The organism is Micromonospora sp. DT53, from assembly GCF_049841535.1.
In the GTDB taxonomy this organism is placed as follows: Bacteria; Actinomycetota; Actinomycetes; order Mycobacteriales; family Micromonosporaceae; genus Micromonospora.
Genome location: NZ_JBNCKM010000001.1, coordinates 1,054,749 through 1,111,040, shown reverse-complemented (window position 1 = coordinate 1,111,040; position 56,292 = coordinate 1,054,749). Strand labels below are relative to the sequence as shown.

The following is a 56,292-nucleotide window of genomic DNA, read 5'->3' as shown; positions in this document are numbered from 1 at the left end:
GCGTGGGAACTCCGGGGGGTCGGTATCCACCTGGCCCTGGCGTAGGCCGAGGCGTACGCGACCGCGGTCTCCGACGGTTATGCCGACCAGGGCGCGGGCCGCCGGGTGTACGCCGAGGACGTCGCCGGGCGACTGTCGAAGCTGCTGAGCAGTGGCCGCCGCACGCTACGGACGTCGGGGTTGTTGCCAGCGATCCTGATCGGAGGTCAGATGCTGAACAGGGAGCGCAGCAGGCCGCCCAGCGTCCGCGGATCCCAGCCGGTCAGCTCGTGCCAGCGGTCCAGCCGGTACTTCAACGTGTTCGGGTGGATGTGCAGGAACCGGGCGGCCTCGCTGATCGAGAACCCGTTCTCAGCGTAGGCGTTCACCGCCTCGGCCAGATGTGGCTGACTCGCGGCCGGACCGGCGTCGAGCAACGGCCACAGCCGGGGCAGATGCGGCAGGACGGTCGCACGCAGCCAGGCGTCCTCGAACCGGACCATCTCTCCCCGCCGCTCGGCCAGGGCGAGCGCGCGTTCGGCGTCGATGAGGCTCTCGGCCGCACCGGTCAAGCCCCGGCGCACCATGCCGAACCCGGCCATCGGCCCGGCGTCGAACAGGCGGGCCAGCTCGCTCTCCGGAATGTTCTGGCCGAGCAGGAACACCGACGTGCCGGCCGGCGCCACCAGCGCGGTTCGCGTCATCAGACGGTCCTGCAGGGCCCCGAGCCGGTCGGGCGGCCACTGGTCGGCCGGACCACAGGCGGCCTGGAACTCACCGTCCGGATCGAATCCGAACAGGCGAGCCGCCACCACCTGGTTCTCGCCGTCCGGACGACCGCTGAGCAGTCCCGTGAGCAGCGTCTGCATGAGTGCGACCCGCGACGTGCGGCGGGTCGCGGCGGCCGTCTCGTACCCCTCGACGACGGACAGGCTGAACGAGCGCAGCGCTTCCATCAACGCGTTGACCACCGGGAGCAGTTCCGGCATCAGCTCCGGCGCCCGGGCCAACGTCCGGGACCGAATCTCGTCCCACGCCAGCAGGGTCCCCATGTGGTACGCGGACAGCACCGTCTGCACCGGGAGCCCCTGTTCGGCGCGGTGACGGCCGACCGACCGGCTGTGTGCGGCCTCGTCCGGGTTCGGCGGCCGGCCCTCGATAATCCCGGCGAAGACGCTGCGGAACTCCCGGACGATGAAGTCGCGGCTTTCCTCGATCGGGACCACCGAATACTCCGCCAGCTCCTCGCGGAGCCGGCGGGCCAGGCCCGCCGCGATCGCATCCATGTCGTCGGCCACCCCAGCGATGATCTCGTTCATCGTGATTCGCACGGTCAACCGCCTCACTGCCAAGATCTCCGCAGTCAAAGACGCAGGACTTGGGACGAAGTTCGATGCCGTACGGCGACAGGCCCCGGCCTGCCACCGTACGGGAATCGCGGCGTTCTAGCGGGCGGCCGGCCTGAGCAGCGGACGCGCGGCGGCCAGGATCAGGACCAGCAGCACGACCGCGAAGTACAGCACCGAGTACCGCGTCGACAGGTGCTGCGCCAGCAGTCCGAGGCCGACGACCGGCACCGCCAGGCCCAGGTATCCGGACAGGAACAGCCCGGCCAGCGCCTCACCGCGGGCCTGCGGCTCGGCGATCGCGATCGTCGTGGCGACCGAACCCTTGAAAGCCAGGCCCGCGCCCGCGCCGGTCGCCAGGCCACCGCCGAGGAACAGCGCGAACTCGGCCTGCCAGATGCCAAGGATGAGGATGGCCAGGCCGGCGACCAGGGCGGTCAGACCGACCCGCAGCTGCCCCGGCAGCGACAGCTTGGCCAGGACGATCGGGCCGAGCGCTCCGGCCGCGAAGACGCCGAAGGTCACCAGGCCGGCCACCGCGTGCGAACGCTGGCCCAGAACGCCGACCAGAAAGCCGGGTGTCAGCGAGGTGAACAGCCCGAAGATCGCGAAGCCGGCGAACGCGATGGCGGCCGCCGCCGCGTACCGGCCGAGGTCGGCCCGCGGCACCTGGACCCGCTGCGGCCGCCAGGCGACGCCCCTCCGGGTCACGGTCTCGTGGCTGGCCAGCACGGCGATCAGGCCGATCGCGAGCAGGCCCTCGAAGACCAGGTACGGCACGGTGAGCGGCCGCGGTGCGTACTCGGCCAGGAAACCCGCGACCAGCGGCCCGAGGCCGATGCCGCCGAGGTTGGCCGAAGCGGCCACCAGGTCGGCGCGACGCCTGCTGGCCCCGGGGCGGGCCTTGGTGTGCAGCTCCATCAGGTACGCAGTGGCGGTCGCGGTGAGCATCCCGACTGCGATGCCGGACAGGAACCGCGCGGCGATCAGCGACGCCAGGCCGGGCAACAGGAACACCACCCCGGCGGCCAGGTCGGTGACGAGTGACCAGGCGACCATCCGGCGGCGGCCGACCCAGTCGGAGATGTGCCCGGCCATGAACAGGCTCAGCACGACCCCGACGGCGTACACGGCGAACACCACCGTGACGGTCAGCGAGCTGAAGCCGTCGCGTTTCTGATAGAGCACGTAGAGGGGTGTGGGGGCCGCCGAGAAAGCCATCACGACGGCGAACGCGAACGCGATGAACCAAAAGCCGCGTACCCGGGTGACGACCCCGCCCGGGCTGGTCGTTGTGGTTGTCATGACTTACTCCAAGGGGTTGCTCGATTACCGAGTCCAAGGGTGCTGCCGATCCAGGCCGGTGTCGGCAGCGGTTGACGATCACCCCGATCGCGATCGGCGATGATGGGCGGGTGGAGATCCGACAGCTCGAGTACTTCCTGGCCGTGGCCGAAGAGGGCGGCTTCACCCGTGGTGCCCGCCGCCTGCGCGTGGCGCAGTCGGCGGTGTCGGCCACCGTGCAAAAGCTGGAACGGGAACTCGGCATGCCACTGTTCTCCCGCAACGGCCAGTCGATCTCGCTGACCGAGGCCGGTGAAGCCCTGCTGCCCGAAGCCCGGGGATTGCTGACCGCGGCCCGGCGCGCCCGCGACACCGTCGACCAGGTCCGCGGCGGCATGCGCGGCACGGTCCGGATCGGCACGCTGGCGTCGATCGGCATGCGACCGGCCGCCGACGGGCTGCTGGTGGTCGACCTGCCGGCCGTGCTGGGCCGGTTCCACGTCACCCACCCGTTGGTGACGTTCCGCCTCAACGTCGCACCTCGGGGCTCGGCCGATCACTTCCAGGCCCTGGCCGACGACCGCCTCGACCTCGCGATGGTGGCCGTCACCGACCAGACGCCCGCCGCCCGGGTGCGGCCGCTCGGCTCGGTGCGCTGGAGCTTGATCTGCCCGGCGCGGCACCGGCTGGCTGGCGCGACCTCGGTGACCCTCGATGATCTGGCCGACGAGAAGTTCGTGGACTTCCCCCACGGCTGGGGCAGCCGGACCGTGATCGACCGCGCGTTCGCCGGCGCCGGAATCGCCCGGGAAGTTCTGTTCGAGGCCGCCGACCAGGCCAGCGCGCTCGGCCTGGTCCGCAACGGTCTCGGGGTGACGTTCCTGCCCCGGGCCGGCAGCGAGGGCGAGGGGGTCAGCGTGGTCGATGTCGCCGACGCCGACCTCGACCTGCGGGTGGGCTTGGCCATCGCCCAGCAGCGCGAGCCGTCGGCGGCCACCAGCGCCCTGGCCGACGCGATCGTGCGCGCGGCCGCCCGTACCCGACGATGAACCTCTGTCCATGGTTCGCCCCTCCAGCGGTGCCGACGAATGCCTGCCGCAGGCACAGACGGGGCGCACAGGGCCGGGTTCAGCCGCCCTCCGCCATCTCGAGAGACAGTCCGTCGGTCGACATCCTCGTCCAGTGATCGGCGGCGACGCCCGGCTCGCCGACGGCCGCCCGCTCCGCAGGGACGGCGAGAAGTTCTCGATCGAGAACGTCACGATCTGGAACCTCGTCGAGGAGGGCGGGCATCTCGCTGGACAGGCCGCCTTGATCAGGCGCTGGATCCAGGTGTGAATCTTCGGCGCCCCCGAGCGGCCTCGGGGGCGCCGGAATGATCAGACGGCCAGAACAACCTTTGTACGCAGGGCGCCGTCGGCGAGCCCGGCGTGCACCGAAGCCACCTCGGCCAGCGGCCGGACGATCTGCGGACGCAGCGTCAGCCGTCCCTCGGCGAGCGCGGCCATCGCCTCGGCCAGCGCCGAGTTTATCCCGTCCGGAATAGCGCTGGACAGGACCACGCCGATCTGAGGACCGTGCGGATCGGACAGGGTGATGACCCGGTCGGTGCCACCGGCCAGGCGGACCGCAGCCTCCAGATCGGAGTGACCCGACGCGTCGAGCACGGCGTCGACGGCGGCTACGCTCTCCCCCAGCGGGCGGGCGTAGTCGATCGGCGTGGCGCCCAACTGCTTCGCGGCGGCGAAATCGGCACCGCGTACGGCCGCGACGACGTTGACGCCGGCCGCCACCGCCAACTGCGTCGCGATGGTGCCGACCGCGCCGGTGCCGCCGAGGATCAGGAGGGTCTCCCCTGCGGTGACCCCCAGCAGGCGCAGAGAACGGACCGCCGCCTCGCCGGAGGCGGGCAGCGCGGCGGCGTGTTCCCAGCTCACTCCGGCCGGTTTGCGGACCCAGTAGCTGGCCACCACGTACTCGGCGTAGCCGCCCAGCCCGGGCAGCGAGACGGCGACCTCATCACCAGCGGCGACGTCGCGCACCCCGACGCCGACCGCGTCGACCACGCCGGCCGCCTCGAACCCGAGGATCGCCGGGTCGGCCAGCTTGAACACGTGACGCAGGTGACCCGCCCGAATCGCCAGGTCGGTCGGGCCGACGCCGGCGAACCGGACGGCCACCCGGATTTGCCCCGGCCCCGGCTCCGGCACGGCGACGGTGGACAGGCTCAGGACATCGGGATCGCCATAATCGGACATAACGGCTGCTTGCACGGTCTCCCCTTAAGTGATATGTCACTTGATTTCCGGAAAGCGTAGCCCCGTCCGTTGCCAACGGACGGGTGATCAGGCCCACGGCGGGGTTTGATGAACTCTGACAACTCCCATCCGTCATCAGGCAGCGCGACCACGCCAATCGCGTGCCCGGACGCGGCGACGTGGTCCATTCGGGACGCTAGCGGGGTCCGTAGGGCTTCGGGGTAGCCGTCCCGTACACCCGCTTGGCGTACCGCTTGTAAGCACCTGGCCCCAGAGCCGAGAAGACGAACCACGGAATCGCCGGGATAGTGCTGCGCATGATGTCCCGGGTCTCCTGGTCGGCCTCGTACAGCGCCATGCCAAAGGCGACCGGCAGTTTGCCCGGCTTCAGCGCCTTCATGGTGTGCTCGCTGGCCTGGTTCCACTCGGCGGCCGTCAGGTAGGTGTCGATCAGCCGCAGCACTTGGTCCTCCTCCAGTTGGAGGTGTTCGAACAGGACCGTCAACAGGTACCGGGCGCAGCCAACGACGGCGTCGCGGCTGGCGGCCGTGGCGGTGGTACGCCATTGACCGGCCGCCGCCGCGAGCTGCTTCAGTGTTCCTTCCAGGGCGTGGTGCTGGGATTCCATGGTGTGCACCAGCGGGCTGATCTCTGGGGTGCCCCGGGTCAGGAGCCGCGGCCACACCAGTTCGTCCTCGCCCTGGTGGTGATGATGGAGGAAGGTGACCAGGAACTCGAGGTGGTCGGCCACCACAGCGGCGCGCCGCGTGTCGCCGTCAGCCACCGCCTCGATCAGCTCCGGCAGGTTGGTGAACTCACGCCGGAAGACGCGGTGCACGGCGTACATGTCGCGGCTGTCGGCCGCTGCCTCGACGGGCACGATAGTCTCCCCTTCGATCTGTCGTCGCCGAACGAACGGGGGATCCCTGCTCCGGTTCGATTCCACCCCGCCGAAGTGAGAGCGATCACCAGAGGGAACGCGTTGGCGCCGCGCGTCATCGAGGTGGCCGCGATGAACCGAACCGATCCCGGTCAGTCTGTGGGAGCAGCGCGACATCATCGTCGGGCACGCGGCCACGCTCGCCGGCGACCAACTCGACGCACTCGTGGCAGCGCGCATCGCTGAGCCGGTAGGACGCGGTGAGCCCGGCGCGCAGACGCCGGGTGCCAGCGGTTCGAGGACCACGGGAACCGGGCGATGCCGCCGGCGCAGCCCACGCGGCCGAGGCGTTACGTCTGGTCCGTGGCGCCGAGGCGGTCGCCGAGGTCACGCACCGCTTCTTCGAATGCCTCGTCGGACTCGCAGGGAGCGTGGCCTTTGATTGGCGGCGGGAAAATGTCGCTGGACGGCGCGATGACTCCAGACGGATCGCGCAGCCTGCGGTCCACCGGTGCCTTCTGAACGACTGCGGTGGGTGTCTCGTCGGGTCGGTACGGCGGGAAGACCCGGCCGCCGATGGGATCGGTGTCCCGCCACAGGTTCACCCACCGCCACCCGACCCGGCCGGCGATCTCGTGAATCACGTCGTCGTTGACGTATGCGGGAAAGAGCCGGGCGTACAGCCGTCGCAGCGGTGAGCCGTGGGTGAGTAGGGCGACCCGGCTGGTGACCCGTGGCGGCAGTTGGAGCACTGTCGCGGCGAGCAGGACGGAGCCGTGACTGTGTCCGGTGAGCACCACCGTCTTGCCGGAGTCGACGAGGTGGGTGATCCGGTGGGTCAGTTCGGGGACGGCCCGTTCGGCGTAGCACGGTGGCGCGAACGGGTGAGCGGCTCTGGGCCAGAAGGTGCCGAGGTCCCACAGCACACCCACGTAGCGCCGGAATCCGGGGGTGCGATAGGCGAAGATCCCTCCGATGATCAGACCGGCGAAGATGGCGGCGATCAGGTAGCTGCCGACACCAACGCCGAAGTTGACCAAGCTGGCCGGCAGCCCTACGTACCGCTGGATCAGCTCGTCCGGAGGTGTTCGCACCAGGCCGAGCGCCACCGTCGTCATGCCGAGCCCGGCAAGGACGGCATAGAGCACCGCGAGCAGCACCAGCCTCTCGGTGAACCGGGCACGGGCTATGGTTCGGCGCACCTGCCGCAGTCGAGGCCGGGCATCGACCGGAGCGTCGGGAAAGTCCCGAGCAACGATCGACGCCGCCGCACGGTTCCGTCCCGGTCGGGACGTCAGCGACACCACGCCGGCGACGGCCAGCGTCGCCAGCACTGCCAGCGAGAAACCGATGATTATCCAGATGCAGGAACGCGGGGGACTGGTGGTCAGGGCCTCAGCGGTCGGCGCACCCCTGTTCAGAATGTCGGCCGCCCGATAGAGAAGTTCAGCGGCGAACACGACCACCAGACTGATCGCGGCGACCGAAGTCGCCAGGGCACCGAACCCGAGCAGGGGCGCGGCATCCGGTCGCCGGTCGCGGTGCAGGAACAGCACCGCTCCCAGGACTGCCAGCAACACAACCTGACCGATGAACAACCCGACGACCGTCAGGTTGTGGCCGGGTAGCCCATTCCGCTCCGGCCAGGAGGCGGCACTGGTCAGGATGTAGCCCTCGACCAGGACGGTCAACCCAAGGGTGGCGGTGCGCAACACACTGGCTGCCCGGTCAAGCCGCAAATCCGTCTGCGCGGTCAGCGGTGGAGCGCAGAGCAGGGCCACACACGTGATCAGCACAAGTCCGGCAGCCGCCGCCAGCGCCACGACGCCGACCGACATGTTCTCTGCGGCCCGTGCGCCAAGCAGGCTGAGGTCCAGCGTGGTGAACGCCGCCGCGACATGAATTGAACGCAGCCGGCCGACCAGCGGCTCCCTGTCCCATCGCCCGACGGCGGTGAGCCGGCGGGACACCGGGTTCGGCTGGTCGGCCGCCCGGGAGGTCTGAAACGGTAGTGCCGGGCGTGCGCTGATCGCCCACACCAGGCTGATGGCGGCGACCGGCGCCAGCGCGAGCACAGCCAGGCGCAGTCCAGCCGGACGATCCCCGAGCCACGACAGCCAACTGCGCCCGGCCAGGCAGTCGGGCGAGGACATGCACTTCCACGCGATGACATCCAGCGCGATCCCGACGATGCTGAGCACGTACATCCCGGTCACGGTGAGCGCCAACAGCCGGCACAGAGCCTTGATCAACGGATCGGCGCCGGACCCGGCCGGACGCATCCAGATGGCGAGATTGATCAGCATGAACGGAAGCAGGATCACCATCGACAGCGTTCGCACCGCGGTGCCGGCGGGCAGATTCTTCCAGCGGTACGCCTCCAGAGTGACTCCGGCAGCCTCTCCACCGTCGTGATGTTCCGGGCGAAGTCGGTAGAAGCCGCCCCTGCGGTCGCCTGCCACCTGCTGCACGTGCGGCCGGTCCAGCAGGTCATCCGGCCCCGTTGCCGACACCCCGTGCACCCGCAGCTCCACCACGCCGTCGGCCCCGGCGCGCGCCCGCGCCTGTTGATCCATCCGGTACCTGCCCTCCGGCATGTCCGCGGCTCACCGGCCCGATCGGGTGATCCGATGGCGCCAGAATGGCGGAACGGGCATACCCCACAAAATCAGAGGCAACCCTGGCGGTAGTCGTGGCAACGCTGACGCGCAGACGTATCCAGCGGGCCGGAACCACCGACAGTGACACCAGGTCGGCTGCCGTGGGTTGTCATGCCGACTTCCTTTCGTATCGACTCGGCGAGCCCCGGGCGTGGTACCAATACCCAGAAAGGCGAAGCCGGCAGGAATGGGCGGCCCATGTCGACAAGGGCGGCGGCGCTGCTTCGAAAACCGGGGCAACCGCAGCGGCCGAGCCTTCTGGAACTCTTCTTCGACCTGGTCTTCGTCTTTGCTCTCGATCGGGTTTCGCAGCGGCTGGTCGACGAGCTTACCGAGCGGTGGATCGTCCGAGGTTTTTCCATGCGCACCCGCGGCGACGATTGAACTCCCCCTGCTCTGGTGCGTCTGAGGCTGAGAGTGCCTACTCGCAGGTTCTCCACGCTACCCGGGGTGGCCGGTGCGGTCCGCGAACTGTTCGCCGCCGCCCGCAGACGCCGCCCGCCGCCAGAAGGGATGAAGACAATGCTCCGCCGGAATATCCTGATCACCGGGGCCAGCTCCGGGATCGGCCTGGGCCTGGCCCGGGAGTTCGCCGCTCGCGGACGCAACCTGGCTCTGTGCGCACGCCGCCTCGACCGCCTGACGGAGCTGCGGGAGGTTCTTACCAAGACCTACCCAGAGATCACGGTCGAGGTGCGGCAGCTCGATGTGACCGATCCGAGTCGGGTCCACGAGGTTTTCGAGGACTTCCGCTCGGCCCTCGGGAGCCTCGACCGCATCATCGTCAACGCCGGGATCGCCGGCGGCGGGCCGATCGGCCGTGCCTCAGACGAGGAGGGCAACCTCGCCCTTCTGCGTACCAACGTGCTCGGCTCGTATCTGCAGTGCTCCGCCGCGATGAGCATCCTGCGTGAGCAGAACGTGGGGGGGCATCTGGTGCTCATGTCGTCGATGAGTGCCAAGCGCGGGCTGCCCGGCCCGCTGGCCACCTACGCCGCGTCGAAGGCCGCGGTTGCTTCGTTCGGGCAGAGCCTCGGGGCAGACGCCGTGGGTACGCCGATCGTGGTGACCACGCTCTACCCCGGATACATCCGCACCGAGATGACCGACACCAGCGGCGGGGAAATCCCGTTCATCATCGAGGCCGACCTCGGCACCCGGTTGTTGGCCAAGGCCATCGAACGCGAACCGGGCAGCGCCATCGTCCCGTCCTGGCCGTGGAAGCCGATCGCGGCGACCGTCCGGCTGTTGCCGACACGGGTCGTCGCCAAGCTCAGCTGACCCTGCAGGAGAACAAATCGTGGAACTGTGCGCCGCGACTGCTGGGAGCCGGCGTCGCAGACTGACACCGCCCCCACGGCCGGTGTCAGTCTGTGGGCCGGGCTGACGGCCAACCTGCGGGCGCCGCGCGCCGCGAGCACCTGGAGTACCAGCGCGATGCCTGACCGTAGCCACTGCAGATCACGACGTTCTCCGGACGGGCCGATATGCCGCGGACCCGGCTGAGGTAGTCGCTCAGAGCCGCATGCAGTTCGGGTACGCCACGCCCGTCGAGGTAGGCGAAGCGCTCGTTCGGCGTGGTCATCAGGACCGTCCGCACCGAACGCAGCCACGCGGCCCGAGGTAACGACGACACATCGCTGCGCCCGTACCCGAAATCGATCCGGCCCGCCGGCCGATCCCCGCCGCGCCGACCCACCGACGGCGGAACCGGCTCGACCGCCACCTGGGTGTAATCTCCGCCCGAGCATGTCCGCTGATCATGCTGCCGCACCGGGAAACACCAAGACCCCGACAGGGTCAAGCTCAAGGCAGCGCAGTGACGAGTTCAGCTGGCGGAGTGTGGAGTTGGGTGTCCTTGCTGGGCGGTGTGCCGAACATGCGGCGGTATTCACGGCTGAACTGGGAGGGGCTGGCGTAACCGACGCTGAGGCCCACACCGGTGATGTCTGAGGGGCGGCTGGCGAGCAGGAGCCGTGCTTCTTGCAGACGGACGCGTTTTTGGAACTGGATGGGGCTCATCCCTGTGACGGTCTGAAAGTTGCGGTGGAACGCGGAGACGCTCATGCCGGCGATTTTCGCCAGGCTCTCCACGCGGAGGGCGGTGGCGTAGTTCTCCCGGATCTGACGCACGGCGCGGTTGATGTGGGCCAGTCCGCTGTCGGCGAGACCGAGCTGGCGGATGGCGACTCCCTGCTCGCCGCGCAGGAGATGCCAGAGGATTTCCCGCTTGACCATGGGAGCGAGGATCTTGCGGTCGGCAGGCTGCTCCAGCAGCCGCAGCAGGCGCACGATGGCGTCCAGTAGTGCAGGCGGGGCCATGGAGACGGCAATGCCGGGTGATGCCGTACGTGGGGTGGCCGGCAGGTCTCGGGGGTCGGCTTCCAGCAGGAGTTCAGCAAGGGCTGCGGGAGCGAGAGTCATGCCGAATCCGAGGGTGGGCTGCCCGGTGTCCAGGACGTGGCCGGTGACGGGGAGATCGGCAGAGGCGATCAGGTACTCGCCGGGCCCATACTCGTGGAGGCGCTCGCCCAGGGCTAGGCGTTTGCCGCCCTGGGCGATGACTGCGAGCACAGTCCCGGACATCCCAGTCGCCGAAGCGCTGGGCTGGGTGAATCTGCATACCTGGATGCCGTCGATCGCCGTGCTCATGTCGGGCCGCGCATGCCGGTCAAGAAGCTCACGCATTTCGCCAAGGGCAGACATGGATCCATTTTTGCACGAACCTCTCCACGGGCTCGCTGGCCGGGCAGGATTGGGCACACATTCATGGACTCCGCAGGGGTGCCCACCAGGCAGGGCAGCCTGTGGGCGGCTGTCTTGGCCCGTCGCGGAGTGAACCGTGGGCGGCGTGTCTGGACGGAAGGGACTTGGCTTGGCGCACAGTTCACAGCCCAAGCAGGAGTAGTTCAGAGGTTCTGGCCTCCGGAAACTTCGATGTCCTGGGCGGTGATCCACCGGCCTTCCTCGGAGACCAACATGGCGATGACCATGCCGATGTCGTCGGGCTCGCCGACGCGGCCGAGAGTGAAGGTCTTCGCCAGCTCCGGGATGATCTCCGGGTTCTTGCTGAACGCGTCGTCGGCGAAGCGGGTTACGGTCGCTCCCGGTGCGACCGAATTCACGCGGATGCCGCGGGGACCGAACTCCTTGGCCATGTAGCGGGTGAGCACCGCCACGGCACCCTTGAGAGCCGCGTAGACGGAGTATCCCGGCGCGGTCACCTGAGGCAGCGTGGAGTTGCTGGTCAGGTTGACGATGGCGCCGCCGTCGGCGAGGAGCGGCAGCAGTGCCTGGGTGAGGAAGAAGGGCCCCTTGAACAGGCCATTCGTGAGTCGGTCGAATTCCTCCTCGCGGGTGTCCTCGATCATCGCCATGCCGGCGAATCCGGCGTTGTTGACCAGGTGGTCGAAGGAGTGCCGCCGGAAGGTCTCACGCAGCACCTCGGCAACGGTCTCGCGGAAGATCGTGAAGCCTGCCATATCGCCGAGATCCAGGTGCAGCGCCACGGCCGTGCCGCCCTGCTGCTCGATCCGCGCGACGGTGTCCTTGGCGCCCTGTTCGTTGGAGCTGTAGGTCAGGATGACGCCGGCACCGCGCCGGGCGATCTGCAGGGCGGCGCTCTGGCCGATGCCGGAGCTTGCACCGGTGACGACGGCTACCTTCATGGTGTGCCTCCTGGGGCCTGAGGATTCGTCGGAATCCGTGGGAGTGTGTCCCTTCCAGGAGACCGCTGTGCCGGGCCCGCGAAAAGAATGATCCTCTTCGCCTCTTGCCCAATTCTCTTGGATGGACAGGCCTGGGCTGTGTCAGCCGCGCCCCCGCCACTGTCCGGCGCCCAGGGGCGCGTTGGCCTTCGCGTGACTGCCCGGCTCGTCACCCTGCTGTGCCTACGCGCGGGCAGGATCGTGCAAGGATCCGCCAGGATGCCCCTAGCAGCCCTCCCGGTGTGACGGTTGACTTGCCCCAAGAGCCATTTCCGTGAGGCACGAGTGAGGCAGCCGACCATGACCGAAGCCGCGGACAGAAGCTACAACGTGGGCGCGGTCCGGCGCGCTCTGGCCATCGGCCCGGGCTCGCCGCGCGAGGCACGCACCATCGACATCACCACCCTGGGCCGGCGCACCGGTCGTCCGAGGCGCATCGAGATCTGGTTCCACCATGTCGACGGCCGCTGGTACCTCAGCGGGATGCCGGTGCCCCGAAGGTGGCACGCCAACCTGTCGGCGCACCCGCACTTCACCTTCCACCTCAAGAACGGCATCCAGGCGGAACTGCCGGCCACGGCAGTTCCGGTCAAGGATCCCGCAGTGCGCCATCGCGTACTGTCTGCGGTGGTCGCCCTGCAGGACGAGCCCGGTTTGCGCATGCGCGTCACCCAGCGCCAGCGCTTGGAGGACTGGCTCAAGCACAGCCCGCTGATCGAGATCGTTTTCGACGACGAACGGCTGCGTCCGCCGCTGAGCTGACCGCCCTGAGCGACATGGAGCGGCAGTTTTTTGCGCGAGCAAGACCACAGCCCCGGCCGCCTCGTCGGCTGACTGGCTTCCCGCGGCTGGACCGGCACGCACCAGAGCCCGGGTGCACTGCTCCTGCGGTGCCAGCTGCCAGTTCCCCAGGCGGCCAGCGCCACGATCACCGGCCGCAGTGACCTGCCCCGCGCGATCAGCGCCGGCAGGTCTGGAACCGGCAACGCACCGACCACACCGACATCGAGCCTGACGGCACCATCACCATGCACCCTGAGATCCAGCGCTGGAGCACCGCCCGCGGGTCATCTCCCGGCAGATAGCCCACCCAACGCTGGTCACCGAGGAGCAGGCGACCAGTGCGTACGCGATCGCCTCCAGGTAGCCGGACACACCGAGCACCCGCAGCTCCGGCGCCGCATTCAACACTCAGGTCCAGGTCCCCGCCGACGCCCCCGCCTTTCAGCGGCTCCTTGGCCTGCTGGGCCGCTCCCCGTCATGGGTTCGACCGTGCTGAGAACGCGTTGGACGCCCGGACCGGCCACCGCTACCGCCGGCCCGATGCTGGTCAGCGTCACCGACTTTGTGTCCGCCCGGCTGCGCGACGTGCCCGGCATCTACCAAGCCGGCCTCGCCCTGCGCCGGGCTTAAGCCGCACGGAGGTGGACGTGGACCAGCACGTCCACGTGGCCAACGGCAACGCATCAAAGAATGCCGCGACCGCCCCCGTTATCCCGCACTGCGCAGCCCCGACCCGGAAGAGCTGGCCGCCTACTTACGCACCAACAACATGATCATTGTGTGCGACCACCACGCATGGACTATCGAAGCCGAGACCGTGACCTACCCGCTCACCCCGGCGGGGAGCTTCCTCGCCACGACAGCAAAAATCCCCGCCCAACGGGACGGGGATCACGCAAAACACGAACAACCATCACAGTTCGTGTGGAAATAATGTGTCCGAGATTCGAACTCTTGTACGTATCATCGGTGCTCCATCTCGGGTGCACATGCTCATAAATTACGGCACGTTCAGGGTTGGCTCAACCTCGCGCGCTCCTTACCGGGCGTGAGCATGAATCGAAGTCGGGCCGCGTATGGACCAATCTTGCCAGCCAGCTGGCCCGGTTACCGACTGACCGAAATAAACGCGCAGGCCTCAAGCTTGAGCCCCACCGCAGGGGTCCTGGTGAGTTTCAGTCGACCGGCGTTGACGGCAACCCGTGCCGCTCGCGTTCTTCGGTAGCGAGCGCACCAGGTTCACCGCCTTCGTCGAACTCTGAAATTCACCACAACCGCGCGCAGCGCCAGAGCATCCAGCGCCGACCAACGCGATGCAACGAGGTGTTCCCGCAACGCGCAGATCTGCGCTCGCACCGCCAGGGCGAGGGTCTGGATCCGGATGAGTCGCCGGACCGCCGCAGTGTCGGAGCTGGGGTAGACAGTCATGGTGACGGCATAAGCCCTGACGAGCAGGCTGGCATACCAGGCCGGGGCAGGCCTCGAGGCCACCCCGCACCTGCTTCGCGCAGAGCATCACTCCACTTGACCCTACGCACTCTGATCGATACTTTCCGTGCATGACTCAACATGCGTTGTCCCTGAGTAGAGGGGACCTCGATCGGGCCTCGGGCAGCATCCGCTCATGGCTCCCCCGCGCATCAGCCCTGAAGCGTTACAGCGAATGCAGTGGCAAATCCCGTCTGGACGCCGATCGGTGCCGAGAGCGTCCGACACGGGAGGTCGCCACCCTTGGCTCACCGTGACGTCTGCTGTCTGCGTCTGAAGCTGACGAAGATCAAGACTCTGCCGAAACATTACGGTGAAGAGACGTACGGCTTGTTCAGCTACGGCGCCCAGAAGGAATGCAATGGCTCGGGAACGACTCGTCACACTGCGGATCGTCACGTCTCAAGACAGGCAGGCGTCCACGCAGCCGTCAGATCTGTCCATCCTGCCGTCGCACGTCCCTGACGCTGAACAGGAACGGCAGATTCCCGAAGCACCTCTCCCCCGACGGCACCAACTGTTCCATGTCCGAGGCGAACAACCGCAGATAGGATTCTGAGCAAGCGCCGCGCTTTACGGTCACGTTTCACGCGCTTTCGGCGAACAGGTGAGGATCCTGCTTAGAGGCCTGAGCCATCGGAAGTGATCACGTTGACCGCCGCGCTGCGCGGGGGATCCGAATCATCCGAAAAGTTCGCGGATAACTCCCATTCCTCGTGGCGAGATCGCTTCGTCAGGGTAGAAGTCGGCGCACAGACGTATAGCGTCGTCCACCGTCGTTACCTTGGCCAGCGCCGCCAGGGCGCGAAGGTCGTCCACGTCGCGGGTTCGCGCCGCGAGCGCTTTCATCGCGAAGATGTGCTCCGGCGAGGCGGCCATCACGCGCAGGCCAGGGTGGTCGAAGACTCGTCGCTTGCCCGGGTCGTCCTTGCCGGAGACATAAACGCTGGCCTGCTCGTTGAGCCACCACGGCGGTAGCCCCAGTTCGTCGGCCACTGCACGCGCCTCATCAAGGACGACTCCGTGCGGAACGAACATCGCGTCGACGTCCCTGGTCACCCGCTTCGCGTCGTAGGCGAGCGCCATCGCGGCACCACCCACAATAAAGATGTCAGCGACGACTCCGCGGCGGACAAGCCGGTCGCCCAGGTGAGCGAACGCGCGTTCGAGTTCCGCGCGCCCCATGAGGACGCCGTCTGATCCGCTCACGCCGCAGCCAGGTCGTGAACGGAGAGGTACACACCGTGCTTACGGAACGCAGCCGGGGCCCACGCCAGGGCGTCGGCCCGGTGGATGGCCAGTTCGGCCGGGAACCATGCCCGGCGCAGCACACGTGCGTCGACCCATGCGGGCGGAGCAAGATCCGCCTGAGCCAGCAGGTGCTCCGCGAGCGCGGCAAGCAGCGCGTCCCACCGCGGGTCCCCGGTTAGCCCGGGCTCATCCCTCAACAGGTCGGCCCTGGTCTCGGCGGGTTCCCAGCGGTACTCCTCCAGAAACTCCCATACGAGCTTCCAGCGAGTCTGGTCGGTGTCCGCGGACACCAGATGAGTAGCCAACCTGGCCAGACTCATCGGTTCGTAGCTGGTACCCATCGGGCAAGCCTCACCTTCGAACCGACGGTTTCATCCGTTGCAGACTATCGCGGCGCGCCCGACAACACCGCAGAGGCGAGGTGGCGACGGGTGCCCGATTTGGGCCGCGCCCCTGCCCGGACCGTTCACTCATGCTGCACGCACGGCAGCACCCTTGTGATCTTGGTTGTAGGCAGCGCCGTCTGTGACGTTGCCTGTCAACTAACAGGGGGTGCATGCGAGCGTGACTCTCAGTCAGGATGCGATCGAGAAGACGACGAAGTTGGTCGAGTTTCTCGCTGAGGTGACGGCCGCAGTCGAGCGGGACCCAGTGTGCGACATTCTGGAAGACCCGGACGCGCCTGATCCCGTCATCTGGCTCGATGCCCTACCGCAGGGCGTTCAGTGGATGGCTAGCCCTGCCGATGATGTGATCATACGGCTGCGTCCGTCTCGGCCACCGACGGAGCCGACGCCGCCGGAGTTGCTGCACGAGTGGATCGACATGGACCCCGTGGGCAGGTTCGCTGGTTCTGCGCCGCGCCTGTTGGACGCTCGGCTGAGCGGCGATGACAGGCACGAGGCACCGCCGGGGCGGATTGTGCGTGCTTTCGACGCTTGGGTTGAGCAATGGCAGGCATGGTCCGACGACACCAGGAAGCCCACCCCGCGGTGGCGGATGAGGAGTCGCGCTGGCAGTCGCCCTCGGTACCGTCACCGCAAGGCCCGCACCCGCATCTGCCTGGGCCTGGGAACCGGCCGTAACACTCAACGGTAAAGTGGGCTGCAATTACGCGATCACGAACACCGTGCAGTGGGCCTGGGTCGAGGCGTCCAACGGTGAGCAAGGCTGGGCGAGCCTAAGCGGAAGCGGCATGACGCGGCCGTACTACTTCAACTTCAACAGCGTTCCGACCTCGGGCATGAACGTCGTGTTCAAGTGGGGCTGCTCCACGGACGGAGAGCACTCCACCTCCTTCGGCGTCAATCGGCCCTCGACCGGCAAGACGACCACGCGCAACATCTGCTACTGGTCCCCTTGCTGGTTGTAGCAGCGCGGCAAAACGCACTGCTCAGCACAGCATCGCACGAATCCGGACGCAGACGATACATCGACGATGGACTACTCTCCGACATCTTCGAAGATCGCTTCACCAAGTGAAAGGAATCAAGGCCGTGACCAGCATTCCACTGGCCACGGCCTTGGTCGTTAAGTGCGGCGGATCTCGGCGACGGTCAGCGCGATGATCTCCGGGTCGGGGTCGGGCTGCGTGGCGGCGAGGATGGTCAGGGTGCGGCCCACCGGGCCGCTCAGGCGGCGTGCATCACGTCATACCGGGACGCCTCCACGAACTGGGGCGCCCACTTCCGCTTCTTGCGAAGCATGTACCGGTTGAGCAGACCGGCGAGAAACCCCAGCGGGCGGTGGAAGTCGACGATGACGATGATCCGCGACTGGTCGCTCTCGTTGGTCACCTCGTGCTCGTGGTTGACGTCGAGCACCACGCCCTCGCCCTCCTTCCAGGTGTAGTACTCGTCCTCCAGCCGGATCCGCGGCGGCTTCACCGTCGGGACGCGGATGCCCAGGTGGTAGCGGAGCACGCCCGCGTAGGGGTCCCGGTGCGACGGCAGCGGCACCCCCGGTTCGAGGATCGAGACAAAGGCGTTGACGACGTTGGGCGTGGACTCGGCGAACTCCAGCAGCGTGGGCAGTTCCGTTCGGGCCAGCTCGTTGGGCTGGCCGAACATGTACGCGTAGTACAGCTTCCAGTCCTCCGACACCTGGGCGGCGCGGACCGGGTCGAAGGTGCCGTAGCGGGGGATTTCCCGGCGCAGCAGCAACTCCTCCACCTCGGCCTTCAACGCCGGGAATCTCGCCTCCAGCCGGCGGGCCTCGGGGAAGAACTGTTCCGGAGACATGATCCGCGGCCGCTGGGCGCCGCCGGCGGCACGCAGGAAGACCCAGTTCGTGACGGCCCGGATCCTCGGGCTGTTGACGCTGACCGAACCCTTCATCATGAGCTCACCCTTCCTGGTGGCGGATTACCTGCCATCGGTCGTCCGGTGCAGGCCGTCCCGGCCGGCCCGCCAGTGGCTGACCGTGCCGTCGGCCTGCTCGAACGAGAACTGGAGGTGGGCCAGGCAGCGGTCGATGGTGGCCAGCATCGAGGCATGGTCCGTCGCGTCGCCGCGCAGCAGGTCCATGAAGAAGGTCATCACCCCGGGAGCCAGTTCGGCGCCGGCTGCGATCCGGGTCGCGTAACCGACGACCCCCGTCTCCTGTCGGACCTTCTCGACCCCGGCGACCTCGCGCAGCACCCCGCCGCACGTCGGAGGCAGGTTCGAGTACTGGAAGTGCACCCCGCCGGCCGTCGGCGCGGCGCGCGGCGTCACCGGCAGTCCGCAGCTCGCTGCCATCCCGAGGGTGAGCAGGTCCTGCCCCGTGCCCCGCTGGTACAGGTCACCCAGAAAACCGCCGATCCGGCCGTTGACCTCGATGAGCCTCGGCCCGTCGGGGGTCAGTTTCAGTTCGGTGTGGGCGAGTCCTCGGCGTACGCCCAGGGCCCGGAGCGCGGCGGACGCCAGCCGGGCGGCCCGGTCCAGTTCGTCCTGCGGCAGGTGGGAGGGGAGGAACTGACCCTGTTCCCGGAACGGTGGCAGGAGGGGGAACTTGCCGGTCACCCCCAGCGTGACCGGTTCGCCGTCGACGACGACGGACTCCACCGAGACGTAGTCGCCGAAGTCCCCCTCGTCCCGGCCGGTCAGGAACTCCTCCAGCACGAACGGGCGCTGCGCGCTCGGCCGGACCTCGGCGGGCAGCGCGGCGGCGGCCTCGACCAGGTAGGTGTCGCGGCTGCTCTGGCTCCGTCGAGGCTTGACCACCACCGGTCCGGGCCGGCTCGCCAGCACCTCCAGCGCCGCTTCCCGGCTGGTCACCGCCACCGACCAGACCGTGTCCACGCCGTGCTCGGCGAGCCGCCAGCGCTGCGTCCACTTGTCGGTGAGCGCCGCGACAGTGTCCCGGTCGTGGTACGGCAGGCCGAGCCCCACGGCCAGCTCGCCGGTCGTCGGCACCATCCCCTCGCTGAAGGTGACGATTGCGGTGGGGGCGTGGCCACGCAGCGCGGGTACCGCCTCGGACGGGCGCTCCGGGTCGCACTCCAGCACCGGGCCGAACCGGGCGTACTCCTCCTGCTCGGCCGGCTCCATCGATCCGGCGGAGGTGACGAAGGTCGGGGCGTACCCGCAGGCGGTGGCGGCCCGGGCGATGTCGGCGGGCCGGATGGCGGAGGCCGGTACGACGGGGACGACGACCACACTCATCGCGCACCCTCCGCTACCCGGAGCCGGTAGACCTGCTCCTTGAGCTGGTCGATCCGTTGGTAGTCGCGGTCGATGTCGGCCATGCTCGCGGCGCTCATGAAGATCCGCATCGTGCTCGAGTAAAGGTCGACGGTGGGCCGGATGCGCCCGCCGGGAGCGATCTTCAGGTCGAACCGGTACACGGTGTCCAGGGCGGCGATCTCCGCGGCGACCCGCTCGTCCACCCGGTCCACGGTGCCGTCGAGCTCGGTGGCGGTGGTGCAGCAGACGGCCTCGGACCGCTTGGCGTACTGGCGGTCGGCATGGCGGTCGAGGAACTGCTCCGGGCGCAGCACCGCCAGCGCGGTCAGCGTGGCCTGGTTGGCCCCGGCGCACAGGTCGTGGAAGCCGGGGTGCATGTTGCCGGCGATCCGGCAGCCCACCTCGACCAGCGCGGGGCCCTCCGGCGTCACGATCACCTCGGCGTGGGTGGGACCGAAGCGTACGCCCAGGGCGTCCAGCGCCCGGTCCACGTAGGCCGTCAGCTCGGGCGCCGGCGCCTCGTCCGAAGCGAGCAGGCTCTCCCGGTCGTAGATGTTCCGGCCCGACGGCAGGAGCCGCTTGCGGTACTCCCACACGCCGCAGACGTACCGGCGGCCCTCGTGGGAGACCATGTCCACGACGTACTCGGTGCCTGACAGGTACGACTGGACCAGGGCCTCCGGGTTGGCCTCGCCGTAGATCGTCTCCGAGCCGAGCACCGCCGCCGCCGCCGCCCGCACCTCCGCCTCGCCGGCGCAGATGTGGACGCCGTCCCCGGCGGCTGACCGCCGCGGCTTCACCACCACCGGGAAGCCGCGGTCGCGCGCCCAGCCGACCAGCTGCTCGACGTCACCGCTGCTGAGCTGGGCGGGGCAGTGCAACCCGGCCGCCTGCAGCGCCTCGGTCATCCGGTACTTGTCGCGCCGCGCCTCGGACAGGCCGCCGTCGTTCATCGGCAGTCCCAGCGCCCCGGACAGCGCGTCGGCCAGCAGCACCCCGGGCTCCTGACCGGCGAGCACCCGCACCGGTGCGTACGGCAGCAGCTGCTCGACGGTCTTCGCCAGGTCCTCGTGCAGGATCCGCGCCGCGTAGCCGGACAGATCGGGTTCCGGCATGGAGGACATGAGCTCCGTCGTGCTCTGCACGTGTACCACGTCGGCGCCCAGCGCGGTGAACTCGGGCAGCAGGTACTTGCCCGACGTGTAGGCGTCGACCAGTACGACGACCGGCCTCTGGTGCGACAACGGACCCCCCAGTTCGAGGACGTGCGGGCGGACGGTGAGCGGGCTCAGGTCGACGAGAAGCCGCCGTCGACGAAGATCGTCTGACCGGTCAGGTAGGCGGAGGCGCCACTGGCCAGGAACACCGCGACACCGGTGAAGTCGGCCAGCTCGCCGTTGCGGCCGATCATCGTGCGCCGGGCCATGGCCTCGGCGCGCTCCGGATCGCGGAACACCGGCTCGGTCAGCGGGGTGTGCACGAAGCCCGGCGCAATCACGTTTGCGCACACCCCCCGCGCGGACCACGCCTCCGCCTGGGACCGGGTGAGTGCGGCGAGGGCCGCCTTCGACACGCCGTACGCCCCGCTGTTGCCGAAGGCCCGGATCGCCTGCTGGGAGGCGATGTTGATGATCCGGCCCCAGCCGTTGGCAGCCATCCTGGGGCCGAACCGCTGCCCGAGCACGAACGGCGCGTCGAGGTTGATCCGCATGGTGAGGTCCCAGTCGCTCTCGGAGAGTTCGTCCAAGTGCGGCCGGAGGTTGACGCCGGCGGAGCTGACCAGGATGTCCGGGTCGCCGTGGCGGTCGATCAGCTCGTCGGCGACCCGGTGCAGCTCGGCGCGGTCGCCGAGGTCGGCGCTGAGCCAGTCGGCCGACCCGCCGGTGGCCCGCAGCGCCTCCGTCGCCTCACGCAGCTGCTCGGGTCGGCGGGCCACGAGCACCACGTGCGCGCCGGCCCGGCAGAGCGCGTCCGCGATGGACCTGCCGATACCGGAACTTCCTCCGGTCACGACCGCCCGGCGCCCGTTGAGCGAGAACAGGCTCTCGACGAAACCTTCCACCAGCGACTCCTTCTCCTCGGCCTACCGACGGACGGTACTCACACGCGCTGTCGGGTGGGGCGGAGCCGGATGTCGTCGAGGTGGACGTGGGCGGGGCGGTCGACGACGAAGCCGACGGTCTCGGCGACGTCGTCCGGGGTCAGCAGTGGCCCGTTCTCCTGGATGACCTTTTCGAACCAGGTCATGTCGTACCCGGCCGCCTCCTGGAAGCCGGAGCGCACGAAGCCCGGTTCGATCAGGCTGACCCGGACGTTGTGGACACACACCTCCTGACGTAGCGCCTCGACCAGCGAGTGCACCGCGAACTTCGTCGAGCCGTACACCGGGTTGGCCGCGGAGACCTGCCGTCCGACGGTGGAGCCGATGACGACGATGTCTCGTACCTGACGGCCGCCGTCGGCCTCCGCCCGCGCCCGGAGGTACGCCCCGCTCGCGCGGAGCTGGTGCAGCACGGCGAGGTAGTTGACCTCGACCAGTTCCCGCCACCGGTCCGGGTCGGAGCCGAGCACGGTGCCCGGCAGGCCTTGCCCGGCCGACAGCACGACGATGCTCACCGGTCCCCAGTCCTCGGCAGCGGCCAGCAGCCGCTCCGGGTGGTCCGGCTCGGTCACGTCGGCGCAGACCGTCCGGACCTCGCCGGGCTCCCCGGACAACTCGTCGACGAGCTTGGCCAGCTCGTCGACGTTCCGGCCGGCGGCGACCACCCGGATACCCCGCCGGACGAAGTGCGCGGCGACCGCACGTCCGATGCCCGACGACGCCCCGCTGACCACCGCCACGCGCTGCTCAGTCACGTCCCACCCCTGCTTGCTTCACCACAGGTATCTCTCCCTGATCGACCAGTCGGGTCAGGTATGCGATCAGCCAGTCCCGGGTGGGCGCGGGGAACTCCACGCCGAGTCCGGCGAGTGTGCGCAGGGTGCGGGACCGTTCGTACCGAACGTTGCGCTCGGCCCGGCTGGCCCAGAAGTACGCCAGCGAGGTGCGTTCGTCGCCGGCCTCGACGTACCGGCCGAACAGGTCCGCGAAGGTGGGCGCCGGGTCCTGCTCCAGGACGCAGCCGACGGCCCGCAGCGCGTCGAACACCTCCTGGTACGTCATGGTGTGCCGGCTGTCGACGTGGAAGGTGCCCCCGTCGACAGCGGCGCTGCGCGAGATCGCCAGGATCCCCTCGGCCACCACGTCCACCGGGCTGAGGGTCAGCGTGTCCGGGCCGAGGCTCGGCACGCGGCGCAGGTGCGCGCAGCCCCGGAGCAGCTGCACCAGCCGGCTGGATCCGGCGTTGCGCTGGAACCGGCCGGACCGGGAGTGCCCGCTGACGTTGCCGCAGCGGTAGACGAACGCCCGGCCACCTGCCGCGACGAACTCGTGGACGACCCGTTCCGCCGCGTACTTGCTGCGCTCGTACTCGTTGAGGAACCGCTGGCCGACATCGAGGCTCTCCTCGGAGAAGGCCACCGGCGGCCCGTCCGGTCCGGTCCCGCAGACCGCGAGCGTGGACACGTGGTGCAGGTCCTTGGCCCGTCCGGCGCCGGCCAGCCGGACCATCGCGCGTACCGCCGCGATGTTCTGCCGGGCGAAGGAGTCCCGGTCGCCGAAGAGCCGGGTGTCGGCGGCCAGATGGTAGATCGCCTCCGCCTCCCGGGCGAGCCCCTCGTACGTCCGCTCGTCCAGGCCCAGCCCGGGCGCCGCGAGATCCGCGGTGTGCACGACCAGCCGGTCGGCATACCGGTCGAGCCGCTCGCCGGGCAGGTACCACGCGTACGCGTCGCGCAGCCGGTCCACGGCCGGAGCACCGGCGTGCGCGCGGACCAGGCAGTGCACCCGGCTCCCGGTCCGGGTCAGCAGCAGGTGCAGCAGGTGCACGCCGATAAAGCCGGTGGCCCCGGTCAGCAGGACGGAGCTGTACTCCCGGACGGCGTCGGTTCGCGTTGGGGTCAGGTCGCGCAGCTCGTGCGGCACCTGGAGCAGCAGTCCGGTACTGGAGCCGTGCTCCATGACCAGGCGTCCCGCCCCGGGCCCGGACCCGGCGGCGCGCAGCAGGTGCGCCCGGGTGGCCCGACAGACCGCCCGCATCTGCTCGGGGTCGTGCAGTTCGGCGGTGAAGGACAGGTCGACGATCAGCTGGCCGTCGTGCAGCCGGGCGGTGAGTTTGAGTGGGTAGACGCGGTCGTTGTCCGGGCCGCGCACCGGACCGACGCTGTGCCGGGAGACGCGGGGTCGCAGGTCCCCGGAGCGGGGCAGCGCGAAGGAACCGAGGTAGTTGTAACAGAGTTCCGCCCGGCGGGGCTGCCTGTGCAGCCCGTAGGCCACGCCGAGCCGGGGTACGCCGTCCAGCCCGGCAGAGGTGGCTGCGATGGTCGCCGGGAGGCCCCCGGTGGTGACCGGGACCCGCAGCGGGAAGGTGGAGGTGAACCAGCCGACCACCCGGGAGACGTCCACTGAGTCCTCGAAGGTCACCCGGCCGTGGCTCTCCACGTCGACCACCAGCTCCTCGACGCCGCGCAGCTCACCGAGCGCCTGCCCGAACGCGGCCAGCAGGACCGCCTGCGGGGGCCCGGCCGCGGCCAGGGCCGTCGTCTCGCTGCGGGACAACCCGAACCACACCGCCTGGGCGTGCGCCTCCCGGTTGTGCCCGGCGGCCCCGGATGGCAGTGCGGGGAAACGGGTGAGATCCGCCCAGTGGCCGAGGTCCGCGCGCAGCTCACCGGCGTGCCGGTGCAGGTGGGCGGCCCACGCGCCGAAGTCCGCCTGCCGGTGCGGGCGGCCGGGCTGTCGGCCCTGCCGCCGCTCCTGGTAGCAGCGGGTCAGGTCGTGGACGAGGATCCGCCAGGACACCGCGTCGACGGCGAGGTGGTGGCCGATCAGCAGCAGGTGCGCCTCACCCGCCCGCTGGAACAGGTGGGCCGTGAACAGTCGTCCCGCCGGGACGCTGATCTCGCTCTGTCGGGCGCCCGCCACGTCGCGGACGTGCCGGGCGGCGGCCCGCTCCTCGGCGGGCAGCGGTGAGGTGGTGAGGACGTCCTGCACCGGCCGTACCTCCCGGCGGGGGACGCCGGACTCGCCACGCGCCGCCACGAACGCCGTGCGCAGCATCGGGTGCAGGTCGACCACGTCGCGCACCGCCGCGGTCAGTTCCGGTACTCGTACGTCGTCGGCGACCTCCAGCAGCAGGGCCTGACTCCAGTGGTCGGGCTGCCGGAAGTCCTGGCCGAAGAACCAGGCCTGGGCCGGGGAGAGGGCGGTGCCGTCGTCCGGCGGGGTGGTCGGGCCGGCGGGGCCCGCGTCGGTCTCCCCGACGCGCAACCGGTTGGCGAGGGCCGTCACGGTCGGCGCGGCCAGAAACGCCGCGGTGGTGACGGGATAGCCCTGGACCTGAAGGTTCGCGATCACCCCGATGGCGTCGATCGAGCTACCGCCGACGGTGCCGAAATCGTCGTCGATGCCGAACGCGTCGTGTCCGAGGGCGCTGCGCCAGGCGGCGACCACGTCGGCCAGGACCGGGTCGTCGGCGACCGGCGCCGGTCCGCTCCGCGAGGCGATCCTTGCCTCGACGAGTTCCCGCAGGGCGCGATGGTCGATTTTGCCGTTGTCGGTGCGGGGAAAGGTGGTGAGGAGTTCGATCCGGTCGGGCACCATGTAGTGCGGCAGGATCCCGCGCAGCCGCCGGCGCAGGTCGGCCGGTTCCGGGCGGCCCGCGCCGGGTGCGGGGAGCACTGCGGCGACCAGGACCGGCCGTTGCGCCGGCCGGTGGACGACGACCGCACCGGCCAACGCCGGGAGGCGGCGCAGTCCGTTCTCGACGTGGTCCAGCTCAACCCGGTAACCCCGGATCTTGACCTGCCGGTCACCCCGGCCGAGGAACTCGAACACCCCGTCCGCGTCCACGCGGACCCGGTCGCCGGTCCGGTAGGCGCGGCCGTGCGCCCCGAGCCGGTCGATGAACGCCTCGGCGGTGGCCGTCGCGTCGTTCCGGTAGCCGAGGGCGACGGTCGGGCCGGCCACGTACAACTCGCCGATGGCGTTCCGCTCGTGCAGCCGTCCTTCCGCGTCCCGCACGACCAGCCGGGTCGAGCCGAGGGCGGTGCCGATCGGCACGGAGCCGACGTCGCCGAGGGCGTCGAGGTCGGCCGGGTCGTTCAGGGTGTGTACGGCGACCCCGACGGTCGTCTCGGTGGGGCCGTAGTGGTTGGCCAGGGTGCGGGTGATTCCCGAGGCGAGGATCCGCCGGGCCAGGTGCAGGTCGAGCAGTTCGCCGCCGAGGATCAGCAACCGCAGGAGCGGCCCGCTGGAGCCGGCCTCCCCAACCGCCCGGAAGACCGCGTCCCAGTGCGACGGGGTCGTCTTGACCACGTCGATGCCTTCCTGGCGCAGGTACTGGTGGAGTCCCTGGGGGTCGCGGCGGGTCTCGTCGTCGACCAGGTGCAGCGTCCCACCGGTCCACAGGGCCAGGAAGAGGCAGGTGTTGCCCAGGTCGGCGGCGAGCGTGGTCACGTGGGCGTAGCGCATCGGTCCGGTGATGTGGAGCCGGTCGCGCAGGGCCTCGGTGTAGTGCCGGATGTTGTCGTGGGTGACCAGCACGCCTTTGGGCACGCCGGTCGAGCCCGAGGTGTAGAGCACGTACGCCGGGTCGTCGCTGGCGACCACCGTCGGTGGCGTGGGCGGACCGGCCAGTGTGGTGGCCGCGACGTCGAGGGTCCGCAGCCCGTGCCGGGACACCTCCGGATGACGCGCGGTGGTGATGACGAGGTCGGGCCGGGCCTGGACGAGTCGGCCCACCCCCTCGGCCACCGGGTCGGTGGGCTCGACGACGGTGTACGCCGCACCGCAGCCGAGCACGGCCAGCAGGGCCACGACCGATTGCGCGGTACGGTCGAGGTGGATACCCACGAGGTGTCCGCGGGCGATGCCCTCGCCGTGCAGGCGCCGGCGGAGCTTCGACACCTCGCGGTCCAGCTCGCCGTAGGACATGCGTTGCGCCCCGCTGACGACGGCGGTGCGATCTGGGTGGGACTGTGCGCACGCGTGGACCAGCGCCGGAAGCATGCTGCGATCCTTCGGGGTGGGCTGTCGACGGGAGCGGACCGGTGACCGGGAAAGGCCACCGTCAGCTCCAGTAGACGAGCGGCTCCTCCCGCCCCTTGGAGGCGATGAAGGCAGCGGCACCGACGCGGTGCTTCCCGTGGCCCGGGGTCACGGCGTGCAGCATCCGGGGGCTGAAGATGATGAGGTCGCCCGCGGACGGGTGGATCTCGTGGACAGGCCGTTCCACCGTCTTCGGGTCGAGCCCCTCCACGTCGAGAATGATCTCCTTCTCCTCCGCCGTGGGCTCCCGGAGCCAGAGCTGGAGGTTGCCGCCCTCCTCGGGCACCTGAAGGTAGATGTTGGCGACCAGCTGGTTGAGCACCCCCTGGACCTCCGGGGCGTCGGTCTCCTGGTCGATCGCGTCGTTGTGCGGGTAGAACTCCGAGGTGGTGGGCTGGAAGACCCGGAACGCCCCGACGAAACAGGCGCGCTTGCGCAGGCGCAGCAGGTTAGCGCCCGCCGGCCACAGCTCCTGGAGCTCCAGTCGTACCCGGTCCACCGGGGACAGGTGGGGGTGGAACATTCCCCTGACGTCGGCGATTGCCGGAAGTGCGGCGTCGTGGTATTTCCGGGTCAGCTCGGGATCCCACTTGGTGTCGATGTGCGGCATGTAGACACGACCGACGCTGCTGGTGTATTGCTTGTGGTAATGCCCGAGGGCCGGGTGGTCGATGGCTTTCTGGGCGACCTCGGCGGCGATGTCAGCCGGGTAGTAGCCGCGTACGTGGATCGCGCCGATCTCGCGTTCTGCCAGCTGAATCAACGTTTCAGTGGTCAGTTCGGAAGCAATCACATCGGTGGCCGTACGGACGACGGACAAGGCAGCAGTCACGGATACCATCCTCGCGATGAATTCGGAAACCGGCGGCTACGATGCGGCCAGGGATTGGCGATCAACTGGGCGAGGCCCCCGTTAGGCACAACTATCCAGTGCGACCAAGCTATCGCTGCACGCGACCTCCGTCAATCCCTATATGCAACTCGCAGGATCACTCCACGGTCCTACGCAGGTCACCCTGCACATGTTGATTATCTGGTTAGGATTTACCGCTGCCGACGATCGGAGAAACATGTCATACAGCGGACCACCAGCAATCGGGCCCGATTCTCGGGAAGTGGGATCGGTGCGGACCGATCCGGGGCGCCGCGAACCCCCCACCGACGTGCACGTCGTACACCGGGCCAGCGAGCTGCCCCGCGACCGGTGGGACGAGCTCGCCGGGCCGGCGGACATCTTCCTCACCTGCCGATGGCTCGACGTGGTGGAGGCGACCGCCGGCGTGCCGATGGCGTACCTCTGGACCGAGAACGCAGGCCGACCGGTGGCCGCCCTCGCCACGGCGCTGGCCACCGCCGCCGTGCCGTGGGCTCTCGGCCGGCCCGACGTCGTGCTGCGCAACAGCGTCACGGCCGGGCTGCCCGGCGCGGCCGAGCTGCTGGCCGGGCTGGGCGACGACCCGACCGGACGGCTGATGCCGACGTTGCTCGCGGGCGGGCGCCAGGTCGGTGGCACCCGTATCCTGACCGGGCCGCAGACCACCACAGCCGATCTGGAGGCCCTTGTCGCCGGCGCGGAGACACTCGCGCGCGACGGCGGGGCCAGCACCGTGTGCTTCCTCTACCTCGACGAGCAGGAGCAGGCGCTCGGGCAGCTACTCACCGAACGCGGCTACGGCCGGTTCACCTCAGGCCACTACAGCTCCCTACGCGTCCCGCCGGACGGGTTCCCCGGCTACCTCGCCGGGCTGCCCCGCAAGCGTCGGGTGTCGATCGGCGCCGAGCGCAGGCGCATCCGCGAGGCCGGCGTGCGGGTGTCCGTCGAATCCCTCGACGGCGCCGACCTGCCCCGCTTCGCCGAGCTGGAGTCGGAACTCCTCGCCAAGTACGACATCGACCTGCGCCCCGACCAGTTGCTGCCCATCCTGCACCAGGTGCGGGACTGCTTCGGCGACGACGCCTTCGCGGTGGTCGCTCAGGCCGAGGGCGCGGTGCGCGGCTTCGCGCTGATCCTGCGCCACGGTGACAGCTGGTACGCCCGCCAGACCGGCTACGACTACGCCTACCAGCGGCGCAGCGGAGCCCCGATCTACTTCGAGATCCTCTACTACCGACTCATCGAGGAGGCCGCCATGGCCGGGGTCCGCAACCTCTACTACGGGCTGGGCAGCGTGGACACCAAGCGGTCGCGCGGCTGCGTGGCGACCGAGCAGCGCGGCCACCTGCTCTTCCTGTGACGGGCCGGAACGTGAGCGGGGCGGCGCCACGCGCTCGGGTCCTACCTCGTGGTCCCGGGGTGGTGCTCTTCGGGACGGCCGGCTTCCTCAACGCCTTCGGCATGGGCTTCTTCTATCCCTTCAGCCTCCTCTTCTACACCGCGGTCTCCGGCCAGCCACTGCGCGCGGTCGGCGTCGTGCTGACCGTCACCGCGCTGGTCGTGCTGCCGACGCTCATCTTCGTGGGCCGGCTGGTCGATCGGATCGGTCCCCGGCCGGTCCTGGTCGGCACCGCACTCCTGCGGGCACTCTGCTTCGTCGGCTTCGTGTCGATCCCCGGACTGGCGCCCCTCGCGGCCTTCAGCGTCCTGCTCGCGCTCGCCACCCGAGCGGACAACGCCGCCGCGCCCCTGCTGGCGTACCGGCTCGCCCCCAAGGGGGAGACCGGGCAGTGGCTCGCCCTGTCCCGGGTGGTCTTCAACGCGGGGATCGGGTTGGGAGCCCTGATCGCCAGCACGTTCATCGTGGACTCACCACGGGGATTCGTGGTCCTCGGGCTGGTGTACGCGACCGCTCTGGCGCTGACCGCCGGCCTCTGGTTCGTCGCCCGTGGCACGCCGACTGCGGTGGTGCCGCCCGACGGGCCGGTACGCAGCCGGCCCGCCCGCCCCTGGGGTCACCTCGCGTTCATGCGGGTGGCGCTGGCCAACGCGCTGCTGCTGGCGGCCGCGCTGGCCGTGGAGACCGGAATGCCGGTGTTCCTCCTGCGCAACCTCACCATGCCGTCGTGGACCGTCGGTCTGCTTTTCGCCACCAACACGGCGATGCTTGCCGTCCTTCAACTCCCGCTGAGCCGGGTACTGGACCGGTTCCGGCCGGCGACCGTGCTCGCGTTCGGCGGAATGGCGTATGTCGGCCTCTACACCGCGCTCCTGGTGGCCGCCGACACGCCGCCGTGGCTCCGGATCGGCCTGCTCGTGGCCGGCATGGCGGGCTACACCCTGGGTGAACTCGCAGTCTCCCAGGCGGCGCTGCTGATGCTCACCGGTCTGCCTCCGGATGCGGAGAAGGGCGCATACCTGGCGTTCAACCAACTCTTCGTCGGGGGCGCCACCGCGCTGTCCCCGCTGCTGGTCACCTCGCTGCTGAGCCGGACACCGGCCGCACTGTGGTGGGCCTTGACCGCGCTGAGCGTCGTGGCCGCGCTGATGATGCTGCCCGCGCTCCGCGGCCGGCCGGACAGAGCGGACACCCCGGCGGTGGCGGAGCCCGAGCAGTCGAGCGTCTGATGCGGACGGCGGTGTGGGAGGCCGACGCCGGCTGGGATGACGTGCGTTCCCGGCCGGTGGAGCAGCGGCAGTACACCGGCACCGCCGGGCGCGTCGGGAACAGTTAGGTCGCGGTGGTGCCGGCCGACGTCACCCGCCCGGGCGGGCGCTGATCGACCGCAGGCTCCACCTGCCCGAGGCAACCTAGTGCGCCCAGCCCGAGCGTCTCGCCGCCGGCGGTCAACGACGGTCGCACCTTGATCCGGGTCGACGACCTCGCCGACCGGATCCCCGGCCGGGAATGGCAACAGCACAGCCGTGGGCCGGGAGCGAAAGCGCCGTCGTCCTCGCCGTGACGCTCGCACCGGCGCCCACCCTGCCGAAGGCGAGGCCCGCCGAGTACGTCGGCTGACGCCTGGTCCATGGAATTGGTGCTTCCGGCCGGTGAAGACGAACGTCTCCACCGGCACCATGTGCTCCGGCTCCTGCGGGTCACTTGGGGATGACTTCCCATCGCTGTCCTGTGCCTGCGCCGGCTCATCGATAGGCGCTGGCGGCGGGCCATCCAGCGGGCTTCGATCGATGTCGCCGGAAGAATCGAGCAGTTCGGCGAGCCGCGCCTCGATCGAGGGCGAGATCCGGTGCTCGTCACCGGCGGGGTGCCGACCTGCGGTGCGTGCGACAAGGGCCAGCCGGGCGGCGACCGGTGTCAGCCCGGCCTCGCCAGCCGTTCGATCACCTCAGGGGTCTGAAGACAGACGGTGCCAAGCAGCCAGTGCCGCATCCCCAGGGCGATCTCCACAGCGTCGGACCAGGTCCGGCGGTGGGCGCAGAACCGTGCCACCACGTCGACAGCCTGTCCCACGTAGCGCTGCCGTCGGCGAATGCCAACTCGTACACCCCGCAACGGCCACGTACCGGGGCGCGGTCCATGCCAGATCAGCCGGCACCGGCGACGTCAGGGACGCGGTGGACCGGGCGGATCCTCAGCCGCAACGCATAGTCGCGCAGAAGATGACCTGGGCGATCGAGCGCCCACGCCTTCGCTGCCGCCCCGACCCGGTACCGCCGCAAGGGCTTACCCGCTTCGGTTTCGACGTGCGGCGACGTCACCGCCTGCAATGCCTTCCAGGCTAGGTCAGCAAGGACGAGGAAGTCCCGCCGCACGCGGCCGGCTTCGTCATCAGGGAACCACTTGAACGCCAGCCGGCCCGGCGACATCGCTTCGGGCCGCTCGGTCGTCGCCCGGTAATGACCGCCGGTAGCGGCGAGCACCGCCTCGTCAGCGGTCACCACGGAGGTGTGAAGGTACTGGATTAGAGGCCCCACGGTGCCGCCGTCATGGCCCAACAGCCGCAGGAACGCCTGTGTGCGGTCGTGGCGCATCGCGGTCGGCAATGAGTCGTGCAGCGTGATGGTCAGGGCCCGCTGGTCGTGGGTCTCCCACTGCCCGAGGTCGGCGATCGCGGGCGCCAGAGCCTCGTCGAACGCTGCCTCGTCCGCGGGCAGCATGAAGGTGCTGACCTGCTTGGAGCGCGACCCGGGTTCGAACATCCCGCCATGATCGCAGGCGCCCCGTGCTCTTGATAGCCACGCACCCACGGATCATTTCCGGTCGGTAGACGGCGTCTTAACTGCAGAGGCATGTCCAGCCCCTCAGCGAGCGCGCGCTCATCGGTATGAGCGGGCGACAGAGCCAGTCACGTGATGGGGGTTGCCGACTCCTTCGGGCACGCCGAAGAGGTCACCGAGCAGAGAGCCCTACTCCCCTTGGCCGTCGTTGCTCTCCATACTGCGACCATCTATAGCTGGCAGGGGTCGCGCATGTTCAGCGGCAGATCCGGACGCACCGGCGGCTACGTCAGGACGCTCAGCGTAGATTGGCCACGTGCTGGAGGCGTGAGGGCTGACCCTGACCACGGACATCGTGCGCCAAGTGAGGCAATGGCGGGCTGAAGGCTATACATGGCGGGCCATCGCTGCCTGCGCCGACGACGCGTGGGGCACCGACTCCCACGGCAACCAACTGTTCGGCGAAGACCTGTGCCTGGAGAGTGCGCGGCTGCTCGGCGAGAATCCGAACGCCGACCCCTGGAACTGATCGCCCGTCCGTCTTCGCGGCTTCTTCGCGGCGCGGCCTGAGGGCAGCATGCGCCCTTGCGCCTGGCAGCGGCGGCGGACCCGGCCGCCGCTGCAGGCCGACGTTCGGGACTGTGGTCGGCCGGCATATTGCGTCCACAGCACGACAGCTTCGATGCCGGACCACGGCACCACCGCAAGTGACCACAAGCGCGTCCAGCAATGGCCGCTCCGCGCCTGGTAACCCGTCAGCTAAAGGGTCACCGCGACAGCCGAAGACGATGTCGACCTCGAGGCCTACATGCCCCGCAGAAGGTCACCCGCGATGTGATGGCCGTTACAGCGGATGCACCGACTCGTCGCTGTCGACGGCGGTGGCGGCCCAGGAGGCGAGAAGAGCCAGCGCCTGGGCGGTCGGTGAGGCCGGCTCGGCGGCGTAGATGGTCAGGGTGAGGTCCGGCTCGGCGCGCAGGTCCATGCTCTCGTACGCCAGGGTGAGCTCGCCGACGACGTGGTGGTGGAACTTCTTGGTGCCGGTGCCGTGGGTGCGCACGTTGTGGGCGCCCCAGCGGCGGCGGAAGTCGTCGCTGCGGGTGGACAACTCGCCGACCAGGTCGTGTAGGCCCTTGTCGTGTGGGTCCTTGCCGGCTGCGGTGCGCAGGTTCGCGACGGTCATGTCGGCGGCAAGGTTCCAGTCGGGGTAGAAGCGGCGGGCGGCGCTGTCGAGGAAGGTGAACCGGCCGAAGTTGGGCACGTTCGCCGGGTCGGTGCAGACGTCGCTGTACATGGCTCGGCCGAGGTGGTTGGCGGCGAGCAGATCCTGCCGGTTGTTGACCAGAATCGCCGGAGTGGTGATGGCGTCGAGCGACCATTGCAGGCTGGGCCGGGCCGTCCACTGCTTCGGTCGGCGGCTCGGCCGCAGCAACGCGTTACTGCCGTTCGCCTCCTGTGCGAGGCGGAGCAGGTGAGTCCGTTCGGCGTCGTCGAGTCGCAACGCACGGGCGATCGCGTCCAGCACGCTGGCGGAGACGCCGGCCAGCTGACCGCGTTCGAGTTTGGCGTAGTACTCGACGCTCATCCCGGCCAGCGCGGCGACCTCACTGCGCCGTAGCCCTGGCACCCGGCGCTGCCCGGAGGTCGGGATCCCGGCCTGCTCCGGGGTGATCTTGGCGCGGCGGGTGGTGAGGAACTCGCGTACTTCGACTCGGTTGTCCACGACCTCGACGATACGACGGGCCGCGGGGAGGTGCGATGTACTGCTGGTACACCCATTGTCAGGGCCTTTTTCGGGCGCAGCCTGCGAGATCTGCTTGATGCATGACCGCGGTATCAACCACCCGGATGGACGAGATGTCCCCGCTCACGTCCGCCACCGAAGCCAGCGTCGTTCCCGACCCGGTACGCCGCCAGGCCCGGATCACCTCCGCCCTGGTCGCGACCGTGATCCTCCTGACCGCGATCGCCCCGCTGGCCACCGACATGTACGTGCCAGCGTTCCCCCGCGTCGCCGGGGACCTGTCGGCGTCCGCGACGCAGGTGCAGCTCACCCTGACCACGTTCTTCGTCGGCATGGCGCTGGGCCAGTTGATCGGCGGGCCGGTCTCCGACCAGCGCGGCCGGCGCCGGCCGCTGATCGCCGCGATCGTGCTGATGAGCGTCGCTTCCGTCGTCTGTGCTCTCGCCCCGTCCATCGGCGTGATGATGGTCGCCCGGCTCGTGCAGGGCTTCAGTGGCGGCTGGGCGATGGTGATCGGCCGGGCGGTTATCGTCGACCTGGCGACCGGCGCGCGGCTGGTCCGCCTGCTGAACGTGATCGCCGGTGTCGGCGGCGTCGCCCCGATCGCCGGTCCGCTGCTGGGCGCGATCATCCTGCAGATGTCGCACTGGCGGGTGTCGTTCTGGGTCGTCGCGGCCCTGGGTGTGGTGATGACGCTGGCGGTGCTGCTCGCCGTGCCGGAGTCGCTGCCGGTCGAACGCCGCCACGGCGGTGGCCTGCGGGCGTTCGCCGTTGCCGGGCGGCAGGTCCTCGCTCGACGCCGTTACGTCGGATACCTGCTGGTCAGCGGTTCAGCGATGGGTGCCCTCTTTGCGTATGTCGCCACCTCCGCGTTCGTGTTGCAGTCGATGAATGGAATGTCGCCGATCGCGTACTCGGTCGACTTCGCCGTCAATGCCGGCGGCATGACGGTGGCGGCGCTGATCGCCGCACGGCTGGCCGGGCGGGTCGCCACCCGCAAGGTCATTCTCGTCGGGCAGGTCGCGGCCCTCGCCGCGGGTGTGGCGATGCTCGTCGGCGCGCTGTGGCTCGGCACACCGATGCTGCTCGCGGTGGTCTGCTTCTTCGTGCTGATGAGCGCCCAAGGCCTCATCGGCCCCAACGGCGGCGCGCTCGCCTCCGCGGAGGTGCCCGAGCATCCCGGTACCGGTTCGGCGATTCTCGGGTTCGTCCAGTGGGTCGCTGCCGGGATCATCGCCCCGATCGCCGGGCTCGGCGGCGAGCACACCGCTGTGCCGATGGCACTGCTCATGGTCGCCGGCGCGGCGCTCTCGATGATCGGCCTTGTCGTGCTGGCCCGCCCGCCCGGAAAAGACGGCGGCGGGCGCCGCAACAACAGGTAACGGTGTCCTTCTTCACAGCGCGCCCTGAACTCCAGGGCCGTACCGGACTCTTCCTTGCCGGCCTGATCGGCTGGAGCAGCGCCCCGCTTGTGTAAGGGGTACTGGCAGTACACCCATTGGCAGAAACTCGCAGCGCCGCCGCACCTGTGGTGAGGTGCAGGTAGGTCAGCATCACGTCACCGGAGGACATCATCTTCACCGTCAACGCCATCGCCGCGCCTTCTGCCACCGAACCGCTCGTGCGTACCACGATCGAACGGCGGGACCTGGGCCCGCACGATGTTCTCATCGAAATCCGCTACGCCGGCATCTGCCACTCCGACATCCACACCGTGCGCGGCGACTGGGGCAGCGTTCCCTACCCGCTCACCGTTGGCCACGAGATCGTCGGCCGGATCACCGAGGTCGGCACCGACGTCACCCGCCACACGGTCGGCGACCGCGCTGGTGTGGGCTGCATGGTCAACTCGTGTCGCGAGTGCGAGAACTGCCGCACCGGAAACGAGCAGTACTGCCTCAAGGGCAACACCCAGACGTACGCGAGCGTCGACCGGGACGGCACCGTCACCCAGGGCGGGTACTCGACCCACATCGTCGTGAACGAGGACTTCGTGCTGCGGGTGCCGGAAAGCATCCCGTACGAGGCGGCCGCGCCGATGCTGTGCGCGGGCATCACCACCTATTCTCCGTTGGCGCACTGGAACGCTGGCCCCGGCAAGAAGGTAGCCGTGGTGGGCCTCGGTGGTCTGGGCCACATGGCTGTCAAGATCGCCGCGGCGATGGGCGCTGAGGTGACCGTGCTGTCACAGACGCTGAGCAAGAAGGACGACGGCCTGCGCTTCGGAGCCGAGCACTACCACGCCACCAAGGACCCGGCGACGTTCGAGGCGCTCAAGAACAGCTTCGACCTGATCATCAACACGGTCAGCGCACCCATCGACATGGCCAGCTACCTCGGCCTGCTGCGTCTGGACGGCACGCTCGTCAGCGTGGGCGCCCCGCCCGAGCCACTACCGGTGCCCGTCTTCGCGCTGTTCGGCAACCGACGCTCGTTCGCCGGCTCCAGCATCGGCAGCATCGCCGAGACGCAGGAGATGCTGGACTTCTGCGCCGAGCGCGGCATCGCCCCCGACGTCGAGGTCATCGGCGCCGACGCAGTCAACGACGCGTACGAACGGGTCCTCGCCTCGGACGTGCGGTACCGGTTCGTCATCGACATCGACACCCTGCGCTGATCTTCTTCGTTGTTCGCCAGGGTCCGCCGGACGGCGGGCCCTGGCGCAGCCCGGCCGGGGCGACCGGCCGAGCTGCACGGCGCGATCCTCGACGAACTGCTCGCCGGCCTCCGCCTCCCGGATCCGGGCGCCCCAGGTGTGCGGTGGCGCAGCGAGTTGGTCGGGGTACTCACCGACTACACCACGCTCCTGGTGGGCCATCCGAGCCTGGCCCGCTCGGTGCTCACGTTGCGCCCGTCGGGTCCGCACTACGTACGGCTGATCGACACGCTGCTCGGATTGCTGCACTCCGGTGGCGTACCGGTCGCCCAGGCGGCGTGGGGCGTGGATCTGCTCATCCAGCACGGCACCGCCACGGCCGCCGAGCAGGGCAGCCGCGACGAAGCGGTCGAGGCGGAGCGTGAGCACTACGCCCTGACCGAGGCGCTGCGGAAGGCGGCAGCGGACAACCATCCCCACATCGCCCGCGCCGGCGAGGCGTTGTTCTCCGGCTCCGGACGGCAGCGGCTGTCCTGGATGTTCGGCGTGCTGATCGAGGGAATCTCCACCGTTGCGACGCCGACGAACGACCCGCTGACAGGTTGACCGAAGGCCTCTCCCGGAAACGGCCAGAGGGGTGCAGCAGCCCGTTCCGTCCGGGAGGCGCCGCCCTGCCAGGTCGGACAGCCGCACGGTGGTCCGCGCGGCCAGCGGGTCGGCTGCCGCCAGCGCCACCACACCCGGGCCGGTCAGTAGCGGCTCGGTGTCCAGTCCACGCTGGTCGACGGGGTAGGCGCCGGTGTGTGCACGCCCGTCGGGGGCTCTTCTTCTGCCGCTGCTGGATGCGGTCCCATGCCGTCTCGGCCGCGATCTGGCAATCAATGACTCGGATGTCGGCGAGTCTGCCCAAGGGTGTGCGGTACGAGGTTGTCCTCGTCGTCGATCGTCATGCCGCGGAAACTCGCATCGCCTTCCTGACGCCAGGGTGAAGCGTCACCGCGCTGGCGCCCCCACTTAGCCCGGCCCAGCAGGTAGGCGCCGTCGGTGTCGGTGTGTCGAGCGGCCCGCCACCGCCCTCGGCCCAGCGACAGACCCCATTGCGCATCGTTCCGCATGACGCGCAGGTGACTGGCCGGGTACCCGTTGTTCAGAAGTTACCGACGGCTCTTCCGGGGTTTCGACCTCGTGGGTTGGAGACGGCCGCGGGCCACCAACTCGACGGTGAGAACGACGGCGACGGCCTCCACGGCGAGGAGCCCGACGAGGACGACCAACTGCGTCACCCCTGCGGCGAGGGGGCTCGCCCCACCGATGAGGATCCCCGCGACCGGGATGACCGCAATGCCGCGCATCGGCACCAGGCCCGCCAGCAGCAGCCCGGCCACCACCAGCATGCTTCCTCCGACGATCGGCGCGCCTGCCCACCACCCTCGGCTGCCGCCCGTGATGCGCCGACCGGACGTGACCGTCGCTACCACGCACATCAGGACGACGAACGCGGCCGTGGCCCACAGCGACACCACGGTGGCCGCGATCAGCAGCGACACGGCGCCCAGTTGGATCGCGGCACGGACGGCGGCGACGATGACCTGCCGACCATGGCCCAGTTTTCCGAGGGTCACGACGGCCGCCGCCACAAGGGTCAGGACAACCAGCGCAACACCGAGCTTCGGACCGACCACGAGCATCGTCGAGGGCATGCCAACAGTTTCCGCCACCTCGACCCCGCCACCGTCCAGGTGGGAGCTTGATCGAGGTTGGGGCACCGGAGCTGCCCCGTTGGCGACATCTGTGGAGCAACTCGAAGTGGGGGATCTGAGTCTCCCGCCGCTGTTGTTTGTCCGGGGCGCGGCGAGAAGACCCTCCCGATGGGCGATGCGGAAGCTGACCCCGTCCGTCGGGTCCCGCGTGGTCCGCGGGACCCGACAGACCTCAGGCCGGTGGTGTCTGGGCGGTGTCGGCCAGGAGCAGGGACAACTCCCGGACCAGGTCGTCCATCGTCTGGCCGCTCTGCGCCTTCACCAGGCCGAGCGCGAGATCGGCCAACAGGTAGAAGCCGAGAGTACGGGCCTGCTCGGAGCTGAACGCCGACATCAGCGCCTCGGCGCCGACGAGGTCACCGCGGTGTTTGGCCGCGATGACTCCGGCGGCGCGCTGCACGATCTCGGCCGCTTCGGGGGTGTACCCGCTCACGCCGGGTCAGATCTTCGGGGTCGCGGCGCGGGCGGCGTCGAAGCGGGCGGTGACGTCGGTCCAGTTGACCAGGTTCCACAGCCGGTCCACGTAGTCCGGACGCACGTTGCGGTACTGCAGGTAGTAGGCGTGCTCCCAAGCGTCGAACACCAGGACCGGGGTCGAGCCCTGCCCGACGTTGCCGTGGTGGTCGTAGACCTGCTCCACGATCAGCCGTTGGCTCAGCGGCTCCCAGGCCAGGACACCCCAGCCGGAGCCCTGCACGCCCTTCGTCGCCGCCGACAACTGCCCGGCGAAGCCGTCGAAGGAGCCGAAGTGCTCGTCGATCGCCGCCGCCAGCTCACCGTCGGGACGGTCACCGCCGTCCGGGGACAGGTTGTTCCAGAAGATCGAGTGCAGCACATGCCCGGACAGATTGAACGCGAACGTCTTCTCCAACCCGACCAGGGTCGCGTAGTCGCCCTTCTCCCGGGCCTCGGCAAGCCGGTCGAGGCCGTCGTTGGCACCCTTGACGTACGCCGCGTGGTGCTTGTCATGGTGCAACTCCAGGATCTCCCCGGACATCGCGGGTTCGAGTGCGCCGTAGTCGTAGGGCAGATCGGGCAGGTTGTACACGGCCATCAGGTACGTCCTCTCATTGCTGCCACGGTCTGGCTGTTGCCATTATCTTGCAACAAGGGCCTGGATGTCGTTAGGGGACGTGATTGATCACAGAAGTATCGGATCGGGTGGTGGCGCATCTGAGCACCGTGCGGGTCCACGAACGAGTCCGGGCGAACGCGCTGCGGATCGACCTGACGACGGTGCACCTCGCCCGCACCGACACCCCCAGCCGGGTCGACCTCAGCGCCTGCCTTCTGCCCTGGTGGCGCACCCCTCACGGGAATGAGGCACTGCACCGCGCAGTCGGACCGGTTGGCGATCAGAGGGTGACGGAGTCGCACGGCTACCCATGAACTCGCCGAGCCTGTGGGCTTGCATCCGGTACCCAGGTACAGGCTTACCGTCATAGGTATGAGCAGTGATGAGCAGGCATGGGTGCCCGAGGCGTGCACCTTGCCGAGCGTGCAACGGCCGCTGCGGCTGGCCGAGTTCGACGACCTGTTCGCCACCGCCCTGCTCGCGCAGCAGCGGCTCTCCCCCACCGCACTGCGGTGGCGTCTCGACCTGGCCGTCGAGGCGACCGCCCGGGACCTGGCAGACAGGGAAAGCGCCTGCTGCTCGTTTTTCACCTTCACCATTACGGGCGACACCGAAGCGCTACGCCTGGACGTGCAGGTGCCGGCTGCGCACGTCGACGTCCTCGACGCGCTCGCGCAGCGGGCCGCCGCCGGGATGACGGCGTGAACGGGCTGCGCAGCAGCCAGGTCGCCGCCGCGGCGGGGGTGAACCCGCAGACGCTGCGCTATTACGAGCGCCGCGGGCTGCTCGCCGAACCAGAGCGCAGCCTCGGTGGGCATCGCCTCTACCGCGCCGAGGCGGTCACCGTGCTAAGGGTGATCAAGGCGGCGCAGCGGCTCGGGTTCACGCTTGACGAGGTTGCCGACCTGCTCGACGCGGGCCGACTCCGCCACGGCCGCCACCCCGACGCCGGCCTGCAAGCCCGCGCCCGCGCAAAGCTCGCCGAGGTCGAGGCGAAGGTCGCCGACCTGCAGGTTATTGCCGTCACACTGCGCGCCGCGGTGGACGCTGGCTGCGACGACCTCGTCGCGTGTGCCGGACAGCCGTGCTGCCCCATCCCGTTCGCCACCATCGCCGTCACTGGAGTCCCGGATGCCGAAGATCGTTGACCAGCTCGGTGCCCGGGCGCGTCGAGGGCTGCCCTTTGGAATGACGGGTTTGGCTGGGCTGGCCTGCGCGGCGTGCTGCGCCATCCCGCTGCTGCTCGCCGCCGGGGTCCTGTCCGGCGCCGGCTGGGCCGCCGCCGGCGCGTGGAGGCCTGGCATCGCCGTGACTCTCGCCGCCCTCGCTGGCGGCGCCTGGTGGTGGACGATCCGTCGCTCTCACCGCGGCGCCTGCGCCAGCGGGAGCGGCTGCGGCTGTTCGACCGGGTCACCGGCATGACGGCGGACCGCGGGCAGCCCGATACGGTCCACCGATGACCGTAGTCCGCTCTGTCCTGCTGTTCGTCGTCGCCGCCCTGTTCGAGATCGGCGGGGCGTGGCTGATCTGGCAGGGCTGGCGCGAGCACCGCGGCCTGTGGTGGATCGCCGCCGGAGTCATCGCCCTCGGCGCGTACGGATTCGTCGCCACCTTCCAACCCGACCCGAACTTCGGGCGCATCCTCGCCGCCTACGGCGGCGTGTTCGTCGCCGGATCCCTCGCCTGGGGCATGATCGTCGACAAGTTCCGACCCGACCGATGGGACGTCATCGGCGCCGGCATCTGCCTGATCGGCGTCGCCCTGATCATGTACGCACCCCGGTCCGCAGGAGGCTCCTGACCACGGAAACCATCGTCACCGCACATCTGCAGCAGGCGTCCCAGCAACACGCGCCCCCTTCTTCAGGGAGAGCCAGAGGCAACTGCAGGTCATCAGTCTGACGTTGAGAAGGCGTGCAGCGCGAGAACGATAGTTCTCGACCTGGTCACGTCCGCCGGATCGACGGCCCGTCGGGCTACGCCGGCGGCCATGGACGCCCTCGCTGTTCAATGGCCAGTGGGTGTGGCTGGCCGGTGAGGGCTGCGAGGGCGGTGGCGACGGCGGTGAGGTCGGCTTTGATGTAGGTGGTGGTGGCGGGTCCGCGGCTGTCGGTGTGGCCCGCGTAGGCGCGGGCCACACCGTAGCCGAAATGCCGCTCCACCCAGGTCAGGGTGGTATGGCGCAGCCAGTGCGTGGTGATTCCCTGGGCGGCGACCCACGGCAACTGCCGGCCGATGCGTCTCCACAGCGGGTCGTAGCGCCGGTAGGTGGCGGGTTGGCCGTTGCGGTAGCGCAGCAGCGCATCGGTCGGTGCGACGGCGCCGCGGGCTCGAGCATGGTCGTCCAGTCGGCTGGCGAGCATCGGTGTGATGGGCTGCCAGCGTTGCGTGCTGCCCTTCTCGGACAGCCGGATCAGCGCGTGGTCGGTGTCCAGGTCGGTCAGGCGTAGCGCGAGAGCGCCGCCGCGTCGGCAGGCGGTTTCGTTGTGCAGACGCAGGATCAGGGCGTCGAGCACGATGTCGTTGCCGCCGCTGCGGGCGGCGGCGTTGATGTCGGACAGTTCGTCGGGGGTGAGGGCGCGGCGGGTGTTGGGCAGCCGGCGAGGTTTGCGGACCCGATGGGCCGGGCTGTCCGCGATGGTCAGGTAGCCGTCGGCGATAGCGCGGTTGTAGAAGGCGCGGGCTGCGGCGATGAGGTGCTCGCCGGCGTGCCGGCCCTTTCGGGAGTTGCGGCGAGGGCGGGTGCCTGCGGCGGCCTGCCGCATGAGGGCTTCGATGTCGCTGGCCCGCACCGCGTCAATGCGCCAATCGCCGAGGGCGGCGACCATCCGTCGCCAGGAACTGCCGTAGGTGCGTCGGGTGCCAGGGCTCGCCGCCGCGACCACAGCGGGAAGGTACTCGGCGACTGTCGGCACGGCAGGCCGGTTACTGCCGGTGAGGTCGGCGGCGGTGAGGCCGAGGTGCTCGAGCAGCGCTCGGGCGGTGGCGACACGATCGGGATCCGTGGTCATGAGGGCTCTGCGAGGATGCGGGCGTGCAGGTCGGCCAGGACCACCGTGATGGTGTTTGAGGGGTGCACGACAATGCGGTTCTGGCGGGGCAGGGCAGCCAGGAGCACGGGTTCGCAGGTGGCGATGCCGCACAGGTGCCGGGCGGCGGCGGGTAGGGGCAGCTCTTCGCGGGTGCCCACGACGTGCGCGCCTTCGGCGGCCGGGGTGATCAGGATTGCGCCGGTCACGACGTCGACGTGCAGCGTGAGGCCCGGTGCCCAGCCCAACGCCCGCAGCAGCGCACGAGCGGTAACGCGGCCGGCGGCGGCGGGTCGACCCACGTCGAACAGCACGCCATCACCCGTGCGGGCGGCGGGCGCGGGCAATGTCGGCAGCGGCGCCGGCTCCGGCGATGCGACCGGCAGTGGGGTGGGAACGAACGCCTCGACGATCTGCTCGTCGGGCCGGCGAGGGCGCAGCCTGCCGTGGCTCACCTAGGCCCCCCGCCAGCACGAGGGCGAGGGTGTCAGCGCAGGTGGCGCCGGCTCCCTGGGGTCGGTGCGCACATATGAGTCGTCACGGCTCGCGTCCCCACGCGAGAGGAAGTTGATCTCGCGTGGATATCCACGAACTTTGGTGTCCGAGGGGCCACACGAACCATTGCCCCACCGCCGATGGTGCTCGGCGCGACTCTGAGGCTCACGCAAGTCTAGCGGTAAGGTGCACCCTCACCTGTCCCCGGCAACCGGCGTTGGGTGGGACGTTGCTAGTGCTGGCAGCTCTGACTGCCGCGGGCTGCGGCGAGCACCGCCGCGCCGACGGGCGGGCCGCGGGCGTTCCCGCAAACCTTCGGGGTACGACGACAAGCGCCGCACCAGCTTTGGGCCGATCAGCGTCGAGATGGCGCGGGTGCTGGTGGCGGCGTCGCGGAGTGACGGCGACGAGGTGCTACGACGGCATCCGGTGATCGTGCGGCGGGAGGGTGGCGGCGTTTTGCCGGCGGAGTATCGGGGCGCGTACCTGGTGGATGTGCGCGGGCTAACCTGCGCGTGGGTGACGTGCGTGCGGCGGCGCGGGCGTTGGTGGATGCGAATAGTGTCACGCCAGCTGAGGTTCGGTGCCGGCCGTTGGCGCGTACAGTAATCGCCCATGTTGCCCGTGCGCAGCCGGCGCCGGCCGGCGTGGCGCGGCTCTCCACGCTGGTCGGCCTCACCCGGTGACGGCCGCTGGCCTCGACAGAGAATCACGATGCGCCATTGTGATCCCTGCCCAGCGTCGGGACGATCACGTGAGAGCGAGGCCGATGAGGCGGTTAAAACTGATCATCACCCTGGCATGCGAGACAGTAGGCACATACCTGGCGACGGCTGACAGGCCTGCGGGCATCTGGTAATGGCTCTTCTCGAAAGAACTCCCGTTTGACGGCAAGGTGGAGCGGAGTTCGCGCCGCGTTCTTCCAGCATTCAGGCTTCGCCGGCGCGGCTGGCGCGTCCATAAGAGGATCCTTCCTCAGCGCACGACGCGGCGAAGGTCCTCCATCGCCAGGACAGATTGGCGAACCTCCGGCGCTTTGGTTGGATCGAAGTCGCTCCACTTCGAGAGCCAGTTCTCTCGCCACCCCTTGAGACTGTCCGATTCCGATACGATGTCGGCATATAACCCGAAGTCAAGAAGGAAGGCATCGTACTTCGCTCCGGGCCCAACACCGCGGGCGATGCGATGAATGATACGTGCATCGTATAGATCCTGAATCTCTGGGGAAGCGCCGTCGTGATGACGGTCAAGCATAAAACCTCTTCGATGCTGCGCTTCGGCATAAGCCCTCAGGTTCTGCAAAACGCGGCGACTTGCGTGATCGGATCTGATGTGGCTCTCTTTATCATTCAAGAACCACTTCCGCGTTGCGGCACTGATGTGCTGCCAGTTGATCGGATCGCGGCCCGATTCACCTGCGGCCATTGAGGCAACATTGATCGCATCGCGCGGCACCCCTCCCCCCGCCATAACTAGATAAGGAAAATCGCCGGAGGGTATGGCTCGCCAAAGGTAGTGCCTTGCTTCGTCGGCCGTCAGCTCAATTTTTCGCGTTCGCCAATACTCGCTGACATGCTGGGCAAATAGCCGCATAAAGAATTCGTCTGCTCGGCTGTTGCGTGCATTCCAAACCAAATATTCGTCCAGGTCAAGGTCTTGCATAATGTCGGCACCCAGTTCCATGCCAAGGTACTGTCCACCGCCATATCGGTTGAACTGGGAACGAGCCTGCACTGCCGCGATCTTAACTACCAGACCCTTGACTGGGAGCATGCAGCGTCGAAGAAAGTCCGCCACGAGGGGCTGAACCTCGAGCGGGAGTGCGCTCCATTCGTCAAGTATCACCCATAGAGAGTTGTGTGGCAAACAGGACACTGCGCCTGCGAGTGATCGAGCGATCGGGCCAAACTTCAGGGCGAAGCGTTCCAACCCGGCCTGGGATCTGCGATATATCCTCGTCCTCTCCTCGGCGCTATTCTCCCCCAGGGCAAATGCGGGGGAAGAGGAGAGTGACACATTGAACGTCTGCTCGCCCCGGTTAGAAGTTGCCGATTCCTCCGAAGCTTCAGTGTTACCGACGATTTCAATATCTGCACTTGCAACGGCAAGCGAGTCCAGGTGACGCACCAGCTGCGTAATATCCGTGCCGTCGTCCATCAACTCCAGACTGCGTTCCAGAAGTTGATGATGGGTCTCTTCGAGGAGGTCGACTATCACGCGAGTTGCGCTCGTCGCGACCCCCTCGGGCGCAGTAAGGTAATATGATCCCGCAGAACCAATGGTCCGGAGATCGACACTAATGGCAGTTGCATTGTCGGATCGGACATGTTGCACGAGATTCTCCAGCGCATGAGTCTTGCCGGTTCCTCGTCGTCCGTACACAATCTGATGTTCCTCGCTGGAGAGGCTGTTGCTTAGGGTGCCAAGATCAACAAATGTCCTTCGAATAGCATCGCCTGTGCGGCGCTCAGCCCGTCGCGGAATGTGCACAAGGGCGGGAAAAACCATTCTAAGTGCGTCAAAGTCGGAGGAGCTTGACATTAAGCACCATCCTTGGCGTCCTGCGGTGATCGAATAAGTTCATCGTGCCGCATCGCCTTTGGATTGAATTACCCGGGCCAGCCCAAGGTCGTATATCTGACATCCACCCCGACCCCAGTGTCTCGTCAGGCGGCGAACGACGTGGTGCCGTGACAGCGAAGCTTCGTCCAGCGCCTCTACCAAGGCAAACCCTCACTTAACGGCCTATTTCGGGAGGCCCACCCGGCCAGGACGTCCGGAAGCCAACTAGGTCCTGCTGGAGGCCACTTCCTCCCATGGCAGCGCCGGACCCAAGCCAATCTCCTGCTCGCGGCGCTACGCAATCCACGGCGGGTTCTCCGCCGTCGTCGTCGGAGAACCGGCGGCGTCGCTGCCGGCAGCTTCCTCGGCTTGGAGCTCCGCCTTGGCCTCCTTGATCCGATTCCGGCCCCAGCGCTCGCTGCGGCCGAACCGCGTGCCGAGGGCCAGCCCGGTGAGCGGTTCGCCGGCGGCCGCTGAGTCCCGCCACGCCTTCCGCGTCGTCGCGTCAGCCAACGACGGCCCGTCCGCGCTCCACCGCACGGTTCCCGACCCGGCACTGAACACGAAGCGAGCCTTGAAGTCGGCCGTGATCGTGCTCCGGAACCACACACTCTCCACCAGCGCGTACGTCCCGCCCGCCGGGATTGGCAGCACCAACTGCGGATCCGGCACGAAGCTGGCCGTCCGGTTCTCCGGCTCGGTTGTCTTGTGCGCCCACACCGGCAGCATGGAGGGCCGAGCCGCCCAACCGACGATGTGGTTCCCGGCCCGGCAGCGTCCAGGGCCGGGTCGTCGCGCAGGGCGTCGAACGCCGCCACGGCCTGCGTCTCCAGCTGGCCCAGCGCGTCGAGGTCGAGCCCGTCCAGGCTCCCAGGGATCTCGAATTCCACCGTCGGCTCCTCAGCACGGTAGAAATCTCAGTCCGACCGGCCCGCAGCCAGCATCGGCAGTTCAGCGCACAGCGTAACCCAGTGAGGGCCACTTCCGATCAAGGCAGCCAGGGCTGCAACATGGCAGGGAACCAATGGATCCCAGGCATGGGTGATGTCTGGAGGTCCTCGGCGTGACGGAGGCGGCCTCACCTCGCCACCAAGCTTGCGTCGGCACGGACAGGCGACCAGAACGCTCCAGCCTGCCCGTGCGGTGTGCCATCCGACGAGCCACGAAAGGTGGGCGCCACACATGCCCATGACGAGCAGCTAGGTCCGCAACTGTGGGAGTTCCCGCTACCGCGTGCGCGGCGGCGGCCACTCCCCCGGCGATCGCGATCTTGCTTCTTCTTGTCGTAGTCCTGCTGGTGAGGCAGGTCGACAGGAAGGGCGGAAGCTTCGAGGTCGACTGGAAAACCGTCGCGTTCCGCATCAAGTATTCGTCCAATCCTGATGGCCTCCACTCGCATGCTGAGGCTCAGGATCAGACCGCGCAACCCGAGGTGACTGCTGCGTCCGTACCGCAGCCCGCCGAGGAGGCCGCGCGACCTCCTGCGGGAGGTGGCGGCCCGTGAGATAGACGCGAGGCGGTGCGGTGCCGGTCGGCACCGCACCGCCTTTTTACGCCTGCACCTCGACGGACCGTGCCCGCCACCAGGCGACCCCAATGCAAGTGGGCTCCTATGTGACGGCGCGTCGAGAGTAGACGAGCCTTATTTCACCTACTATCATTAAGCGCATGCCTGACGGACCTGTGCGCGTAACGGGACCACTCCTGGCCGTCCTGAACGCCCTACTCGAAGCCGACGACCACGAGCTGCACGGCTGGGCGATCATGAAGGCCACGGGGAAGTCCGGACCGACCATCTACAAGATCCTGGAGCGGCTCGGTGAGTCGCGGTGGGTGACCTCCCGCTGGGACACGAACACCGAACCCGGCAAGCCTCGCCGCCGGTACTACCAGCTCACCGGACACGGCGTGGCCAGTGCCCGACAGCTGATCGCCCAACGGCAGCCCAAGACCGCGTCGACCATTCGGACCCGCCTGGCTTTCGGCTGGTGCCAGGCGTGAACCACTGGGAGATGATCCTCGGCATCCTGTTCGGACTCGTCGTCAACGAGGTCACCGACATCTCGCCCTGGGCCGCGCGGAAGCTGGCCCGGTGGTCGGCCTACCGCTGGACGACGGACCCCGAGATGGCCGCAGGGTACGCCGAGGAGTGGATGGCAGTCATCGACGACCGGCCCGGCAAGCTGCTCAAGCTCCTGACCGCCGTGCGGTTCGCCTTCGAAGCTGCCGGTCGAGCTGCGCCCAGGGCTGCCATTCAGGCCCTCCGCTGGCTCCGTGACCGCTACCTGCAACAGAGAAGGTCTACCAAGATCGTCCTGGAAGTCGTCAAGCATCCGAAACCGGGAGAGGCTGTCTTCTATGTGGACGAGTGGAAGCCCGAGTACGCCCGTCACCTTAACCAGGATGGTGTCGTCGTAGAGGTTAAGAACTATCGGCCGACTAACTGGCATAAGGACAGGCTCTGGCAAAAGCGGATGATCGCTCTGCCTGAAGACGAACACGGCAAGCTCAAGGGGTTCATGCGCCGCCTCATGCCCCGACGCAGGTAGGCCAGCACGCCAGTGCTGTAGCCGTCGAACGGGCAGCCCGTTGCCCAGATGATGCTCTTGGGGTGCGGCGCCGATGGGCACCGCACCCCTCGCGTTCTACCTCTGCACCTGGCGGAGGATGCCACCGCCGCCCTTACGCACATCGGCGATCTCCGCGTCCGTCTTCGACGCGAACTCACCGCCGGCCCGACCATCCTCGTAGGACAGTACCCAGACGGTGCCGCCCCGGGCCTTGCCGCCGCACTTGCAGCCCACAGCGCTCTCTTCCCCTACTTGCCGTGCACCTCGGCGGCCATCGCCGCCACAAGGGTCTTCCGGTCCCGGCCGATCGACGCCGCGATCTGCTCCGCGTTCGCCATCGTGGCCAGGCGGTGCCGCTCGGCCGCGAAGCCGGCGGCCACGGCCCGGCGCACCGCTCATCGGAATGTGCGGACACCGTTCTGCTGCCGCCGCGAGGCGTCAACGCTGACGCCTTCGGGTCCGCCGAAGATTTCACCAGCCTGAAAGGGCTGGTCATGCCGCCGCCCGTGGGATCGGTATCTCGAATGACAGCACCGGGCCCGCTCCACGGAGCACAACCGCAACGCTCCACATCGATCCACAGCGCACCTACAGGCACGGCCGTTAGACGACCCGAGACGCCGGCCGGCATCAGCCGTCCTGCGACAGCGCCCCCTGACCACTTCGCCACTCACTGGGAGGTCACGCCGCACCACTCAATCTCCATCAATGCAGGTCAAGGTCCATCGTCTCCGTCCGGCATCGCTGAGCACTTCGGGCGCGGAGACCTCTTCGCCAACCTGCACCCAAATTGCTCCCAGTTGCAAGGCCAGGCCAACCAACGGCTCCTTACCGCCTTGAACTGCGCACACTCCACTGCCAGGCAACATAGAGCGTTGTCGACCGCCGCGCAGAACCGCAGAGCACTCCGCGGGAAACAGGACGCCGCACCGGCTCTGACCTGCGATAACGTGGAGCCGCAGGCAGGTGTGGGTGCAGTTGAGCACCGTTCGATGCCGTTGGACGCAGTTCAAAGCCGTTCAGGGCACCCCGCTGCCCCCCCTGCTCCCCCAACCCGGCTCGCACCGGCTCGCCGACCGCCGACCGCCGACCGCTCGTAAGCTGCCGACCGGTGCTTTGGCTGGCACCAGCACTGGCCCCCACAGCCGCATCGGTTGATCGGGAAGTACGCTCACGATCGCCGCGCATTGTCAGCGGCAGATGAGTTTGTTGAAGCGACCGAGATGGCCAGACGTTGTGGCGGATCAGGCGAACCGCCATCGGCCGGCATGCTCCATTTCAAGGATGCGGTGCCGGTGGCCTGTTGCGGGCGTTGACTCGCTCGGGGGAGGCCATGCCGTTCGTCCAGCCCCGAGCCGTGTCGTCTGCGATCACGCCAGCGGCGTTGCACCACTATCCGGGGCGCAACTCAAGATCATCGTTGCGTCGTCAGTCCGACATCATCGCCCACCCTGACGGACATGGCGTATCTTCCTCCCATGCCGATGCCACGGATCAAGGTGGAGCTCAAGCTGCCGTTTCTGACGATCGGCGTTGATGATGTGCGGACCGTGTTCAAGGGTAGACGCAGGGAGGCCGGCCCCTTTGTCATCTTCGCCCGCTCTTGCGGCAAGGGCCTCGACACCGCATACGCCGCGGAGCCCAACCACGGCGTCATCGTTTGGGCGGCGCACGGGCAGCCCCAGCAACTGTGGACAGTGCAGCCAAGCGGCGTCCAAGGTGAAGTGCTCATCGTTTCCGCGTCGAACGGGTTGGCCCTGGACGCCACCGATCAGCGAAGCGAGGATCCTCATCCTGAGATGCGTGAGCCCAATGGCTCGCCTTCACAGCGGTGGCGGTTGAGTGGGACGCCGGACGGCGTGGGCTATCGGATTCAATCTGCGAGTAGTCATCTCTTTCTCGCCTTGAACGAGAGCGCCGAAAATGGCTGGCAACCATGGTTCGAGCCGCGCAGGGGAGATATGTCTCAACAATGGATATTTGCCCTTCCTTACGGTGTAAAAGAAGGTTGATCGTAAGCTCCAAGGAGTGTCTCGGCGTGTCAGCATTGACATGATTACGTGCACTCAACTCGGCATGAGCGGACCCCCCGGCTGACGACCGCGAGCGCTGCGGCTGACATCTTCGGGCCCGCCGAAGTGGTCGTCGCAGCGGATGCACTGGTTAGGGCCCCACCCGGTGGCTCAGTGTCCAACTGACCACACCAGCTACCGGACCGGTGGCGCCGGGGAGCGTTCGGGTCGTCGCGACCAGTCCGGGCTTTACGGTCGGTGCAGGAATTGCGGGGCTGCCCGAGCGGGCAGGTCACCCGCGGACGTGCAGGGCCTGGGTTACAGGATGCGGGTCAGCTCGTGCATCGCGGCGAACTGCGTGTCCGGACGTGGTGGTGGCAGACGCAGAAGGTCATCGGCGTCGCGGTCGCGCCGTCGGCTGCCCAGCACGACCTCGGCGCGTTCGAGTGTCGGGTGACCAAGGAAGGGTACGACCGCGTCGACTGGCAGGTGCGGCGCTGCCACCAGGAGTTCCCGCAACTGCGGTGCCGCGGCAAGGCCCTGCAGGGCTGCCGGATGGCGGAGATGACGCATCCCGAGGCATTCGGCGCGCGTCAGCATGATGCTGGAGCTGAAGTCCGGAAGCCGCTCGACGGTGAGCGTCTCCAGCCACAGCCACTGCAGCGCGCGCAACCGTGTCACCGGGGTGAGGTCGCTGAGCTTTCGCACCTGGCGCAGCGCGAGGTAGCGAAGCGTGGGGATCTGAGCGAGCCATTCGCTATGCGTCAACGAGCCGAGGGTCAGCGCCAAGGCCTGCAGGTGCGGCAAGGCAATGACGGGCAGGACGTGGTCGACGGAAAACCGCCACAGCGACAGGTCCCGCAGGCCCGGGTTGGCATGCAGCAGCTCGGGAAGCCCACGCCGGTGCTCGACTACCCTCAGCCGGCGAAGGCGACGAAACTGGGCAACAGGAGCTAGGTCGAGAGGCTTCCGGGTCTCGCCGATGTCAAGGAACTCCACATCAGCGCTCAACTGATCCAACGGGGCCAGATCGGCCAGGTGCCACAGGCCCGCGACACTGAGCCGGCGAACAAGTGGAAACCAGCGCAAGAACCGCAGCGTCGCAAGGTCGTCATCGAAACCGTAGACCCGCAGCGGGACCATCGGATGATCCCCCACGAGCGCGGCCACCGACCGATACTCCGCCTCGGCGAGCGGCTCACTGAACTGGACGACATCCGCATTCCCGAGCCGGGCGCGGAGCTGCGCGACGTCGACCGGACTCCGCACCTCCACGACATCGCCCACCCCGAACATGATCCTCCACCACCTATATCGCCTGCGGCGAGCACCTCGATCCGCCAGCGGCGCCCGTTTCGGTCGACCGGGGGGCAGCCGCACTTGCACCCCGGCGACGCTACGCCCGCCGCCGCGGGTCTGCCCGGCGTTGCAGTAGGCGCGAGAATCCATCAAGCCCTGAGGGCTTTTCGAAATCGGACGGGGGGTCCTATGGACGTTCAGGACACGGTGCGCAACTTCGTCAAGGCGCTCGGGCACTGTCAGAACATGGTCGTCGTTCATCGCGCCGTCGGCGACGGTGGCCGCGGCCGCCGTGTCGAGGAGACGTCGCTGAACCGAGGCGTGGTGGTGTTCGCTGCGGCGACCTGGCAGGCGTTCGTCCAGGACCTGGCGATGGCGCTCCGGGACGCCACCCTGGTGCAGCTGAAGGCCGTCACTGCTCCTCCCCTGCTGATCGGCGCGATGAGGCAGTGGGAGACTGACTTCAACTCGTCGGTGGAGAGGTTCTCGACGCCCGGCCCCGGACAGACGCAGACGCTGCTCCGACGCATCGGGTTCGACCCGCAGCCGGCATGGACCTGGCAACAGCGCGTGAGGGGCAGCAAGGTGCGCGTCACGCCGAGCCACGTCAGGACGGCGATGACTCAGTGGCTGGACGTGCGGCACGGCGTCGCTCACGGCCACGCGGCACTGCCCATAGTCAACGTCCTCCAAGGGGTGCGTGACCGGACCACGGCCGAGGCCCTGCCGGCGTCGAATGTGCGGCTCAGCGACGCGATCGACTGCATGCGGTTCTTCCGCGCGGTGGTCAAGGTGACCGCAGACGCGGCGGCGGTCTACGTCGGCCAGTCGGCACCGAGTTGGCCCTACGAGGTGCCGATGGTGCTGGGGTTGGACCCCGCGAAGCTGTAACGCGCGGCGCTGGTCGGCACCCGTCGTCCAGCGCCGCGCGGTGGGTCAGGTGCCGGCGGAGGTGTCCGCTTGACCACCACGCTCTCGGCCTGTCCGTTGCGATCACCGTCGGCGGCAGATCCCTGCGCGGGTTCTCGGGGTCGCCACCGACGCGCCTCTGATCCGGATGCATGGTCGCGGGACCTAGGCTGTCGTCGCCGGTCTGGCTGAGGCACTTGGGGTTGTGGTGAGTTTTGACCTGTACGTCTGGCACGAGGACCAACCGGTCACTGCGGCCGAGGCGCGAGCAAAGCTGCAGCGCTGGAGCGACGGCGGACAAGAAGTGTTCGCCGCGCATCCCGCGGTGGGGCTGTTCTATGACGCACTGCTCGATCGCTTTCCGCCGCTGGAAAGTCTCGGTGATGATGACGTCGACCGGCTCGGAGTGTGGAGCATGACTCCCGAGCGTTCCGACGCGATCGTGGCCGTCTCGTGTGTCTGGTCGCGGGCGGGCGAGGTCGGTGCCGCCGTCGTGACGCTCGCCGCCGAGCACGGCCTGATCTGTTACGAACCGGGCTACCACGTCGTAAACCCGAACGCGCCGGGCCACGCAGCGCTCTTTACGCTCTCGTCGGAGAGCTTGCCGACGATGCCCGACCCCGACGCGGGCCGCTTGGAATGGATCATCGGTCAAGTCGGCAAGGACAACGGCTACGTGATTCTTGAACGCGCCGACGGATGGTTCGTCCAGGTTGGCTACGGCGACGCTGCCGGAGTACCCGCCGGGACATACGCGCTGGAGTACCAGGAAGGTTCCATCGACCGACACTTCCGATGCCGGACCACCGACCGTGAAGCAGCCCTACGCTTCTTGCAGGACTTCCGAGCCGGCGACGAGAGGTGGAAACGGCGTCACGTGTGGGAACCGCTCTGACCATTCCCACAACCGTCCATCCAGCCGTCACAGATGTCCGGACGCGTATGCCCTGCAGAGTCCCACCGCACTGAGGCCCGCTCGGCAGCATCGCGGTGCGCCTCGAGCACGAGCCTGAAGGCGCGCACTCTTCTCGGCATGTGCGGACGCCGCCCTACCGCCTTCGCAGGGCACCGACGCCGACGCCTTCGGACTCACCGAAGAGGTCTTCAGCCTGAAAGGCCTGGTCAAGGCTCTCCCAGTGGGATCGGTGTCTCGAATGACGGAGCTGTGGCGGACTCCAGCAAGCTCACTCGCAACGCTCCACATCGATCTGCAACACATCTTCAGACGTGGCTTTAGGCGAATCGAGACGCCGACCGGCGCCAGCCATCCCGGGAGCAGCAGCGCCTGACCACTTCGACCTCTACTGGGAGGTCACGCGCACCGCTCGATCTCCATCACCGCAGGTCAAAGCGCCTCGTCTCCGCCCGGCATCGGTGAGCACTTCGGGCGCGAAGACCACTTCGCCAACCTGCACCCAATCTGCTCCCAGTTGCAAGGCCAGGCCCACCAACGACTCCTTACCGCCTTGACCTGCGCACACTGCCCTGCCAGGCCACATAGAACCTTGTCGACCACTGTGCAGAACCGCAGACCACTCCGGGGTGAAACAGGACGCCACCCCGACTCTGACCTGCGGAAACGTAGAGCCGCAGGCAGGGGTGGGTGCAGTTGAACGACGTTCGACGTCGTTGGGCGCCGTTCTACGCTGTTCAGGGCACCCTGCTGCTCCCAACCTGCTCCCCAGGTTCCGCGGTTCCACGGCCGCTCGAAGCACGGCACGATGCCCTGGTGAAGCTCGATCGGAAGACCTGGCAACTCATCGCCACCGCCGCCCTGTTCTTGCTCGCCACCGTGTTGTGCATCGCGGCATGGGCGGTGGCAAACGCCCCACAGGCTGGCCCAGACCAACTGAAAGCCACCGATTGGATGCAGGCCTGGGGCAGCATCGCGGGGGTCGCCGCCGGCCTGGCCGCCGCGGTCGCCGCCACGGCGCTTTTGATGCACGAACGCCGTGCCGCCGAGGAAGCTCGTCGTCAGCTCGCCGATGCGAACCGAGCGCAGGAGGAGAGCCGCGCTCGGTCGGTCGCCACAGCAGGGCTGGACTACCCACGCGGATCCCTCGTGGAGAATATCGACCGCAGCGTGGTCAAGCTCAGCAAAGTTGCTCTTCACGTCCACAACTTCGGCCCGGACCCGATCCACTCCATAGTAGTAACCGTCACTCTGCCCGGCGGCCAGACCGCCGAGCACAACGGCACCGAGATGATCGGCCCCAAAGATCATCAATCGGTCGTGATCACGGTGGAGCCGCCCCACCTCTGCACCGGCGACAACCCGGACTTCGAGATCAAGATGTGCCACGTAACAGTCAGCTTCACCGACTCGTCGGGCATTCGGTGGAACCGCACGAACAACGGAGCGCCCGAGCGTGAGACTCGGCCTCTGGTGACCCTGCGGGACATGATCGAGTTCGGGTAAAAGGCAGAGCAACGGTCGGCCCCGGATTCATTAAGCGCCGTCGGTGGCCCGGATGCGGTTGCAGGCACCCTACGACGCCTGGCGACGTTCGCCCATCTCGTCGGCGGACCTCTGCCAGAGCAGCAGGCGCATCGACTCCGGGGCCACGCCCAGGCGGTCCTCCGGAACCATGCCCTGAGCGAGCAGCGCCACCGTGGCGTCCGGCTGTTCGGCGGCAATCATCACGCGGGCAGAACCGGGCGAACGCTCGCGTCCAGCGCAGATACCTTCACGCGGCGGGCTGCGGCGTGGCCTGCAACTACTCCCACGCGCACCGCTCCTCGAGCGACCCCCCGGCGACTAGGCAGCGGGCATGGTGAAGGGTCGTCGTTTCGGAAGGCTCCAAACAAAGCTGGCACCAGCCGGGCGGGGAGCTAGGACTCCCGGCCACTTCGGAGTCCAACCGGGGAGCTACACCGGCTCTGGCCCGTGGAAACGTGGAGCTGCAGTGGCGGCAGAACACTTTGGGCATGTCGGGCACCGGTGGCGATGCGAGGATGGCAACCGTGCTGACCATTGACTCATTGACCGAACTCGACCACGACGAATGGGAGAGGCTGACCCGGAGCTTCCACGCCCACTGGGCCGGCCGACCGGGTCGACCCGCGACTGAGGTAGACGATCGCCGCTACGAACGAACATGGCAGCGCCTGATCAACGGCAAGCAGGTAGTACGTGGCATCAGTGCACGGCTCGACGGCAAGATGGTAGGCATCGCGCATTACCTGTTCCACGCCAGCGTCTGGGGTGCCGGGAGATGCTACCTGGCCGAACTGTTCGTGGACCCGCAGGCACGACGCCGAGGCATCGCCACGGCGATGATCGAGCGCGTGGCCCGAGACGGTGATGAACACGGTGCCCCGCGCCTGTACTGGAACACCGAGATCGACGCCGACGCCCGCGCCTTGTACGACAAACTCGCCGTCTACAGAGGCTATGTCGTGTACAACTACTCCCGGCCTGCCACTGTCCCTGTGACATAGCAGTTCACCCAGCCGCTACGTGGACGCCCTCTGCTGCAAGTCCGGAGCGTTGTCGACCACCGCCCGCGCAAGCGCCTGTCTGCCGCCGACTCACAAACCGTGGAGCGGGCCAGGGCCAGGGTGACAAGGTGGAGTGCCCTGCCGGACGAGTCTCATCGGTGGCTGCCAAGCGTCGCTTCAAGGCTCGCCGAAGGCGACCGTGTAGCGGCTTGACCTTGACCCGACCGGGGTTCTCGGGCAGCCCCTTGGGGTGTTCGAGCGAGGAGACCCCCGAAGAATAGGCGGGCAGTCGGCGCAGCACCGGGATGACCTGCCCGATCGGAGCATCAGGTAGAGCCCAATGTCGTCTCTTCGCGACGATGCCCGGATGATGCCGCTGGTCCCTGCGACCCCCTACGGCAATGCTGGCCCGACGACCACTTCACACCCGAAGCCCACTCGAGCCGCGCTGCCGGGGTCGGCGTCGCGACCACGACGCGTGCTGAGCCGCACCGGTAGACCTGCCACGCGGAGCACAGAGTCAACTATAAGGAAACGCGGGACAGCGCGGGAGGTGAGCCGAACGACCGACGACCGCCCGCTGTAGAACGGAACTAGGCTTCTGATTGCCATGCCTGCAACGCACTAGCCACCGCTACGGTCTCCGGGTGCTGGTTGCCGAGTAGACGTGCAAAGTCGGCGGCCACCGACGTCAGGGTGGTCATCGCCTCGGCGGTGCGCCCCAACTGCCAGTAGGAAATTGCGAGGTTGGCGCGGGCGGTCAATGTGTGCGGGTGATCGCCGCCGAGTACTCGCACCTGGTCGGCGACCACCTGCTCCTCAATAATGATCGCCTCGGCGGTGCGCCCCGCCTGCCAATACGAGGCGGCGAGGTTGCCGCGCACGGTCAGCGTGTCCGGATGCTCGCTGCCGAGTAGCCGCACCCGGTCGGCGACCACCTGCTCCTCAATAATGATCGCCTCGGCCGTGGATCCCGCCTCATGGTAGGCATTGGCGAGGTTGGCGCGCGCACTCAAGGTGTCCGGATGCTCGTCACCGAGCAGCCGCGCGGAGTCGGCTACTACCTTCTTAAGGTTGGTGATAGCGTCGGCGGTGCGCCCTGCCCGCGTGTAGGAGGCGGCGAGATTGGCGCGGGCGATCAAAGTGTTCGGGTGCTCGTCACCGAACAATCGCACGGTGTCGGCGACCACCTCCTCAAAGCTTGTGACCGCTTCCGCACTGCGTCCTGCTTGCCAGTGGGAGAGGGCGAGATTAGCGCGAGCGACCAATGTGTTCGGGTGATGCTTGCCAAGCAGCCGA

At 68.5% G+C, this 56,292-nt stretch carries 53 protein-coding genes and 2 pseudogenes; 25 read left to right on the top strand and 30 right to left on the bottom strand.

Going from position 1 to position 56,292, the window contains the following annotated elements; translation table 11 throughout:
* Window positions 1–206: 206 nt before the first annotated feature.
* Both ACLQ3B_RS05130 and ACLQ3B_RS05125 read right to left on the bottom strand, forming a co-directional pair.
* The gene (locus ACLQ3B_RS05130; protein WP_425777764.1) at window positions 207–1,310 is read right to left on the bottom strand and encodes a PucR family transcriptional regulator; all 1,104 of its coding nucleotides are present in this window, start codon (window positions 1,308–1,310) and stop codon (window positions 207–209) included.
* A gap of 114 nt (window positions 1,311–1,424) precedes the next feature.
* The gene (locus ACLQ3B_RS05125) at window positions 1,425–2,630 is read right to left on the bottom strand and encodes an MFS transporter (protein WP_357717269.1); all 1,206 of its coding nucleotides are present in this window, start codon (window positions 2,628–2,630) and stop codon (window positions 1,425–1,427) included.
* Between the two features lie 110 nt (window positions 2,631–2,740).
* Here ACLQ3B_RS05125 and ACLQ3B_RS05120 point away from each other — a divergent pair, with 110 nt between their 5' ends.
* Together ACLQ3B_RS05120 and ACLQ3B_RS05115 are read left to right on the top strand one after the other, a co-directional pair.
* Window positions 2,741–3,658 (top strand): LysR family transcriptional regulator, encoded by a 918-nt coding sequence (locus ACLQ3B_RS05120; protein ID WP_425777761.1) that lies wholly within the window; start codon window positions 2,741–2,743, stop codon window positions 3,656–3,658.
* A 133-nt stretch (window positions 3,659–3,791) separates the two neighbouring features.
* Window positions 3,792–3,947, top strand: a complete 156-nt coding sequence (locus ACLQ3B_RS05115; protein ID WP_425777759.1) for an MEKHLA domain-containing protein — start codon at window positions 3,792–3,794, stop codon at window positions 3,945–3,947.
* Window positions 3,948–3,988: 41 nt separating this feature from the next.
* On the opposite strand, the gene ACLQ3B_RS05110 is transcribed toward ACLQ3B_RS05115, so the two are convergent.
* The 3 genes from ACLQ3B_RS05110 to ACLQ3B_RS05100 all read right to left on the bottom strand — a co-directional run bounded on the left by ACLQ3B_RS05110 (window position 3,989) and on the right by ACLQ3B_RS05100 (window position 8,323).
* Window positions 3,989–4,867 (bottom strand): alcohol dehydrogenase catalytic domain-containing protein, encoded by an 879-nt coding sequence (locus ACLQ3B_RS05110; protein WP_425777757.1) that lies wholly within the window; start codon window positions 4,865–4,867, stop codon window positions 3,989–3,991.
* Between the two features lie 196 nt (window positions 4,868–5,063).
* A complete protein-coding gene (locus ACLQ3B_RS05105) occupies window positions 5,064–5,747 on the bottom strand; it encodes a hemerythrin domain-containing protein (RefSeq protein WP_425777755.1) in 684 nt (227 codons plus the stop codon).
* Between the two features lie 350 nt (window positions 5,748–6,097).
* Window positions 6,098–8,323, bottom strand: coding sequence for a hypothetical protein (locus tag ACLQ3B_RS05100; protein ID WP_425777753.1), 2,226 nt, complete (start codon window positions 8,321–8,323; stop codon window positions 6,098–6,100).
* A gap of 282 nt (window positions 8,324–8,605) precedes the next feature.
* Between ACLQ3B_RS05100 and ACLQ3B_RS05095 the strand changes: the two are divergent.
* Together ACLQ3B_RS05095 and ACLQ3B_RS05090 are read left to right on the top strand one after the other, a co-directional pair.
* A pseudogene (locus ACLQ3B_RS05095) lies at window positions 8,606–8,755 on the top strand (low temperature requirement protein A); the annotation flags it as partial.
* A gap of 174 nt (window positions 8,756–8,929) precedes the next feature.
* Window positions 8,930–9,688, top strand: a complete 759-nt coding sequence (locus ACLQ3B_RS05090) for an SDR family oxidoreductase (protein WP_425777751.1) — start codon at window positions 8,930–8,932, stop codon at window positions 9,686–9,688.
* Window positions 9,689–10,213: 525 nt separating this feature from the next.
* Here the strand turns inward: ACLQ3B_RS05090 and ACLQ3B_RS05085 are convergent.
* Both ACLQ3B_RS05085 and ACLQ3B_RS05080 read right to left on the bottom strand, forming a co-directional pair.
* Window positions 10,214–11,113 (bottom strand): AraC family transcriptional regulator, encoded by a 900-nt coding sequence (locus tag ACLQ3B_RS05085; protein ID WP_425777749.1) that lies wholly within the window; start codon window positions 11,111–11,113, stop codon window positions 10,214–10,216.
* A 203-nt stretch (window positions 11,114–11,316) separates the two neighbouring features.
* A complete protein-coding gene (locus tag ACLQ3B_RS05080; protein ID WP_425777747.1) occupies window positions 11,317–12,075 on the bottom strand; it encodes an SDR family NAD(P)-dependent oxidoreductase in 759 nt (252 codons plus the stop codon).
* Between the two features lie 339 nt (window positions 12,076–12,414).
* Here ACLQ3B_RS05080 and ACLQ3B_RS05075 point away from each other — a divergent pair, with 339 nt between their 5' ends.
* Entirely contained in the window at window positions 12,415–12,876 is a 462-nt protein-coding gene (locus ACLQ3B_RS05075) for a nitroreductase/quinone reductase family protein (protein WP_425777745.1), read from the top strand.
* Window positions 12,877–13,386: 510 nt separating this feature from the next.
* Window positions 13,387–13,527: a hypothetical protein gene (locus ACLQ3B_RS05070; protein ID WP_425777743.1), complete on the top strand. Its 141-nt coding sequence runs from the start codon at window positions 13,387–13,389 to the stop codon at window positions 13,525–13,527.
* 1,539 nt (window positions 13,528–15,066) lie between these two features.
* Here ACLQ3B_RS05070 and ACLQ3B_RS05065 read toward each other — a convergent pair.
* The gene (locus ACLQ3B_RS05065) at window positions 15,067–15,594 is read right to left on the bottom strand and encodes a DUF6036 family nucleotidyltransferase (RefSeq protein ID WP_425777741.1); all 528 of its coding nucleotides are present in this window, start codon (window positions 15,592–15,594) and stop codon (window positions 15,067–15,069) included.
* Entirely contained in the window at window positions 15,591–15,977 is a 387-nt protein-coding gene (locus tag ACLQ3B_RS05060; RefSeq protein ID WP_425777739.1) for a hypothetical protein, read from the bottom strand. The genes ACLQ3B_RS05065 and ACLQ3B_RS05060 overlap by 4 nt, the downstream gene beginning before the upstream one ends.
* 854 nt (window positions 15,978–16,831) lie before the next feature.
* On the opposite strand from ACLQ3B_RS05060, the gene ACLQ3B_RS05055 reads away from it, so the two are divergent.
* A complete protein-coding gene (locus tag ACLQ3B_RS05055) occupies window positions 16,832–17,008 on the top strand; it encodes a hypothetical protein (protein WP_425777737.1) in 177 nt (58 codons plus the stop codon).
* 259 nt (window positions 17,009–17,267) lie between these two features.
* On the opposite strand, the gene ACLQ3B_RS05050 is transcribed toward ACLQ3B_RS05055, so the two are convergent.
* From ACLQ3B_RS05050 to ACLQ3B_RS05020, 7 genes are all read right to left on the bottom strand, one after another.
* On the bottom strand, window positions 17,268–17,975 hold the full coding sequence (locus tag ACLQ3B_RS05050) for an aspartyl/asparaginyl beta-hydroxylase domain-containing protein (RefSeq protein ID WP_425777735.1): 708 nt from the start codon (window positions 17,973–17,975) through the stop codon (window positions 17,268–17,270).
* A gap of 24 nt (window positions 17,976–17,999) precedes the next feature.
* Window positions 18,000–19,280: an ATP-grasp domain-containing protein gene (locus ACLQ3B_RS05045; protein ID WP_425777733.1), complete on the bottom strand. Its 1,281-nt coding sequence runs from the start codon at window positions 19,278–19,280 to the stop codon at window positions 18,000–18,002.
* Window positions 19,277–20,545 carry an ATP-grasp domain-containing protein gene (locus ACLQ3B_RS05040; RefSeq protein WP_425777731.1) on the bottom strand — a complete coding sequence of 423 codons (1,269 nt, stop codon included), beginning with the start codon at window positions 20,543–20,545 and terminating at the stop codon, window positions 19,277–19,279. The genes ACLQ3B_RS05045 and ACLQ3B_RS05040 overlap by 4 nt, the downstream gene beginning before the upstream one ends.
* Before the next feature lie 44 nt (window positions 20,546–20,589).
* Entirely contained in the window at window positions 20,590–21,363 is a 774-nt protein-coding gene (locus ACLQ3B_RS05035; RefSeq protein WP_425777729.1) for an SDR family NAD(P)-dependent oxidoreductase, read from the bottom strand.
* Window positions 21,364–21,401: 38 nt separating this feature from the next.
* The gene (locus tag ACLQ3B_RS05030) at window positions 21,402–22,157 is read right to left on the bottom strand and encodes an SDR family oxidoreductase (protein WP_425777727.1); all 756 of its coding nucleotides are present in this window, start codon (window positions 22,155–22,157) and stop codon (window positions 21,402–21,404) included.
* On the bottom strand, window positions 22,150–26,409 hold the full coding sequence (locus tag ACLQ3B_RS05025; protein ID WP_425777725.1) for an amino acid adenylation domain-containing protein: 4,260 nt from the start codon (window positions 26,407–26,409) through the stop codon (window positions 22,150–22,152). The genes ACLQ3B_RS05030 and ACLQ3B_RS05025 overlap by 8 nt, the downstream gene beginning before the upstream one ends.
* 61 nt (window positions 26,410–26,470) lie before the next feature.
* Window positions 26,471–27,280 (bottom strand): 2OG-Fe(II) oxygenase, encoded by an 810-nt coding sequence (locus tag ACLQ3B_RS05020; protein WP_425777723.1) that lies wholly within the window; start codon window positions 27,278–27,280, stop codon window positions 26,471–26,473.
* A gap of 292 nt (window positions 27,281–27,572) precedes the next feature.
* On the opposite strand from ACLQ3B_RS05020, the gene ACLQ3B_RS05015 reads away from it, so the two are divergent.
* From ACLQ3B_RS05015 to ACLQ3B_RS05005, 3 genes and pseudogenes are all read left to right on the top strand, one after another.
* Window positions 27,573–28,682 (top strand): GNAT family N-acetyltransferase, encoded by a 1,110-nt coding sequence (locus ACLQ3B_RS05015; protein ID WP_425777721.1) that lies wholly within the window; start codon window positions 27,573–27,575, stop codon window positions 28,680–28,682.
* Between the two features lie 59 nt (window positions 28,683–28,741).
* The gene (locus tag ACLQ3B_RS05010; RefSeq protein WP_425777719.1) at window positions 28,742–29,950 is read left to right on the top strand and encodes an MFS transporter; all 1,209 of its coding nucleotides are present in this window, start codon (window positions 28,742–28,744) and stop codon (window positions 29,948–29,950) included.
* Window positions 29,833–30,270 (top strand): annotated as a pseudogene (locus tag ACLQ3B_RS05005) (hypothetical protein); the annotation flags it as partial. The gene ACLQ3B_RS05010 and the pseudogene ACLQ3B_RS05005, both read left to right, overlap by 118 nt.
* A 598-nt stretch (window positions 30,271–30,868) precedes the next feature.
* Here ACLQ3B_RS05005 and ACLQ3B_RS05000 read toward each other — a convergent pair.
* On the bottom strand, window positions 30,869–31,483 hold the full coding sequence (locus ACLQ3B_RS05000) for a hypothetical protein (protein WP_425777717.1): 615 nt from the start codon (window positions 31,481–31,483) through the stop codon (window positions 30,869–30,871).
* Window positions 31,484–31,865: 382 nt separating this feature from the next.
* Between ACLQ3B_RS05000 and ACLQ3B_RS04995 the strand changes: the two genes are divergently transcribed.
* Window positions 31,866–32,030 (top strand): hypothetical protein, encoded by a 165-nt coding sequence (locus tag ACLQ3B_RS04995; protein WP_007462388.1) that lies wholly within the window; start codon window positions 31,866–31,868, stop codon window positions 32,028–32,030.
* A 315-nt stretch (window positions 32,031–32,345) separates the two neighbouring features.
* Here the strand turns inward: ACLQ3B_RS04995 and ACLQ3B_RS04990 are convergent, their stop codons facing one another.
* Window positions 32,346–33,224 (bottom strand): helix-turn-helix transcriptional regulator, encoded by an 879-nt coding sequence (locus ACLQ3B_RS04990; protein ID WP_425777715.1) that lies wholly within the window; start codon window positions 33,222–33,224, stop codon window positions 32,346–32,348.
* 101 nt (window positions 33,225–33,325) lie between these two features.
* Between ACLQ3B_RS04990 and ACLQ3B_RS04985 the strand changes: the two genes are divergently transcribed.
* From ACLQ3B_RS04985 to ACLQ3B_RS04975, 3 genes are all read left to right on the top strand, one after another.
* On the top strand, window positions 33,326–34,627 hold the full coding sequence (locus ACLQ3B_RS04985) for a multidrug effflux MFS transporter (protein WP_425777713.1): 1,302 nt from the start codon (window positions 33,326–33,328) through the stop codon (window positions 34,625–34,627).
* Between the two features lie 191 nt (window positions 34,628–34,818).
* Window positions 34,819–35,862: an NAD(P)-dependent alcohol dehydrogenase gene (locus tag ACLQ3B_RS04980; protein WP_425778057.1), complete on the top strand. Its 1,044-nt coding sequence runs from the start codon at window positions 34,819–34,821 to the stop codon at window positions 35,860–35,862.
* 9 nt (window positions 35,863–35,871) lie between these two features.
* Window positions 35,872–36,447: a TetR/AcrR family transcriptional regulator C-terminal domain-containing protein gene (locus ACLQ3B_RS04975; RefSeq protein ID WP_425777711.1), complete on the top strand. Its 576-nt coding sequence runs from the start codon at window positions 35,872–35,874 to the stop codon at window positions 36,445–36,447.
* Between the two features lie 548 nt (window positions 36,448–36,995).
* Here ACLQ3B_RS04975 and ACLQ3B_RS04970 read toward each other — a convergent pair.
* The 3 genes from ACLQ3B_RS04970 to ACLQ3B_RS04960 form a co-directional block, all read right to left on the bottom strand.
* Window positions 36,996–37,541, bottom strand: coding sequence for an ABC transporter permease (locus ACLQ3B_RS04970; protein ID WP_425777709.1), 546 nt, complete (start codon window positions 37,539–37,541; stop codon window positions 36,996–36,998).
* A gap of 232 nt (window positions 37,542–37,773) precedes the next feature.
* Entirely contained in the window at window positions 37,774–38,034 is a 261-nt protein-coding gene (locus ACLQ3B_RS04965) for a superoxide dismutase (protein WP_328653091.1), read from the bottom strand.
* 6 nt (window positions 38,035–38,040) lie between these two features.
* Window positions 38,041–38,655: a superoxide dismutase gene (locus ACLQ3B_RS04960; protein WP_358076971.1), complete on the bottom strand. Its 615-nt coding sequence runs from the start codon at window positions 38,653–38,655 to the stop codon at window positions 38,041–38,043.
* 393 nt (window positions 38,656–39,048) lie between these two features.
* On the opposite strand from ACLQ3B_RS04960, the gene ACLQ3B_RS04955 reads away from it, so the two are divergent.
* From ACLQ3B_RS04955 to ACLQ3B_RS04940, 4 genes are read left to right on the top strand one after another with little or no spacing between them, the layout of a single operon-like run.
* Complete coding sequence (locus tag ACLQ3B_RS04955; RefSeq protein ID WP_358076969.1) at window positions 39,049–39,381, top strand: hypothetical protein; 333 nt, start codon at window positions 39,049–39,051, stop codon at window positions 39,379–39,381.
* Window positions 39,378–39,824, top strand: coding sequence for a MerR family transcriptional regulator (locus tag ACLQ3B_RS04950; protein ID WP_358076966.1), 447 nt, complete (start codon window positions 39,378–39,380; stop codon window positions 39,822–39,824). The genes ACLQ3B_RS04955 and ACLQ3B_RS04950 overlap by 4 nt, the downstream gene beginning before the upstream one ends.
* Complete coding sequence (locus tag ACLQ3B_RS04945) at window positions 39,808–40,098, top strand: hypothetical protein (RefSeq protein WP_425777706.1); 291 nt, start codon at window positions 39,808–39,810, stop codon at window positions 40,096–40,098. Before ACLQ3B_RS04950 ends, ACLQ3B_RS04945 begins: the two co-directional genes overlap by 17 nt.
* Window positions 40,099–40,132: 34 nt before the next feature.
* Window positions 40,133–40,477, top strand: coding sequence for a YnfA family protein (locus ACLQ3B_RS04940; RefSeq protein WP_425777704.1), 345 nt, complete (start codon window positions 40,133–40,135; stop codon window positions 40,475–40,477).
* Window positions 40,478–40,652: 175 nt separating this feature from the next.
* Here ACLQ3B_RS04940 and ACLQ3B_RS04935 read toward each other — a convergent pair whose 3' ends face one another.
* The 4 genes from ACLQ3B_RS04935 to ACLQ3B_RS04920 form a co-directional block, all read right to left on the bottom strand.
* Window positions 40,653–41,687 (bottom strand): tyrosine-type recombinase/integrase, encoded by a 1,035-nt coding sequence (locus ACLQ3B_RS04935; protein WP_425777702.1) that lies wholly within the window; start codon window positions 41,685–41,687, stop codon window positions 40,653–40,655.
* Entirely contained in the window at window positions 41,684–42,160 is a 477-nt protein-coding gene (locus tag ACLQ3B_RS04930) for a hypothetical protein (RefSeq protein ID WP_425777700.1), read from the bottom strand. The genes ACLQ3B_RS04935 and ACLQ3B_RS04930 overlap by 4 nt, the downstream gene beginning before the upstream one ends.
* Window positions 42,161–43,175: 1,015 nt before the next feature.
* Window positions 43,176–44,741, bottom strand: a complete 1,566-nt coding sequence (locus ACLQ3B_RS04925; protein ID WP_425777698.1) for a hypothetical protein — start codon at window positions 44,739–44,741, stop codon at window positions 43,176–43,178.
* Window positions 44,742–45,056: 315 nt separating this feature from the next.
* On the bottom strand, window positions 45,057–45,482 hold the full coding sequence (locus ACLQ3B_RS04920; protein WP_425777697.1) for a hypothetical protein: 426 nt from the start codon (window positions 45,480–45,482) through the stop codon (window positions 45,057–45,059).
* Window positions 45,483–46,430: 948 nt separating this feature from the next.
* Here ACLQ3B_RS04920 and ACLQ3B_RS04915 point away from each other — a divergent pair.
* Window positions 46,431–46,763, top strand: coding sequence for a PadR family transcriptional regulator (locus tag ACLQ3B_RS04915; protein WP_406063064.1), 333 nt, complete (start codon window positions 46,431–46,433; stop codon window positions 46,761–46,763).
* Window positions 46,760–47,311 carry a hypothetical protein gene (locus tag ACLQ3B_RS04910; protein WP_425777695.1) on the top strand — a complete coding sequence of 184 codons (552 nt, stop codon included), beginning with the start codon at window positions 46,760–46,762 and terminating at the stop codon, window positions 47,309–47,311. Before ACLQ3B_RS04915 ends, ACLQ3B_RS04910 begins: the two co-directional genes overlap by 4 nt.
* Before the next feature lie 96 nt (window positions 47,312–47,407).
* On the opposite strand, the gene ACLQ3B_RS04905 is transcribed toward ACLQ3B_RS04910, so the two are convergent.
* Both ACLQ3B_RS04905 and ACLQ3B_RS04900 read right to left on the bottom strand, forming a co-directional pair.
* The gene (locus ACLQ3B_RS04905; RefSeq protein WP_425777693.1) at window positions 47,408–47,566 is read right to left on the bottom strand and encodes a hypothetical protein; all 159 of its coding nucleotides are present in this window, start codon (window positions 47,564–47,566) and stop codon (window positions 47,408–47,410) included.
* A gap of 14 nt (window positions 47,567–47,580) precedes the next feature.
* Entirely contained in the window at window positions 47,581–47,724 is a 144-nt protein-coding gene (locus ACLQ3B_RS04900; RefSeq protein WP_425777691.1) for a hypothetical protein, read from the bottom strand.
* Window positions 47,725–48,810: 1,086 nt separating this feature from the next.
* On the opposite strand from ACLQ3B_RS04900, the gene ACLQ3B_RS04895 reads away from it, so the two are divergent.
* Complete coding sequence (locus ACLQ3B_RS04895) at window positions 48,811–49,344, top strand: RICIN domain-containing protein (protein WP_425777689.1); 534 nt, start codon at window positions 48,811–48,813, stop codon at window positions 49,342–49,344.
* Window positions 49,345–49,662: 318 nt separating this feature from the next.
* Here ACLQ3B_RS04895 and ACLQ3B_RS04890 read toward each other — a convergent pair whose 3' ends face one another.
* Window positions 49,663–50,631, bottom strand: a complete 969-nt coding sequence (locus tag ACLQ3B_RS04890; protein WP_425777687.1) for a hypothetical protein — start codon at window positions 50,629–50,631, stop codon at window positions 49,663–49,665.
* Between the two features lie 201 nt (window positions 50,632–50,832).
* On the opposite strand from ACLQ3B_RS04890, the gene ACLQ3B_RS04885 reads away from it, so the two are divergent.
* From ACLQ3B_RS04885 to ACLQ3B_RS04875, 3 genes are all read left to right on the top strand, one after another.
* Window positions 50,833–51,534: a hypothetical protein gene (locus ACLQ3B_RS04885; RefSeq protein ID WP_425777685.1), complete on the top strand. Its 702-nt coding sequence runs from the start codon at window positions 50,833–50,835 to the stop codon at window positions 51,532–51,534.
* Between the two features lie 226 nt (window positions 51,535–51,760).
* On the top strand, window positions 51,761–52,447 hold the full coding sequence (locus ACLQ3B_RS04880; RefSeq protein WP_425777684.1) for a hypothetical protein: 687 nt from the start codon (window positions 51,761–51,763) through the stop codon (window positions 52,445–52,447).
* 834 nt (window positions 52,448–53,281) lie between these two features.
* Window positions 53,282–53,971, top strand: a complete 690-nt coding sequence (locus tag ACLQ3B_RS04875; RefSeq protein WP_425777682.1) for a hypothetical protein — start codon at window positions 53,282–53,284, stop codon at window positions 53,969–53,971.
* Window positions 53,972–54,040: 69 nt separating this feature from the next.
* Here ACLQ3B_RS04875 and ACLQ3B_RS04870 read toward each other — a convergent pair whose 3' ends face one another.
* Complete coding sequence (locus ACLQ3B_RS04870) at window positions 54,041–54,193, bottom strand: hypothetical protein (RefSeq protein WP_425777680.1); 153 nt, start codon at window positions 54,191–54,193, stop codon at window positions 54,041–54,043.
* A 254-nt stretch (window positions 54,194–54,447) separates the two neighbouring features.
* On the opposite strand from ACLQ3B_RS04870, the gene ACLQ3B_RS04865 reads away from it, so the two are divergent.
* On the top strand, window positions 54,448–54,993 hold the full coding sequence (locus tag ACLQ3B_RS04865) for a GNAT family N-acetyltransferase (RefSeq protein WP_425777678.1): 546 nt from the start codon (window positions 54,448–54,450) through the stop codon (window positions 54,991–54,993).
* Between the two features lie 593 nt (window positions 54,994–55,586).
* Here ACLQ3B_RS04865 and ACLQ3B_RS04860 read toward each other — a convergent pair.
* Window positions 55,587–56,292 (bottom strand): tetratricopeptide repeat protein (locus tag ACLQ3B_RS04860; RefSeq protein WP_425777676.1); only part of this gene is annotated, 706 nt, incomplete at its 5' end.

Excerpts from the sequence above, each read along its gene's own strand:
- ACLQ3B_RS05125 (WP_357717269.1), bottom strand. The coding sequence starts at position 2,630 with ATGACAACCACAACGACCAGCCCGGGCGGGGTCGTCACCCGGGTACGC.
- ACLQ3B_RS05110 (WP_425777757.1), bottom strand. The coding sequence starts at position 4,867 with ATGTCCGATTATGGCGATCCCGATGTCCTGAGCCTGTCCACCGTCGCC.
- ACLQ3B_RS05100 (WP_425777753.1), bottom strand. The coding sequence starts at position 8,323 with ATGGATCAACAGGCGCGGGCGCGCGCCGGGGCCGACGGCGTGGTGGAG.
- ACLQ3B_RS05090 (WP_425777751.1), top strand. The coding sequence starts at position 8,930 with ATGCTCCGCCGGAATATCCTGATCACCGGGGCCAGCTCCGGGATCGGC.
- ACLQ3B_RS05085 (WP_425777749.1), bottom strand. The coding sequence starts at position 11,113 with ATGTCTGCCCTTGGCGAAATGCGTGAGCTTCTTGACCGGCATGCGCGG.
- ACLQ3B_RS05080 (WP_425777747.1), bottom strand. The coding sequence starts at position 12,075 with ATGAAGGTAGCCGTCGTCACCGGTGCAAGCTCCGGCATCGGCCAGAGC.
- ACLQ3B_RS05075 (WP_425777745.1), top strand. The coding sequence starts at position 12,415 with ATGACCGAAGCCGCGGACAGAAGCTACAACGTGGGCGCGGTCCGGCGC.
- ACLQ3B_RS05060 (WP_425777739.1), bottom strand. The coding sequence starts at position 15,977 with ATGGGTACCAGCTACGAACCGATGAGTCTGGCCAGGTTGGCTACTCAT.
- ACLQ3B_RS05055 (WP_425777737.1), top strand. The coding sequence starts at position 16,832 with ATGACGCGGCCGTACTACTTCAACTTCAACAGCGTTCCGACCTCGGGC.
- ACLQ3B_RS05050 (WP_425777735.1), bottom strand. The coding sequence starts at position 17,975 with ATGATGAAGGGTTCGGTCAGCGTCAACAGCCCGAGGATCCGGGCCGTC.
- ACLQ3B_RS05045 (WP_425777733.1), bottom strand. The coding sequence starts at position 19,280 with ATGAGTGTGGTCGTCGTCCCCGTCGTACCGGCCTCCGCCATCCGGCCC.
- ACLQ3B_RS05025 (WP_425777725.1), bottom strand. The coding sequence starts at position 26,409 with ATGCTTCCGGCGCTGGTCCACGCGTGCGCACAGTCCCACCCAGATCGC.
- ACLQ3B_RS05000 (WP_425777717.1), bottom strand. The coding sequence starts at position 31,483 with ATGTTCGAACCCGGGTCGCGCTCCAAGCAGGTCAGCACCTTCATGCTG.
- ACLQ3B_RS04985 (WP_425777713.1), top strand. The coding sequence starts at position 33,326 with ATGACCGCGGTATCAACCACCCGGATGGACGAGATGTCCCCGCTCACG.
- ACLQ3B_RS04970 (WP_425777709.1), bottom strand. The coding sequence starts at position 37,541 with ATGCCCTCGACGATGCTCGTGGTCGGTCCGAAGCTCGGTGTTGCGCTG.
- ACLQ3B_RS04960 (WP_358076971.1), bottom strand. The coding sequence starts at position 38,655 with ATGGCCGTGTACAACCTGCCCGATCTGCCCTACGACTACGGCGCACTC.
- ACLQ3B_RS04955 (WP_358076969.1), top strand. The coding sequence starts at position 39,049 with ATGAGCAGTGATGAGCAGGCATGGGTGCCCGAGGCGTGCACCTTGCCG.
- ACLQ3B_RS04945 (WP_425777706.1), top strand. The coding sequence starts at position 39,808 with ATGCCGAAGATCGTTGACCAGCTCGGTGCCCGGGCGCGTCGAGGGCTG.
- ACLQ3B_RS04940 (WP_425777704.1), top strand. The coding sequence starts at position 40,133 with ATGACCGTAGTCCGCTCTGTCCTGCTGTTCGTCGTCGCCGCCCTGTTC.
- ACLQ3B_RS04935 (WP_425777702.1), bottom strand. The coding sequence starts at position 41,687 with ATGACCACGGATCCCGATCGTGTCGCCACCGCCCGAGCGCTGCTCGAG.
- ACLQ3B_RS04925 (WP_425777698.1), bottom strand. The coding sequence starts at position 44,741 with ATGTCAAGCTCCTCCGACTTTGACGCACTTAGAATGGTTTTTCCCGCC.
- ACLQ3B_RS04915 (WP_406063064.1), top strand. The coding sequence starts at position 46,431 with ATGCCTGACGGACCTGTGCGCGTAACGGGACCACTCCTGGCCGTCCTG.
- ACLQ3B_RS04895 (WP_425777689.1), top strand. The coding sequence starts at position 48,811 with ATGCCGATGCCACGGATCAAGGTGGAGCTCAAGCTGCCGTTTCTGACG.
- ACLQ3B_RS04885 (WP_425777685.1), top strand. The coding sequence starts at position 50,833 with ATGGACGTTCAGGACACGGTGCGCAACTTCGTCAAGGCGCTCGGGCAC.
- ACLQ3B_RS04870 (WP_425777680.1), bottom strand. The coding sequence starts at position 54,193 with ATGATTGCCGCCGAACAGCCGGACGCCACGGTGGCGCTGCTCGCTCAG.